The organism is Gordonia sp. NPDC003424, from assembly GCF_053588655.1.
In genome coordinates this window covers 1-57,671 of the sequence record NZ_JBSFQJ010000002.1, presented here as the reverse complement: position 1 = coordinate 57,671, position 57,671 = coordinate 1, and the positions used below count along the sequence as shown (strand labels likewise).

Annotated in this window: 38 protein-coding genes and 7 pseudogenes (1 of these 45 running past the window's edge); 30 read left to right on the top strand and 15 right to left on the bottom strand. The window is 62.5% G+C overall.

The annotated features are described in order from the left end of the window. Positions 1 to 94, top strand: the 3' portion of a protein-coding gene (locus tag ACWDTI_RS02920; RefSeq protein WP_449736544.1) for a DNA polymerase domain-containing protein. The gene continues 974 nt to the left of window position 1, outside the view; the window shows 94 of its 1,068 coding nt (coding positions 975-1,068); its start codon lies beyond the left edge, outside the window; the stop codon is at positions 92 to 94. 61 nt (positions 95 to 155) lie between these two features. On the opposite strand, the gene ACWDTI_RS02915 is transcribed toward ACWDTI_RS02920, so the two are convergent. From ACWDTI_RS02915 to ACWDTI_RS02905, 3 genes are all read right to left on the bottom strand, one after another. After that, the gene (locus ACWDTI_RS02915) at positions 156 to 1,109 is read right to left on the bottom strand and encodes a calcium/sodium antiporter (RefSeq protein ID WP_449736543.1); all 954 of its coding nucleotides are present in this window, start codon (positions 1,107 to 1,109) and stop codon (positions 156 to 158) included. Between the two features lie 10 nt (positions 1,110 to 1,119). Beyond that, positions 1,120 to 1,557, bottom strand: coding sequence for a hypothetical protein (locus ACWDTI_RS02910; protein WP_449736542.1), 438 nt, complete (start codon positions 1,555 to 1,557; stop codon positions 1,120 to 1,122). Positions 1,558 to 1,622: 65 nt separating this feature from the next. After that, positions 1,623 to 2,558 carry an NADP-dependent oxidoreductase gene (locus ACWDTI_RS02905; protein WP_449736541.1) on the bottom strand — a complete coding sequence of 312 codons (936 nt, stop codon included), beginning with the start codon at positions 2,556 to 2,558 and terminating at the stop codon, positions 1,623 to 1,625. A gap of 319 nt (positions 2,559 to 2,877) precedes the next feature. On the opposite strand from ACWDTI_RS02905, the gene ACWDTI_RS02900 reads away from it, so the two are divergent. Next, entirely contained in the window at positions 2,878 to 4,686 is a 1,809-nt protein-coding gene (locus ACWDTI_RS02900) for a plasmid pRiA4b ORF-3 family protein (protein ID WP_449736540.1), read from the top strand. Between the two features lie 53 nt (positions 4,687 to 4,739). Here ACWDTI_RS02900 and ACWDTI_RS02895 read toward each other — a convergent pair whose 3' ends face one another. The 3 genes from ACWDTI_RS02895 to ACWDTI_RS02885 all read right to left on the bottom strand — a co-directional run bounded on the left by ACWDTI_RS02895 (position 4,740) and on the right by ACWDTI_RS02885 (position 7,393). Continuing rightward, entirely contained in the window at positions 4,740 to 5,378 is a 639-nt protein-coding gene (locus ACWDTI_RS02895; RefSeq protein ID WP_449736539.1) for an SRPBCC family protein, read from the bottom strand. Positions 5,379 to 5,595: 217 nt separating this feature from the next. Next, the gene (locus ACWDTI_RS02890) at positions 5,596 to 6,687 is read right to left on the bottom strand and encodes an inositol-3-phosphate synthase (RefSeq protein WP_449736538.1); all 1,092 of its coding nucleotides are present in this window, start codon (positions 6,685 to 6,687) and stop codon (positions 5,596 to 5,598) included. Then, a complete protein-coding gene (locus ACWDTI_RS02885; RefSeq protein WP_449736537.1) occupies positions 6,680 to 7,393 on the bottom strand; it encodes a PadR family transcriptional regulator in 714 nt (237 codons plus the stop codon). The genes ACWDTI_RS02890 and ACWDTI_RS02885 overlap by 8 nt, the downstream gene beginning before the upstream one ends. 194 nt (positions 7,394 to 7,587) lie before the next feature. Here ACWDTI_RS02885 and ACWDTI_RS02880 point away from each other — a divergent pair, with 194 nt between their 5' ends. From ACWDTI_RS02880 to ACWDTI_RS02860, 5 genes and pseudogenes are all read left to right on the top strand, one after another. Continuing rightward, positions 7,588 to 7,977 carry a DUF5318 family protein gene (locus ACWDTI_RS02880; RefSeq protein ID WP_449736536.1) on the top strand — a complete coding sequence of 130 codons (390 nt, stop codon included), beginning with the start codon at positions 7,588 to 7,590 and terminating at the stop codon, positions 7,975 to 7,977. Between the two features lie 117 nt (positions 7,978 to 8,094). Then, the gene (locus ACWDTI_RS02875) at positions 8,095 to 10,350 is read left to right on the top strand and encodes a transglycosylase domain-containing protein (protein WP_449736535.1); all 2,256 of its coding nucleotides are present in this window, start codon (positions 8,095 to 8,097) and stop codon (positions 10,348 to 10,350) included. 7 nt (positions 10,351 to 10,357) lie between these two features. Beyond that, positions 10,358 to 12,082, top strand: coding sequence for a glycosyltransferase 87 family protein (locus ACWDTI_RS02870; protein WP_449736534.1), 1,725 nt, complete (start codon positions 10,358 to 10,360; stop codon positions 12,080 to 12,082). Between the two features lie 60 nt (positions 12,083 to 12,142). Beyond that, positions 12,143 to 12,516, top strand: a pseudogene (locus ACWDTI_RS02865) (HNH endonuclease). Between the two features lie 10 nt (positions 12,517 to 12,526). Then, complete coding sequence (locus tag ACWDTI_RS02860) at positions 12,527 to 13,525, top strand: MDR family oxidoreductase (protein ID WP_449736533.1); 999 nt, start codon at positions 12,527 to 12,529, stop codon at positions 13,523 to 13,525. A 14-nt stretch (positions 13,526 to 13,539) separates the two neighbouring features. Here the strand turns inward: ACWDTI_RS02860 and ACWDTI_RS02855 are convergent, their stop codons facing one another. Beyond that, positions 13,540 to 14,124, bottom strand: coding sequence for a GNAT family N-acetyltransferase (locus ACWDTI_RS02855; protein ID WP_449736532.1), 585 nt, complete (start codon positions 14,122 to 14,124; stop codon positions 13,540 to 13,542). Beyond that, the gene (locus ACWDTI_RS02850) at positions 14,121 to 15,551 is read right to left on the bottom strand and encodes a hypothetical protein (protein ID WP_449736531.1); all 1,431 of its coding nucleotides are present in this window, start codon (positions 15,549 to 15,551) and stop codon (positions 14,121 to 14,123) included. The genes ACWDTI_RS02855 and ACWDTI_RS02850 overlap by 4 nt, the downstream gene beginning before the upstream one ends. A 76-nt stretch (positions 15,552 to 15,627) precedes the next feature. Between ACWDTI_RS02850 and ACWDTI_RS02845 the strand changes: the two genes are divergently transcribed. The 7 genes from ACWDTI_RS02845 to ACWDTI_RS02815 all read left to right on the top strand — a co-directional run bounded on the left by ACWDTI_RS02845 (position 15,628) and on the right by ACWDTI_RS02815 (position 19,563). Beyond that, positions 15,628 to 16,104, top strand: a complete 477-nt coding sequence (locus tag ACWDTI_RS02845; RefSeq protein WP_449736939.1) for an SRPBCC family protein — start codon at positions 15,628 to 15,630, stop codon at positions 16,102 to 16,104. 520 nt (positions 16,105 to 16,624) lie between these two features. Beyond that, positions 16,625 to 16,906 (top strand): 30S ribosomal protein S6, encoded by a 282-nt coding sequence (gene rpsF, locus ACWDTI_RS02840; protein ID WP_449736530.1) that lies wholly within the window; start codon positions 16,625 to 16,627, stop codon positions 16,904 to 16,906. A 125-nt stretch (positions 16,907 to 17,031) separates the two neighbouring features. Further along, positions 17,032 to 17,550: a single-stranded DNA-binding protein gene (locus ACWDTI_RS02835; RefSeq protein WP_449736529.1), complete on the top strand. Its 519-nt coding sequence runs from the start codon at positions 17,032 to 17,034 to the stop codon at positions 17,548 to 17,550. 73 nt (positions 17,551 to 17,623) lie between these two features. Next, positions 17,624 to 17,881: a 30S ribosomal protein S18 gene (gene rpsR, locus ACWDTI_RS02830; protein ID WP_449736528.1), complete on the top strand. Its 258-nt coding sequence runs from the start codon at positions 17,624 to 17,626 to the stop codon at positions 17,879 to 17,881. Positions 17,882 to 17,896: 15 nt separating this feature from the next. Further along, complete coding sequence (gene rplI, locus ACWDTI_RS02825; protein WP_449736527.1) at positions 17,897 to 18,349, top strand: 50S ribosomal protein L9; 453 nt, start codon at positions 17,897 to 17,899, stop codon at positions 18,347 to 18,349. 292 nt (positions 18,350 to 18,641) lie between these two features. After that, positions 18,642 to 18,893 carry a hypothetical protein gene (locus ACWDTI_RS02820; protein WP_449736526.1) on the top strand — a complete coding sequence of 84 codons (252 nt, stop codon included), beginning with the start codon at positions 18,642 to 18,644 and terminating at the stop codon, positions 18,891 to 18,893. 112 nt (positions 18,894 to 19,005) lie between these two features. Continuing rightward, on the top strand, positions 19,006 to 19,563 hold the full coding sequence (locus ACWDTI_RS02815) for a universal stress protein (RefSeq protein WP_449736525.1): 558 nt from the start codon (positions 19,006 to 19,008) through the stop codon (positions 19,561 to 19,563). A 48-nt stretch (positions 19,564 to 19,611) separates the two neighbouring features. On the opposite strand, the gene ACWDTI_RS02810 is transcribed toward ACWDTI_RS02815, so the two are convergent. Beyond that, positions 19,612 to 20,199 carry a hypothetical protein gene (locus ACWDTI_RS02810; RefSeq protein WP_449736524.1) on the bottom strand — a complete coding sequence of 196 codons (588 nt, stop codon included), beginning with the start codon at positions 20,197 to 20,199 and terminating at the stop codon, positions 19,612 to 19,614. Positions 20,200 to 20,827: 628 nt separating this feature from the next. Between ACWDTI_RS02810 and dnaB the strand changes: the two genes are divergently transcribed. The 4 genes and pseudogenes from dnaB to ACWDTI_RS02790 all read left to right on the top strand — a co-directional run bounded on the left by dnaB (position 20,828) and on the right by ACWDTI_RS02790 (position 25,423). After that, positions 20,828 to 23,074 (top strand): replicative DNA helicase, encoded by a 2,247-nt coding sequence (gene dnaB / locus ACWDTI_RS02805; RefSeq protein ID WP_449736523.1) that lies wholly within the window; start codon positions 20,828 to 20,830, stop codon positions 23,072 to 23,074. 367 nt (positions 23,075 to 23,441) lie between these two features. Further along, a pseudogene (locus tag ACWDTI_RS02800) lies at positions 23,442 to 23,723 on the top strand (ATP-binding protein); the annotation flags it as partial. 160 nt (positions 23,724 to 23,883) lie between these two features. Next, positions 23,884 to 25,088, top strand: a pseudogene (locus tag ACWDTI_RS02795) (site-specific integrase). Further along, positions 25,085 to 25,423 carry a hypothetical protein gene (locus tag ACWDTI_RS02790; RefSeq protein WP_449736522.1) on the top strand — a complete coding sequence of 113 codons (339 nt, stop codon included), beginning with the start codon at positions 25,085 to 25,087 and terminating at the stop codon, positions 25,421 to 25,423. The pseudogene ACWDTI_RS02795 and the gene ACWDTI_RS02790 overlap by 4 nt, the downstream one beginning before the upstream one ends. Positions 25,424 to 25,470: 47 nt before the next feature. Here ACWDTI_RS02790 and ACWDTI_RS02785 read toward each other — a convergent pair. Beyond that, positions 25,471 to 25,722: pseudogene (locus tag ACWDTI_RS02785) on the bottom strand (ATP-binding protein); the annotation flags it as partial. A 20-nt stretch (positions 25,723 to 25,742) separates the two neighbouring features. Here ACWDTI_RS02785 and ACWDTI_RS02780 point away from each other — a divergent pair. The 4 genes and pseudogenes from ACWDTI_RS02780 to ACWDTI_RS02765 all read left to right on the top strand — a co-directional run. Further along, positions 25,743 to 26,033, top strand: a pseudogene (locus ACWDTI_RS02780) (ATP-binding protein); the annotation flags it as partial. 207 nt (positions 26,034 to 26,240) lie between these two features. Beyond that, complete coding sequence (locus ACWDTI_RS02775; RefSeq protein WP_449736521.1) at positions 26,241 to 31,550, top strand: sacsin N-terminal ATP-binding-like domain-containing protein; 5,310 nt, start codon at positions 26,241 to 26,243, stop codon at positions 31,548 to 31,550. Between the two features lie 602 nt (positions 31,551 to 32,152). Next, positions 32,153 to 37,510, top strand: coding sequence for a hypothetical protein (locus ACWDTI_RS02770; protein ID WP_449736520.1), 5,358 nt, complete (start codon positions 32,153 to 32,155; stop codon positions 37,508 to 37,510). Further along, a complete protein-coding gene (locus ACWDTI_RS02765) occupies positions 37,507 to 38,658 on the top strand; it encodes a hypothetical protein (RefSeq protein ID WP_449736519.1) in 1,152 nt (383 codons plus the stop codon). The genes ACWDTI_RS02770 and ACWDTI_RS02765 overlap by 4 nt, the downstream gene beginning before the upstream one ends. Positions 38,659 to 38,744: 86 nt before the next feature. On the opposite strand, the gene ACWDTI_RS02760 is transcribed toward ACWDTI_RS02765, so the two are convergent. The 3 genes and pseudogenes from ACWDTI_RS02760 to ACWDTI_RS02750 form a co-directional block, all read right to left on the bottom strand. Continuing rightward, positions 38,745 to 41,882 (bottom strand): type I restriction endonuclease subunit R, encoded by a 3,138-nt coding sequence (locus tag ACWDTI_RS02760; RefSeq protein ID WP_449736938.1) that lies wholly within the window; start codon positions 41,880 to 41,882, stop codon positions 38,745 to 38,747. Next, entirely contained in the window at positions 41,882 to 43,129 is a 1,248-nt protein-coding gene (locus ACWDTI_RS02755; RefSeq protein ID WP_449736518.1) for a restriction endonuclease subunit S, read from the bottom strand. The genes ACWDTI_RS02760 and ACWDTI_RS02755 overlap by 1 nt, the downstream gene beginning before the upstream one ends. Beyond that, positions 43,126 to 44,256 (bottom strand): annotated as a pseudogene (locus ACWDTI_RS02750) (HsdM family class I SAM-dependent methyltransferase); the annotation flags it as partial. The gene ACWDTI_RS02755 and the pseudogene ACWDTI_RS02750, both read right to left, overlap by 4 nt. Positions 44,257 to 44,357: 101 nt before the next feature. Between ACWDTI_RS02750 and ACWDTI_RS02745 the strand changes: the two are divergent. The 8 genes from ACWDTI_RS02745 to ACWDTI_RS02710 all read left to right on the top strand — a co-directional run bounded on the left by ACWDTI_RS02745 (position 44,358) and on the right by ACWDTI_RS02710 (position 55,519). Further along, a complete protein-coding gene (locus ACWDTI_RS02745; RefSeq protein WP_449736517.1) occupies positions 44,358 to 45,758 on the top strand; it encodes a tyrosine-type recombinase/integrase in 1,401 nt (466 codons plus the stop codon). Further along, positions 45,755 to 47,575, top strand: a complete 1,821-nt coding sequence (locus ACWDTI_RS02740; protein ID WP_449736516.1) for a hypothetical protein — start codon at positions 45,755 to 45,757, stop codon at positions 47,573 to 47,575. Before ACWDTI_RS02745 ends, ACWDTI_RS02740 begins: the two co-directional genes overlap by 4 nt. After that, positions 47,568 to 49,634, top strand: coding sequence for a hypothetical protein (locus ACWDTI_RS02735; protein WP_449736515.1), 2,067 nt, complete (start codon positions 47,568 to 47,570; stop codon positions 49,632 to 49,634). The genes ACWDTI_RS02740 and ACWDTI_RS02735 overlap by 8 nt, the downstream gene beginning before the upstream one ends. Beyond that, positions 49,631 to 50,053: a hypothetical protein gene (locus ACWDTI_RS02730; protein ID WP_449736514.1), complete on the top strand. Its 423-nt coding sequence runs from the start codon at positions 49,631 to 49,633 to the stop codon at positions 50,051 to 50,053. Before ACWDTI_RS02735 ends, ACWDTI_RS02730 begins: the two co-directional genes overlap by 4 nt. A 118-nt stretch (positions 50,054 to 50,171) precedes the next feature. Continuing rightward, complete coding sequence (locus ACWDTI_RS02725) at positions 50,172 to 50,636, top strand: hypothetical protein (protein WP_449736513.1); 465 nt, start codon at positions 50,172 to 50,174, stop codon at positions 50,634 to 50,636. A gap of 9 nt (positions 50,637 to 50,645) precedes the next feature. Continuing rightward, positions 50,646 to 51,311 (top strand): DNA methyltransferase, encoded by a 666-nt coding sequence (locus ACWDTI_RS02720; protein ID WP_449736512.1) that lies wholly within the window; start codon positions 50,646 to 50,648, stop codon positions 51,309 to 51,311. After that, positions 51,304 to 52,977, top strand: coding sequence for an Eco57I restriction-modification methylase domain-containing protein (locus ACWDTI_RS02715; RefSeq protein ID WP_449736511.1), 1,674 nt, complete (start codon positions 51,304 to 51,306; stop codon positions 52,975 to 52,977). The genes ACWDTI_RS02720 and ACWDTI_RS02715 overlap by 8 nt, the downstream gene beginning before the upstream one ends. Beyond that, the gene (locus tag ACWDTI_RS02710) at positions 52,970 to 55,519 is read left to right on the top strand and encodes a GIY-YIG nuclease family protein (protein ID WP_449736510.1); all 2,550 of its coding nucleotides are present in this window, start codon (positions 52,970 to 52,972) and stop codon (positions 55,517 to 55,519) included. The genes ACWDTI_RS02715 and ACWDTI_RS02710 overlap by 8 nt, the downstream gene beginning before the upstream one ends. A gap of 97 nt (positions 55,520 to 55,616) precedes the next feature. On the opposite strand, the pseudogene ACWDTI_RS02705 reads toward ACWDTI_RS02710, so the two are convergent. Continuing rightward, a pseudogene (locus ACWDTI_RS02705) lies at positions 55,617 to 56,231 on the bottom strand (type I restriction-modification system subunit M N-terminal domain-containing protein); the annotation flags it as partial. 209 nt (positions 56,232 to 56,440) lie between these two features. Then, positions 56,441 to 57,671: hypothetical protein (locus ACWDTI_RS02700; RefSeq protein WP_449736509.1), on the bottom strand; the 1,231-nt coding region annotated here is incomplete at its 5' end.

Genomic DNA, 57,671 nt, shown 5'->3' with positions numbered 1-57,671 from the left:
CCCCAAGATGCCCGGCGAACCTCCTCGCGTACAGCCGAGCAAGAAGGTCGCCGAGCATTGGGACGAGAAGGGAAACCGCATCCCCGACGCGTGATCCACGCAGGGTAGGCGCCCGTCTCGGGCGGTCCGCTCCCGCGGAACATGATGGTGCCGAGCTACGTCCGCGTCACGACAGTCACCGCCAGATACGCCACATACGCGAGAACGAACGCGATGCCCTCGACCCGCGAGATACGTCGGCCCGTCACGAATATCGGCACGCAGACCAGCGCCACGGCGACCATCACCGGCAGGTCGATCCGAATGAGTTCGGATGTCACGTCCAGCGGCCGCACCAGCGACGTCGCCCCGAGGATGAAGGTGATGTTGTAGGTGCTCGATCCGATGAGGTTGCCGATCGCTAGGTCCCGCTCTCCGCGGATCGTCGAGACGATCGTCGTCACGAGTTCCGGCGCCGACGTGCCGATGGCCACCACCGTCAACCCGATGACGGCTTCGCTGACACCGAGATCGCCGGCCACGGTTACCGCACCATCGACCAACCATTCGGCACCGACGATGATGACGGCGAGCCCGGCCACCAGCTGCAGCACCCGCATCCCCGTCGATCCGGCCGGCGGAAGCTCCTCGACCGCTTCGGAAGCCAGGACCGGATCGGCCGACCCGGCCACCTCCAGCCGAATGACGGTGATGGTGTAACCGATCGCCACCAGCAACAGGACCATCCCGTCGATACGCGACAACACCCCGTTCGCGGCGAGCGCCCACAACAGCAGTGCGCTGCCCACCATCACCGGAAGGTCGATCCGAATCATCTGCGGTCGCAGGGCAAGCGGCGCGATCGCCGCGGACAGCCCAAGCACCAGAAGGATATTCACGATGTTCGTGCCGGCCACGTTGCCGACCGCCAGGGGGCCGGCGTCGTTCAGCGCGGAATCAATGCCTATCGCCAGCTCGGGAAGGCTGGTGCCCAGCGAGACCACGGTCAAGCCCACCAACAGCGGTGACACACCGAGCCGTGTGGCGATCGACGACCCACCCCGAACGACCCAGTCCGCGCCCACGATCAGAGCGGCCAGGCCGACAACGACCAGGAGATACTCTGTCATTCACCGATTATCACGGGTCGGTCGGCGCAATGCGCCGTCGCCACCACAACGCCAGACCGATCTCGAGCACCCCGATCACCGCGATCACCGGCTGCAGGAAGAAGAACACCTGCAGCAGCACGATCTGCGCCGCGATCCAGATCAGCAGCGAAGCGCCCGCGAGCACCCCGGCCAGAATGCCCAGTCGGGGTGATCGCGGTTCGACGACGATGGCCACAGCGGACAGCAGGTGCGGGATCGCAACCAGCACGATGAGCATCCAGCCGGGCCCGACCCAGGTGTCGAAGGGCGTCCGGGTGAGCCAGTCGCGAGGCAGCGTCCACTGGTCGCTGATCAGCGCGATCCCGCCCCAGGTCGCCTGCACGACGATGAACAGTTCGACGGCCGCCAGCGTCCACGCCTGCCAGGGTCGCCGAGTCGTCCGAACGGGTGTCACCACCTCGGCCATGGTTCCAGTGTGCGCGGGGGGATCGCACGATGTCGTGAGCCGAAGGTCACGACCGGGCCGCGGCGTCACGGCACCAGAGCCACTTTGCCGCCCGGGTGACCGCTCGCGACGAGCGTCAGCGCCTCCCGCGCGTCGCGCAATGGATAACTCCCGGCCATCGGCACGATCAACTCTCCGTCGCCGGCGACCCGGATGATCGACCGTCGCACGGCATCACGAAACTCCAAGCTCTCCGGTTGGGCCCCGCCGAGCGCGACGAATCCGTCCTCGGCGGCACGAATCGGTGCGGCGACCGTGATGATCCGCGACCGGTCGGCCACCAGGGCAAGCGATGTGTCGACGGCTTCGCCGGTCCCGGCCGCGTCCAGCGCAGCCGTCACGTCCCCGGGTGTGATCGCCCGGACACGATCCAGCAGACCCGGACCGTACTCAACCGGGATCCCGCCGAACTCACGGACCCGGTCCAGATGTGCAGCGGATGCCGTACCGATCGCGATGATGCCCCACAACCGGCAGAGTTGAAGAACCGCAACGCCGACCGATCCGGATGCCGCATGCAACAGAATGGTCTCGTCGCGTTCCACCTCGGCCACCCGCAACATGTCGGCCGCCGTGCATCCGGCCAACAGCAGATTCGCAGCCTGGTCGAACGGCAGGCTCTCCGGCTTGGCGAACACCTTCTCCGCCGGGACCATCAGAGCTGTCGAGTATCCGCCGCGCACCCGGAAGGCCAGCACCTCGTCGCCGACCTGCCCACCGCCGGAAGCGATCTCGGTGTCGGGGCCGATCGCCGCTATCCGACCGGACACCTCGTAGCCGATCGGCAGCGGGAAGTCCTCGGGCGCCGCCCGTCGCGGGTGTTTGAGGTCGGCCGGATTCACGCCTGCCGCAACCACGTCGATGATCACCTGGCCGGCGGACGGAGGCACGAGCATGTCGTCGACAAACTCGAAGTCGTCGAGTCCGTTCGGCCCGGTGGCCACCCATCGTTGGACTCGCATGTGCCCCAGGCTACGCCGCGCCGACGCGAGTCAGCTGGTCCTCGACACAGAAGGTGCTGAGCAGCAACGGTCCGCCGGGAAAGCCAAGTGTGACAGGTGGATCGGTGAGCGGAATGTGGACCGGCCGCGCCCGCATCGGGGCGTGGTGGGTCCAGGTTGGGCAGATACTCGACCGCCCAACGGTATCCGGCGCCACCATCGTGCCTGTGCAGATCGGACTCCCTGCGCACCGATCACTCCCGGGTCGTCGCCGCATAAGCGCGCACTACCGACAGGCGGGGGGTGTGTCGAGCGTCGCGTGGTCCTACACTCGCCTGCGATGAGCAAATCCTCTGACAAACGCGCCCGACGAGCGAAACGAGCCGAGAAGTCACGACAACGTCGGGCAGACAAGGCAAGTGGCGTCGCATCCTTCCTGCATGCGGCGTCGGACATCGATCGACTCGTCGACGAGTTCGGGCCATGGCTGGCCACCGCCGAACTCGCCGCGGACATCGGCGAGTTCGACGGGGCCTCCGATCTGGTGCGCATCGCGATCGAGGGAGTCTCCGCGGTCCGTCACGATTTCACTCCGACGGCCTGGTCGGCCACCGACATCGAGACGGTGATCCAGTTTGCCGAGTACCTGGAGGAAGCCGAGCCGGATGATCCCGTCCCGGCCGTGGTGATGGTCTTCGTCCTGCGGATGTTTCTCGATTATCTCCATCAAACCGAGCAGTGGACCGCGACCGAAGCCGAATGGACGACCGCAACGGCGATCCTCTCGGCCCAGATCATGGAGAGCGTGGCGGAGGAGCTTCCGGAGATCGAGGACATCGATCCCGCGCGCGAGGCCGAGGCGCTGTCTCAGCTCGGCATCATTCGTCGACTCGACTCCTTGCTGAAGTGGATCGGCCGCGACAAGCCGGTCACCCCGGCTCATTGGCTCAAGCCCGCCCTGATCGGGGATCTTGCCGACACCCTGGGCATCGAGCTCGGTCCAGAGGTCAAGAAGATGGGCGACGACGACAAGCTCGCCCACGTCTGGGTGCTTGCGCAAGAAATCGAGCTGATCACGGTGTTCACGACCAAGGCATGCCCGGGCCCCGCGTCGTACGACTGGCGCAGCGGAGACCGCTTGCCGGTCATGCGCACCGCCGCGACGCTCGAGCTCGAAGCCCTCCTGTCAGGCGAGATCGGGATGGTTCCCTCGGTCGTTTCCGGACTGGTCGGCAGCGTGCTCTACCAGGGCATGACCGCCTCGCCGTTCGACCGACACACGCTCACCGACGACGACACCGACAGCCGACTGGACCGCGCCATGAACAACTTGGCCCGCCGGTTGTTGGACGATCTGGTCGCCGACGGCTGGCTCTTGCTCACCGACGAGGGCGAGTACGTCGTGCCGATGGAACTGCGGCCCGTGGTGGATGCCGTGGTGTCCGACATGGATGATCCGGTCCACCCGTTCGGCGATCCCGTCGACGACGATCCGTTCGGGGTTCGCCACTCCGGCATCAACTCCGCCGCCGAATCGTTCGAGGCTGAACCTGCGCCACCGGCGCTGCTCACCCTCCGGCTGGAGATGCCGTCCTACATCGAGCCCGCGGTCTGGCGCCGGGTCGCGGTGGCCAACACCCTGACTCTCGGCGACCTGCACGTGCTGATCCAACTGCTCATGTCGTGGAACGACAGTCACCTGCACCAATTCACCCGGCGGGAAGGCAGTCGCACCACGACATTCACGTCGACGACCGACGTCATGCACTCGGGGTTCGCTAGCGAGCGGGAGGCCGAGGAAGAACACGAGGTGCTCATCGGGGAGGTGCTCGGAGTGCCAGGCGACGTACTCGACTACGACTACGACTTCGGGGACAGCTGGGAGGTGCGGATCGTGCTCGAGTCCGTTGGCCCGATGGACGGGACCGTCGCCCGGGTGATCGACGGTTCCGGGCGAGCACCCCTCGACGACGTCGGCGGACCGCCCGGTTGGGCCGAGTTCATCGACGCGGTCACCGACCCGACGCACGAGCGGCACGACGAACTTCGCGACTGGGCCGGACTCAAACCCGGCGCCGCATTCGATCCCGCAGCCTTCGACGCCGACAAGGCCGACACGATCCTGCAGCGGATGGTCGTCAAACCCTGATCAGCGCATTAACCCCGTCAACTGGAGTCACGCATCCCGCGTCGGCGAGCGACTCACCCGGTGACCGGGCCGACCCGCTCCCGCGCCAGCTTCTCCGCCCGCTCCTTGATCCCGTGCAACATCTTGCGCTCCATGACCAGCGAGCCCGGTTCCATCGGCAGCATGCCGATCCTGTCCTTGAGCGTCGGGAGGCGGAACCGATTGCGGCTGATCAGCCGGGTGGTGCCGTCGCCGCGTTCGACGAGGGTGAATGCCCACACCCAGTTGCCGTCGCTCGACCGTGTCGCGAACGCATGGTGCGGCTCGGCGACCTGCACGATCATCCGGTTGGGTCCGAGCCCGATCACGTCGCCGAGTTTGGGGTGCTGGAACTCGTCGAGCACCTGGTCGGTGCTGTGCATGTGCAGGCCGAACAGGTTCTCGATCCAGTCGTAGGTGTAGGCGCCACCGCGTGGGGCCGGCCCCATCTGGGCGAGCCACGGATAGATGTGTTCGGGTCGGGCCTCGACGGTGATCGCGCGGGTCGAAACCCCGTCCGGCTCGGGGAGCAGGTCGTCGCCGGGGAGCACCGCCGCGACCTCGTCGGGCGTGGCACCCCAGTTCAGGATCGGCTGCCTGGCAAAGCGTTGATAGGCGACTGCTGCGGCGCCGGCAGCCAGTACGCCGGCGGCGAGGACCTGTGTGGTGCTCATACCTCTCAGGATGCGCCGACGACCTGCGCTTGTCGTGGGTCTTTGGCCGCCAAGACGCGAAATAGCAGCCATCCCCGGTGCGGGGATGACTGCTATTTCGATCGACTTCGGTGTCGGCTACGCAAGTGACACCGATAGCGGCAGCGGAGTGCACCGGTACAGGTCGACACCGCCATAGGTGTCATCCTTGTACGGCTTCACCGCCACAAGGGTGTGTTCAGCCCTCGATGATGAACGCCTCGAGCTGCTGGCGCGCGACGTCGTCGGCCATCTGCTCCGGCGGGCTCTTCATCAGGTAGGCCGAGGCCGGCAGGATCGGGCCACCGAGGCCACGGTCCTTGGCGATCTTGGCGGCACGCACGGCGTCGATGATGATGCCGGCCGAGTTGGGGGAGTCCCACACCTCGAGCTTGTACTCCAGGTTCAGCGGCACGTCGCCGAAGGCACGGCCTTCGAGGCGGACGTAGGCCCACTTGCGGTCGTCGAGCCACGCGACGTGGTCCGACGGCCCGATGTGGACGTTCTTGTCCTCGACCTTGCCGGCCAGCGAACCGGTCAGGTTCGAGGTGACGGCCTGGGTCTTGGAGACCTTCTTCGACTCCAGACGCTCACGCTCGAGCATGTTCTTGAAGTCCATGTTGCCGCCGACGTTGAGCTGGTAGGTGCGGTCGAGAGTGACGCCGCGATCCTCGAACAGCTTGGCCATCACGCGGTGGGTGATGGTCGCGCCGACCTGGCTCTTGATGTCGTCGCCGACGATCGGGACGCCGGCGTCGACGAACTTCTGCGCCCACTCCGGGTCGGAGGCGATGAACACCGGCAGCGCGTTGACGAACGCGACCTTGGCGTCGATCGCGCACTGCGCGTAGAACTTGTCGGCCTGGTCCGAGCCCACCGGGAGGTAGGAGACCAGCACGTCGACCCTGGCGTCCTTGAGTGCCTGGACGATGTCGACGCCGGTGCCGTCGGCCTCGGTGATGGTCTCGCGGTAGTACTTGCCGAGACCGTCGAGGGTGTGGCCGCGCTGCACGGTCACGCCGGTCGGCGGGACGTCGGAGATCTTGATGGTGTTGTTCTCGCTGGCGAAGATCGCGTCGGACAGGTCGAAGCCGACCTTCTTGGCGTCGACGTCGAACGCCGCGACGAACTCCACGTCACGGACGTGGTACGGGCCGAACTTCACGTGCATGAGGCCGGGCACCGCCGAGGTCTCGTCGGCATCCTTGTAGTACTGCACGCCCTGGACCAAGGATGAAGCGCAGTTACCTACGCCCACAATGGCCACGCGCACCTTATTGTGCTCACCCATGGTCGGGTTCTCCTTCTACTCGGGGCGCCGCGGTCCGCTGCGCCACCGGTGTTTTCACTTCGGTTTCTTCGTGTTCCCCGTCACGGGTCTTCGCTGAGCCCGTAACACGGAAGTCTGTGTCGGCGGTATCGGTCATCCGATTCCGCGCCTTGTCTCGGTCGGTGACGGCGTCGTCGTCTTCGCCCGATGCCTCGGCCGCGATCAGCTCGTTGAGCCAGCGCACCTCGCGCTCGCTCGATTCGAGGCTGAGTTCGTGCAGCTGACGGGTGTAGCGGTCGACGGCGCGGTTTGAGCGTCCGAGCAGCTCACGCAGACCTTCGCGCCGCTCCTCGACCTGACGTCGGCGACCCTCGAGGATGCGCATCCGTGCCACCGCCGGAGTCCGGCTGAAGAACGCCAGATGCACACCGAACCCGTCGTCGGTGTAGTTCTGCGGTCCGGTGTCGGCGACGAGTTCGCTGAACCGGTCCCGGCCCTTGTCGGTGAGCTGATAGACGCGGCGCGCACGACGCACCTTCACCCCGGAGGCGGCCGGCGCGGTCGCCTCGTCGATGAGGCCGTCGGTCTGCATACGCCGCAGCGTCGGGTACAGCGAGCCGTACGAGAACGCACGGAACGCACCGAGCAGACCGGTGAGCCGTTTGCGCAGTTCATAACCGTGCATCGGCGACTCGAGGAGCAATCCGAGAACCGCGAGCTCCAACACGCTGAGCTCACCTCCTCCTCGGATCACACTTTGACCTGACGCATCAACACCTCGTGCTGATGCAATTCCCAATGTATCGCACCGATATAACTTCGTCCACGTAGGGGGTCGACGCCCATGGTGAACCCGACACGACGTGATCTTGCTAACCGTCACACCGACAGGCGCGCACCCGACCACGTACGCTGAGACACGTGCAACGCCAGATCGTCGACTACGCCCTGCAGCGGCGGTCGCGGCTGTCCGAAGTCCATTCCGGACGGACCGCCGTGGCCGATGTCTGCGACGCGAGTCCGTATCTGCTGCGTGCCGCCAAGTTCCATGGGCGTCAGTCCGCCACGGTCTGCCCGATATGCCGAAAAGAGCAGGTCACCCTGGTGTCCTGGGTGTTCGGGGACAAGCTCGGACAGGTGTCGGGATCGGCTCGCACCAACGACGAGATCGCCCGCCTGGCCGCCACTGCCGAAGAGTTCTCGGTCCACGTTGTCGAGGTGTGCCGCACCTGCAGCTGGAACCATCTCGTGCAGTCGTACGTTGCCGGGTTGCCGCCACGTTCCTCGCGCTCGCGACGGGTGGCCAAATAGCGTTCCGTGACCCCGTGATATACCCGCGCGTTTTGCCTGCCCGGGTGCACGTGGGTCACAGTGGTGTGCACTGAGATGACGGAGATGGACTGTGACGAGACTTGAGAAGGAGGGGCGATGAGCAACACACGTGGCACGTCGCCCACCCCGGGCGGACGTCGAACCGCCCCGACGCCAACCGACAAGGCACGCACCCGGCAGAAGCGAGTGGCCTGGGGCCTCGGCATCGTCGGCGCCATCATCCCGGTGGTCGCGCTGATCGGGATCATCGCCTTCATGCTCACCTACGTCGGCGCGTCGGTGCCGGCACCCGGTGACATCAAGCAGAACCAGGTCGCGACGATCCTCAACGCCAACGGCAAGGTCATCGCCAAGGTCGTGCCGCCGGAAGGCAACCGCACCGACGTCAAGATCTCCGACATCCCGAAGACGATGCAGGACGCGGTGATCGCCGCCGAGGACCGCGAGTTCCGCAGCAACTCCGGCTTCTCCATCCGCGGTCTCTCACGCGCGGCCATCGGCCAGGTCACCGGCAACGGCGGCGAGGCCGGCGGTGGCTCGACCATCACCCAGCAGTACGTCAAGAACGCCCTCGTCGGTGACGAGCACAGCTACGAGCGCAAGTTCAAGGAACTGGCGATCGCCACCAAGATGTCGAACGAGTGGTCCAAGGACGACATCATGGCGGCCTATCTCAACACCATCTACTTCGGTCGCGGTGCCTACGGTGTGGCGGCCGCAGCGCAGGCCTACTTCCACAAGGACATCCGCAAGATCAACACCGCCGAGGCGGCGGTGCTCGCGTCCGCGATCCGGTCGCCGTCGTACTACGACCCGGAGGTCAACCTCGAAGCCGCCCAGGCACGCTGGAACTACGTGCTCGACGGCATGGTGACGACCGGCGCACTCACCCCCACCGAGCGCGCCTCGATGAAGTACCCGAACGTGCCCGCCTACAAGCCGACCTCCACCGACACCCCGGGCCCGAACGGCCTGATCAAGCGGCAGGTGCTCGCCGAACTGGGCAAGCTGAACATCTCCGAACAGCAGGTGCAGACCGAGGGTCTCAAGATCACCACGACGATCGACCCGCAGACGCAGAAGGCGGTCGTCGACGCGGCGCGCAACAAGCTCGACGGCGAACCCGACGAGATCCGCACCGGCATCGTCTCGATCGATCCGCGTACGGGTGGTGTCAAGGGCTACTACGGCGGCAACGACGCCAACGGCTGGGACTACGCGCAGGCCGGTCTCCAGACCGGGTCGTCGTTCAAGGTGTTCGCGCTGCTCGCCGCGCTCGAGCAGAACATCCCGCTGTCCAAGACCTACAGCTCGGCGCCCTATGACGCGCCCGGCGGCATCACCATCGAGAACTCCGACGGCGAGAGCTGCGGCACGTGCAACCTGGCGACCGCGATGAAGATGTCACTCAACACCGTCTACTACCGATTGATGATGGACCTCGACGGGCAGGCCAAGGCTGTCGCCGACGCCGCCCATCGCGCCGGCGTCGCGCAGAGCTTCGGCGACACCACCAACACCCTGCAGAACAAGAACGGCACCATCGACGGCGGTGTGGTGCTCGGGCAGTATCCGTCGCGGGTCATCGACATGGCGTCGGCCTACGCGACGATCGCCGCGTCGGGGATCTATCGCGAGCCGTACATGATCGAGAAGGTCGAGACCGCCGACGGCCAGGTCCTCTACCAGCACGAGGCCAACAGCGGCACGCGTGTGTTCGAGGCGAAGGTCGCCGACAACGCGACCGCGGCGCTCGAACCGATCGCCGCCTACTCCAACGGCAACTCGCTGTACGACTCGTCGCTCGGCGCCCGCCCGTCGGCCGCGAAGACCGGTACCGCGCAGCTGGGCAAGACCGGTCAGAACAAGGATGCGTGGATGGTCGGCTTCACGCCGCAGCTCTCGACCGCTGTGTGGGTCGGCACCGACAGCGGTACCGCGCTGACCAACTACGCCGGGTCGATGGTCTACGGCAGCGGTCTGCCCGCCCAGATCTGGAAGAGCGCGATGGACGATGCCCTCGACGGGCAGCCCATCAAGGACTTCCCGGAGCCCGAAGCCGTCGGCGGACAGGCAGGTGTGCCCTACGAGCCGCCGCCCGTCAGCTACGACAACTCGCCGGGTACCCGCGCCAACGGCAACGGTCAGAACCGTCGCAACCAGGGCAACGGGGGCGGTCCGCAGACCGGCACCGGCACCGGCACCGGCACCGAGAACGGCGGTGACACCGGGGGCTGGGGCGGAGGCACCGGCGACAACGGCTGGAACGGCGACAATGGCGGCGGAGGGGGCACCGGCGGCGGTGGCATCACCATCGCACCCGGAGTGACGATCCCGGTTCCCGCGGGCTGACCCGCCGTTGTCCGACGCACCGGCAGAGGTCACCCCGGCCGCTGATACGGATTGGGAATCGGCGGGCCCACTCGCCGACGACCGGCGGATCGCGACCGAACGGGTTCTGCCGAGCCGCAGCGACGACGTGGTTCGATCGGCGTCGTCGATCGTCGGCGGCCCGGTCGGCCGGCATGCGGCGATCGGTCGCAGCCGCTCGTGGACCCCAATCCGGGTGTTGTTCGCCCTCGCGTTGTGCGTCGCGGCCCTCGGCTGGTTCGGCAAGGCTGGGTGTCTCCAGCAATCCCCGGTCGGCGGCAACTCGTCGTCGGGCTCCTCGCTGCGGCTCAACTGGGACGATCAGCGTCAGTTCACCAACCTCTGCTACTCCGATGTCATCGGACTGTATTCGGCGGAGAAGCTCGACGTCGGCTCGTTCCCTTATCGGACCTTCTGGTACGAGGAGGGCCCCGACGGACAGCAGGTGAAGCGCTACATGGAGTACCCGGTGATCACCGGGCTCTACATGTACGGCGTCGCCTGGCTTGCGCACCAATGGGATTCGGCCCACGAGAAGTGGGGTGTCCCGGGCGCGCTGGATGTGGTGCTCTTCTTCGACCTCGTCGCGCTCGGTCTCACACTGTTCTGGCTCGTGACCATCTGGGCCACCGCACTCACCGCCCGAAACCGCATCTGGTTGCCATGGGTGGCAGCGCTTTCCCCGCTCGTGGTGGTGCACATCTTCACCAACTTCGACGCCATCGCCATGGCCATGGTGGCGTTGGCCTTCCTGTTCTGGTCGCGTCGGAACCCGTGGCTTGCCGGTGTTTTCATCGGATTGGGGACCGCGGCGAAACTCTATCCGGTCCTGCTCCTGGCGGTGCTGCTGATCCTGTGCCTACGCGCCGGCCGGGCCCGCGAGTTCGTCCAGGCGGCGGCGTGCGCGGTCGGCGTATGGGTGCTGGTGAACCTCCCGATCTATCTGCTGTATCCGGCCGGGTGGTGGGAGTTCTTCCGCTACAACAACAATCGGGTCGCCGAGCGTGACACCTTCTACCGGACCATCAGTGATGCGGCCGGCTTCGCGTGGAACACCGATCTCCTCAACGCGGTGTCGCTGGGGCTGCTGGTGCTCGTACTGCTCGGGGTCGGCTTCGTCGGTCTGGCCGCTCCCCAGCGACCGCGGTTGGCGCAGTTGGCTTTTCTGGTGGTCGCCGGGTTCCTGATCGTCAACAAGGTGTGGAGCCCGCAGTACTCGCTGTGGCTCGTGCCGCTGGCGGTGCTCGCCATCCCGCACACCCGCCTCCTGTTCGCGTGGATGACCATCGATGCGCTCGTGTGGATTCCACGGATGGGTCTCTACCTCGACGAGGACCGCCGGTGGCTGCCCGATCAATGGTTCACCGCAGCCATCGTGCTCCGCGGCTTCATGGTGCTTGCGCTCTGCGTCGTGGTGCTGTGGGAGATCTGGCATCCCGAGGACGACCTCATCCGCCGCGTGCCCGGCTCCGCGCGCGACGACCTGCTCGACGACCCCGCCGGGGGTGTCCTCGACGGTGCTCCCGACCAGTTCACTCTGCATGGGCGAGGCCGCACCGTCGGCTCACCCGCAACCGCCGGCCCTCCGACGGCACCCGCGATCTCGCCGACAGCAACCGAAACGTCGTCGACAGCATCCCAAGCGTCGACAGCAACCGAAACGCCGTCGACACCACCCCAAGCGTCGACAGCAACCGAGCCATCACCGGAATGACCGCACCGCCCGACGCTGCGCCTCACTGATCGTCGGCCCTCCCGCGTCTACGATCCCCGCATGACACGTGGTGGCTCCAGAAGGGCGAGAGCGGGCGACGCCGGCAGAGGCGAATGCACCTCGCCGCCAACGACTTGAGTCCCGCGCAGTGGACGGACATCAAGGCCGCGTGGGGTGGCTGCGCGTACTGCGGACGAACGGACACCCCTCTTCAGCGCGACTGCATCCAGCCGCTGTCCGTGGGCGGTCGCTACACCGAACTCAACATCGTGCCGGCCTGCCGGTCGTGCAACGCCAGCAAGTGCAACACCGAGGTGACCTCGTGGATGCGCCGCAAGGGACTCGGCGAGGAGATGTTCCTCCGTCGCCTCATCGCCATCCATGAGGCGACGCCCATCGCGGGAGTCGGTCCGGGCGACGATGCACTTCAGTAGGGTGCGATACATGACCGAACTGCAGGCGCTGGTGGCGCATCAGGACGACGAGGGCAACATCGATCTGGTCCACGAGATGGTGGACGACACCTTCCTGCCCGACGGCGAGGTGGAGATCGCGGTCGAGTACTCGGCCTTGAACTTCAAGGATGCGCTGGTCGTGACACCCAAGGGTGGAGTGGCTCGGTCGTATCCGCTGATTCCCGGCATCGACCTCTCGGGCACAGTCCGCTCGAGCACTTCCCCCGACTTCGCGCCCGGTGACACGGTGGTCGCGCACGGCTACGACATCGGCACCGCCCGCCACGGTGGCTACGCGGAGATCGCCCGGCTGCCGGCCGACATGGTGGTCAAGCTCGACGCCATGTCCGCTGCGGACGCCGCCGCCATCGGCACCGCCGGATTCACCGCCGCGATGAGCGTCGAGGCGCTCACGAAACACGGCATCACCCCCGCCGACGGTCCGGTGCTGGTGACGGGTGCGACCGGCGGCGTGGGCAGCGTCAGCGTGGACCTGCTGGCCGCGGCCGGGTTCGAGGTGGTCGCCTCCACCGGTAAGGCGGACGCCGCCGACCTGCTGCACACCCTCGGGGCCGCCACGATCATCGGCCGAGTTCCGGAGGAGGGCGAAAAGGTCCGCGCGCTCGGTAAGACACGATGGACGGCCGCTGTCGACTGCGTCGGCGGCACCACCCTCGCCTACACGCTGAGCACCCTGAAATACGGTGGCGTCGTAGCCGCCTCGGGTCTGGCCGGCAGCGCGGACCTGCCGACCACCGTGCACCCCTTCATCCTGCGCGGCGTCACGCTCGCCGGAATCGACTCGGTGATGCTGCCCATCGAGAAGCGTCGAGCACTGTGGGCGCGCCTCGAATCCGATCTGCGGCCACCGCATCTCGCGGACCTCACCTCCGACGTCGCGGTTTCCGAACTGCCCAAGGACATGAAGAAGATCCTCGGCGGCGCGGTCACCGGGCGGACACGCGTGCGGGTCGCGGGCGGATTCTGACCGAACCGGGCTGCCTACCCCGACGAAATACGTTCCAGCAAAACCGCTTTCGCGGCAGGCCAGTCGTCGTCGGTCATCGAATACTGTGCGGTGGTACGCCAGCCGTCGCCGAACCGGCGGTGCTTGCGCAGCAAGCCTTCGAACGTCGCGCCCAGTTTGGCGATCGCCGCCCGTGACTGTGTGTTGTTCTCGTGCGTGTGCCACACCACGCGCACCGCACCGCAGTTCTCAAAGGCGTGCTGCAACAACAGGAATTTCGCCGTCGGATTGACCGCGGTGCCCTGCACACCCTCGGTGTAGAACGTGTAGCCGATGGCGACGCCGAGATTGGTGTGGTCGATATCGTAGAAGCTCGTCGACCCGACGACGCTGCCATCCGTGTTGTCGACGACGGCGAACGCCACGCGCCGTTCGACGTCGTCGAGCGCCGCCGTGATGTAGGCCCGGGCGGACGCGTCGTCGACGGGAATCCCCGGCGACCATCGGAACCGGTGCGGATCGCCGACGACCCGCGACAACGGCTCGACATCGTCGAACGTCAAGGGCCGCAGGGTGACCCGATCGCCGACGAGCGGACCGGTGCCGAGCCAGGAACTCATGATCGGGACAGCGCGAGGCCGGGCTCTTCCGAGCGCGGTCGACGACCGAAGGACGCCAACGGTTCTCGCAACGGTGTCCGGACGAACCCGAGGATGCCGTAGAACAGCAGCAGCGCGTGCACCCACACGCCGATGTTGACGCCGGTGATCACCCACCACTGCATGGGCGAGTGCGTCGTCAGGATGCCGAAGAGCCGGAAGATGGTGAGATCCAACGCGAGATCGGCAGCCAAGTACCCCACGATCACCGGCCACGGCACGGCCAGCAGCACGAAGAACGGCAGAATCCACAAGGTGTACTGCGGCGAGTGCACCTTGTGAAACACCATGAACCCGGCCAGCATCGACCCCGACACGGCGATCCACGGGAAGGTGCCCGAGCGCTGATAGGCGCGCCACCCGAGATAGATCGAGATCGCGAACGCGCACAGGATCAGCGCCGGCGAGAGCACCCCGACGAGCGAGTTGTAGGTGTCGTTCTGACCGCCGGTCAGATGTCGCAGCCCCCAGTACCAGATGGAGTTGGTGTCGACGTCGGACTTGCGTTTGCCCTGAAACGACAGCGCCGCCTTCCAGCCGTCGAACCCGAGCACCATGAACGGCAACTGGATCGCGATCACGGTGAGCGCCGCCGCGGCCGCCACCCAGATCGCGCTCACCCAGTCGAGGGTTCGGCGCCGCGCATCGGTGTTGTGGGTCAGCACGTACACGGCCAGCGGCAGCACGAAGAACCCCGGGTAGAGCTTCAGGCAGAACCCGATGCCCAGCAGGATCGCGGCGAGGATCGCGGCGGTGCGCACCGACAGCCGACGGTCGCCCGTGCGGGGACTGATCGTGGAGCCCCAGGCCATCACCGCCACGGCACCCACCGCCGTCGCCACCACCGGCAGTTCCCAGTTGTGGAAGGCGTAGAGCACCAGGGGTGGGGTGGCCGCCCACCACAGCACGTGCCAGCGCGTCATCAGGGCGAGCATCACCGTGATCGCCAGCCCGAACGGGGCGAGCAGCACCACCGAGTGCTGGAAGAACTCGGTGTCGGTGTGGGCGCCGATCGCGCCGAGCCACATGAACATGCCCGAGAGCACCGGGTACTCGACGACGCCGCCGAACAGTTTGCCGTCCGGGGTGATCCCGCCGTTGATGTAGGGGAAGACGTGGTTGTTGATGTCGCGGCCGAGCCACAGGTACATCAGGTCCGAGTAGCAGGGGATCACCGCGTTCGGGTCGCCGACCGGCCAGTGGGAGCTGCGGCCCTCGGCGAGGAACGGCGGGCCGCCGCACGCGATCTTCACGCTGTAGCTCCACACCATCGCGATCGACGTGGTGAGCAGAGAGACCAGCAGGATCAGGGCTGTGCTGCCGCGCCCGGACAACGTGCTGCGGACGCGAGATGCCGCGGTCGGGCGTGCGGCGGGGGCGTCGGACATGGCCTACAGGGTAGGGGTTCGGCGGCTGCTCACCGAACCGCGACCGCTCACGACGGTGATCCGTAACATCGGGCGCATGCCGAATCCGCGCACCATGAGCTGCTCACGTGCCATCCCGGTGTCCGTCGACGACGCCTTCGCCACGACGCTCCCGGTGCCGCTGCCGGACATCTTCCGCCGCTGGTACGGCCCCATCGGGCCGGTCCGTTCCGCCACAGCCGACGACGGAGCGTCGTGGGGTCGGGTGGGTCAGACGCGGACGGTGGTGCAGGTCGGCGGCAGCAGCATGCGCGAAACCCTGACCACGATCGACCCGCCGCACCGGTTCGCCTACACGCTGAACGACATCACCGGCCCCCTCGCACCGCTGATCGACCACGTCGACGGCGAGTGGCTGTTCACGCCCGCCGGCACCGGCACCGACGTCACCTGGACCTGGCACGTCACCCCGACGCAGGTCGGTGCGGTCACCCTCCCGGTCTTCGAACGGCTGTGGTCCGGCTATGCGCGGCAGGCGCTCGAGGTGCTGTCGGATCTGATGCTGGGCCGCTGAATCGCGATCTGAGGCACGGACGCAGTTCCCGCTGATCGAGTAAGCCCCGTGCGAGCGCTGCTCGTCGATAATCACCGAGCGGGTCCATTTACCGCTGATCGAGTAAGCCCCGTGCGAGCGCAGCGAGCCCGGGGCGCATCGAGATCTCCGAGCGGGCCCCCATTTCCCGCTGATTGAGTAAGCCGCGCGCGAGCGCAGCGAGATCGAGCCCGGGGCGCATCGACATCACCGAGCGGCTCCCCGTTCTCCGCTGATCGAGTAAGCCCCGCGCGAGCGTAGCGAGCCCGGGGCGCATCGACATCACCGAGCGGCTCCCCGTTCTCCGCTGATCGAGTAAGCCCCGTGCGAGCGTAGCGAGCCCGGGGCGCATCGAGATCATTCCCGCCCGACCGACCACCCCGGCACACGATTTCGCAGGTCAGGGGTCACGCGTGTATGGTGGAGCGGTTGCCGACGCAGGCGACCCTCCTGCCACGGACAGTCCGTGGCCGACCTAGCCCATAGGAGGTGATGTGGTCTTATGCGTCACTACGAATTGATGGTCATTCTCGATCCGAATCTGGACGAGCGCACCGTCGCCCCCTCACTGGATACCTTCCTCAACGTTGTTCGCAGCGAAGGCGGAAAGGTGGACAACGTCGACATCTGGGGCAAGCGCCGTCTCGCTTACGAGATTGCCAAGCACAGCGAGGGCATCTACGCGGTCATCGATATCGATGCCGAGCCCAAGACGGTCAGCGAGCTCGATCGTCAGCTGAAGCTGAACGAGTCGGTGCTGCGCACCAAGGTCCTGCGGAAGTAATTCATCCACAGGGTTCCTTGATCGTCGCAAGAAACGTCGGTGCCGGGCTCTAGGGTTGACCCCAACATCCCGGTACACGTCGACTCGGCGAGTGCCCAACCACGACACGACCCAAGGGGAGACTTATGGCAGGCGACACGGTCATCACCGTCATCGGCAATCTGACCGCGGACCCGGAACTCCGGTTCACGCCGTCGGGAGCCGCGGTGGCCAGCTTCACAGTGGCCTCGACGCCGCGCACGTTCGATCGTCAGAGCAATGAGTGGAAGGACGGCGAAGCGCTGTTCCTCCGCTGCAGCATCTGGCGGGAGGCGGCGGAGAACGTGACCGAAAGCCTGACCAAGGGAACCCGGGTCATCGTGTCCGGTCGCCTCAAGCAGCGGTCCTATGAGACCAAAGAGGGCGAACGACGCACCGTGGTGGAACTCGACGTCGACGAGGTCGGCCCCTCCCTGCGATTCGCCACCGCCAAGGTCAACCGGGCCTCGCGCGGCGGCGGTGGCGGTGGTGGCTTCTCCGGCGGTGGCGGCAGCAGCAACAGCAGCCGCGGCGGCGGAAACCAGCAGGCCAACGACGATCCCTGGGGCAGCGCGCCTGCCAGCAGTGGATCGTTCGGCGGCGGGGACGACGAACCACCTTTCTAGACAGAGATTTGCGAGGCATCGCACGCTCCGCGTGAGCGTCGTCCGTGCCCGCGTGTGAACAACTGGAGTACCAATGGCAAAAGCTAAGAGCACCCGGAAGGTGCGCGTCGAGAAGGTCACCAAGACCAAGGCGTGCTCCTTCTGCAAGGACAAGAAGAGCGTCATCGACTACAAGGACACCGCGCTGCTGCGTCGTTTCCTGTCCGACCGCGGCAAGATCCGTTCGCGTCGGGTCACCGGTAACTGTGTGCAGCACCAGCGTGACGTGGCCGTGGCCGTGAAGAACTCGCGTGAGGTGGCCCTGCTGCCCTTCACCTCGACCGGACGCTGAGCGGGAGGAGCTGACATGAAACTCATCCTCACCGCCGCCGTGGAGAACCTCGGCGAAGCCGGCGACACCGTCGAGGTCAAGGACGGTTACGGCCGCAACTACCTGCTGCCCCGCGGACTGGCCATCAAGGCCACCCGTGGTGCCGAGAAGCAGGTCGAGGACATCCGTCGCGTGCAGGCCGCGCGCGAGGTCCGCAACGTCGAGCACGCCAACGAGCTCAAGCAGGCCCTCGAGGGTCTCGCCGGTGTCTCGCTGGGCGTCAAGACCCACGACTCGGGCAAGCTGTTCGGCTCGGTGACCGCCGGCGATGTTGCCGGCGCCATCAAGTCGGCCGGCGGACCCGCCGTCGACAAGCGCAACGTGGAGATGCCGAAGGGCCACATCAAGGCCACCGGCACCTACCCGATCGTGGTCAATCTGCACCCCGAGGTGCGGGCCACCGTCGAACTGGCCGTCGTCGCCAACTGACGCCGAGCGCACCAACCTGGTCACCGAGGGCCGGGCGGACACTGTCCGCCCGGCCCTCGGTTCTTTTGCGTTGCTGAGTATGTGCGTACCGTCGCGCTGCCGGTGTGCGGGACCGTCGGACGAACTGGAGTAGTCCACTACGCGTTCGGTACAACCCGGCCGCTCGTAGTTTCGGTGCTACGAGTTCACCTCACATCGCTGTGACGCCGACAGACTTCACAGCGGGGGTGCAGATGTCGGAGCGGACTCGTGAACAAACCCATCATCTTGTTCACGCCAGGAGACGCCCGCCATGCTCACCACCTTCATCCTCACCGCCAGTGCCATCGCGCTGATCATCGGGCTGTTCGGTCAGCCCTCTCTCGACTACCGCGACAGGGAGTTCCGCAGCTCATTGCGCGCGAGAGACGGCTCTCGCCGCAGAGACCGTGGCGCACGTTCGCCTCAGCCCCCCGCCGCGCAGGCACCGGGCGATCAACCGCACGCCACGATGCATGACCCGTGGATCGTCGACTTCGCCCAGCACATGAAGTCCACTCTCTGACATCTCTGCCACGATCTGGAGAACACTCATGTATCTCGGACAGCAGTTTCACCGCACCCCGTTTCCGACGATCCCGATGCCTCCGGCAATTCCAACACCGAACGGCGGTCCGGTGTACGACACACCGCAGCGCTCGGCGCGGCCCGCCATCGTGGTCGGTGTCAGCGGCAGCGAATCGTCGCAGCGCGCCGTCGAGTATGCAGCCCGATCGGCACGGCACGTCGCCTCGTTGCTGCTGGTCAGCGCGGTCGGCCGGGCGTCGTCGCGGCGCCCGCACCGGACGCACGCCGAACTGACGCTGCGGGATGCGCTTCGCGACGACGCCTACCTCCTCGATGAACAGTCCCTGATCGACGAGGCGCAGCGTCGGGCACGGGAGATCGCGCACGAGGCCGGCGCCGTCCACGTGCTCAGCATGGTGCGCGGTGGCCATCCACATTCGGCGCTCCTCGGCGCGGCGCGTCAGATGGATGCCCAAGCCATCGTGCTCGGCGGCCGCACGGGCCGCAGCCGACTGATCCGAAGTATCGGTGCGACAGGGGGTTTCACCGTCGTGGTGGTCGAACCCGGTGCCGAGGCGGCGTTTTCGCTGACGCCGGCATCGCGATTCCCGGTCCATGTGTGGCCGCGCCGACAGCAGAATGCGCCATCTGCTGTCCCCGCCGGATAGTTCCGACGATGCCGGGCTCCCAGAACCCGGTGATATCAACAGGTTTCGCTACTTGGGTGGAGCCGGCTGGGCCGGTAGCTGGCTCCACTGACGCAGCGCCGGTGGCAGGTACTGCGGCGCGGGATTCGCGCTGTGGGCAGTGTCGCCGGCCGGGTAGTAGAACTTGTGCCACCCCGGCTGCAGGATGAAGGCGCGGCCGCCGGTCCGGCAGGCGATGGTGTCGGGGCGCGGCGCGAGGCACGTGGTGCCGTAGATCGTCACCCCACTGCCCACCGGCAGGGGCGGCGGCCGGAATCCGGACGGCGCCACGAACCGATAGTTGGACCAGTCGGGCACCCACCAGGGACCCTGTTGATCGCCCGAGATCGCGACGCCGCGCGCGTCGGGCGGGGCGGTCGCCGGGTGTCCCGCGCACCCGACGTAACGGTAGGTGGGGCCGATCGCGCACAGCCACGGGCCGGCACGCAGGAACGCGCGCCCGTTGTCGGCGTAGGCGAGCGGGCGGAACTGATTCGCGTCCACCCGCGTGTAGTGCGACAGAGTGAACTCGGCCGGCAGCGGCGGACTCGCCGGCGCGGCGGCGGCCTCCGGCACCATCACCGCCGACGGCGCTACGCACGCCACCACTGCCGCCATCGCGACACCCCACCGACGAATCCGGCGCGCCACTCTCGCCGACAACCCCATTGGCCTCCCCATGCCGACCATTGCACCACAGGGGTGCGACGCCGGCCCCGGATCGGACACATTCCTGGCACGTCCGAGCCATATCCACAAGTGGTCAAGTCTGTGACCGGCTGTTACCGAATCCTTCTCCAAGGTTTACCTACTCGTTGGTTTGTCGTGGGGCGCCGATCACCCGCAACACGCCGAACCGGCCGTCAAGCGTGACACGCCGAGGCAATATTCTTGGTGTTCTGTGGACAACCGAAAACTCGCTGACCTGGGAAGACATAGAATCTCACAGAACAATTCCCCACTTTGTGCACAGGCCCTGCACAACGCTCCCAACGGCGTCCACAGTCGGTCCACAGTTTGCTGACAGCGTTGTCCACATCTTGGTTTGAGCCACCCTCCGGAGCGATCTAGTGTGCTCCGACAGCGCCTCTGAGACGCTCACGGCCCACATTGTCGGACCCGCTGAGTATCACGGAAGGCACGACCGACGTCGGTGGCGCAGTGATGACGACAATGCTGCCGGCGCCACCGAGTCGGACCCACTCGAGGTGTGAGTGGAGCAATTACTGCGAGAGGTTTGACACACGTGGCAGTTGTCGATGACCGCGGGCATGACCCGGCTGCAGAGCCGTCGTCTCGTGGATCACGGAACGGGCGGGGCGACGACATTCCCAACGAGGAGTTCGGGCGTCAACCGCCGCAAGATCTCGTTGCCGAGCAGTCGGTGCTGGGTGGCATGTTGCTGTCGAAGGACGCGATCGCCGACGTCGTCGACAAGCTCCGGTCGTCGGACTTCTACCGCCCGGCACACCAGGCCGTGTACGAGGCCGTGCTGGAGCTCTACGGCAAGGGTGAGCCGGCCGACGCGGTGACCGTCTCGGCGGAACTCGAGCGGGCCGGAGAGCTGCGCCGGGTGGGCGGGGCACCGTATCTGCACACCCTGATCTCCACAGTGCCGACCGCAGCGAACGCGGGCTACTACGCGGAGATCGTCGCGGAGAAAGCGATCCTGCGGCGACTCGTGGAGGCCGGCACCCGCATCGTGCAGTTCGGTTACGCCGGCGCCGACGGGCAGGACGTCGCCGAGGTCGTGGACCGGGCGCAGGCCGAGGTGTACGAGGTCACCGAACGACGCACCGCCGAAGACTATGTCCCGCTGGAGGAGTTGCTCCAGCCGACGATGGACGAGATCGACTCCATCGCCTCGCGTGGTGGTCTGTCGCTGGGCGTGCCGACCGGATTCGTGGATCTGGACAAGATCACCAACGGCCTGCATCCGGGGCAGATGATCATCGTCGCCGCCCGTCCCGGTGTCGGCAAGGCGCTCGCCCTCGACACGCCGCTGCCCACGCCGGCCGGCTGGACCACGATGGGCAAGGTGGCCGTCGGCGATCTGCTCCTCGACGCGCAGGGCCAGCCCACCCGGGTGGTCGCGGCCACCGACGTGATGACCGAACGTCCCTGCTACGAAGTCGAATTCAACGACGGCACGGTGTTGGTCGCCGACGAACAACACCAGTGGGTCGCCGATATCGACGGCAAGCCCCACACCGTCACCACCGAGGTGCTGCGCACCCACGTGGGCTGTGCGGTGGTACGCAACACGCGGCCACTTGATCTGCCGCGCAAGCCTTTTGCGTACGGGCCGTACACCGTCGCGGCGCTGGCCGGGATGGCCTTCGATGACCCGGAAATCGCCATGCGCATCGACGCCGAGGGGCCGGTCGATGTGATGACCCTGATGGCGGACCTGGGCGGGCGGATACCGTTCGAATATCTTCGGGGGTCGATCGCGCAGCGTCGGGCATTGCTTGCGGGGTTGCTCGACGCGCGCGCCACCGTCGACGACGACGGCTGGATCACCGTGCCCGCGGCAACGCGGCACATGACCGCCGTCGTCGCCGACCTGGTCGCCGGGCTCGGCTACAACTACAAGCGCTCGGCCACCGGCTGGCTGCGCGTCGATGCCGACGACGACGTGTTCACCGTCCACCACAAAGCAGTGCGGCACAAGGAACTTCGCCGCCGCGCCGGCGTGCGCCGGGTGGTCGACATCCGGCCCGTGGACAGTGTGCCGGTGCGGTGCGTGCAGGTCGACAACGACGACCAGATGTACCTCGCCGGCGAAGCCATGGTGCCCACCCACAATTCGACGCTGGCCATGGACTTCCTGCGCTCGTGCTCGATCGCCAACGGGCTCACCTCGGCCATGTTCTCGCTCGAGATGAGCAAGACCGAGATCGTCATGCGTCTGCTGTCGGCGGAGGCGAAGGTCAAGCTCGGCGACATGCGCGGCGGCACCATGACCGACGACGACTGGACCCGGCTGGCCCGCCGAATGGGCGAGATCTCCGAGGCCCCACTGTTCGTCGATGACTCGCCCAACCTGACCATGATGGAGATCCGCGCCAAAGCGCGCCGACTCAAACAGCGCAACGACCTGAAACTCGTTGTGGTGGACTACATGCAGCTCATGACCTCGGGCAAGAAGGTCGAATCCCGTCAGCAGGAGGTCTCCGAGTTCTCCCGCCAATTGAAGCTGCTCGCAAAGGAACTCGAGGTTCCCGTGGTCGCGATCAGTCAGCTGAACCGTGGTCCGGAGCAGCGGACCGACAAGAAACCGCAGGTGTCGGATCTTCGCGAAAGTGGCAGCCTCGAACAAGATGCGGATATGGTCATACTATTGCACCGACCCGATGCATTCGAACGAGATGATCCCCGCGCAGGTGAGGCGGACATCATCCTGGGCAAGCACCGAAATGGTCCAACGGCGACGATAACCGTTGCGCACCAGCTGCATTTGAGTCGGTTCGTCGATATGGCGCGAGGGTAGGCGGCGGCGACGAGCCCTGTGTAGGTTCCAGGAAAAGTTGTCATATTCCAATGGTGGTGTCAGTGGATTTGTCAGCAAATCCCGACATTCCGGTCTGAGTGTCAGTGATCGAAGTCACCCCCGTTAGGTCACGTGACGAATTGTTAGCGGCTGGATTGGGCAGTTTTTGTTGGCGGAGGCATCAGTCGGTCGTTCGCGCCCAACTTGGTTGCTCGCTTGCGCCTGCTTGGTCTTCACGCGGGTCGACACTGAGTGATTGGCGAATCCGTGCAGCGGCGAAATCTGAGGTCTGGACATTGTGGTTGTCAGTGTGGCCGACGACCGCCGAGTGCTAAGTACGGCTATCTGCCACGGATCACCCGCGGCGTTCGGCTATGACGTCGCTCCCGGAGTGGATCGGGCGTTGATCCGCGAGCTGGGCACCTGCGCCTACCTCGAGTCCGCGACGAACGTGCTGCTCATCGGCCCACCCGGCACAGGTAAAACACATCTGGCGGTCGGGTTGGCCCACGCCGCTGTGCACGCCGGGTACCGCACCTACGTGACCACCGCCGCTGATCTGGCCGCACGCTGCCACAAAGCCGCCATCGAAGGCCGCTGGGCCACCTGCATGCGGTTCTTCGCCGGACCCACCCTGCTCGTCATCGATTTATGCCGACCCCGGAACTATGCCGACTCGGTGGTAGGCGGGGGTTCACTGGGGGCGGTTGGGCTTTGGAAGTGTGGTGGTTGACGTGGTCGACATAATTCCGCGGTCTGGTCAACGTTGATCTCGACGGAGCACGGTGCTCCGAGATGGAGATCTCGTCATGGCTGGTACACGCAGGAAGGTCGGGCCGCTCACCCCGTTCATCGACGGGTATCGGGCAAAGCTTCGCGGGTTGGGTTATCGCGGCGAGACGATCCGGGGCATGGTGAAGGTTCTTGGTCAACTCGATCGGTGGATGATCATTGAGGATCTGGTGGCTTCGGATCTCGATGCAGCACAGGTGGAAAGCTTCCTCGACTACCGGCACCACGATGCGTTTCGGCAGGCGCCGACACGGCCCAGCGTGCTTCTGCTGTTGGACTTGTTGATCGAGCGTGAGGTGATCGAACCACCACCACAGGCTCCGCTGTCAGAGGTGGATTCCTTCATTGGGGCGTACCGGATCTGGCTGATTGATGAGCGTGGCCTCGCGCGGGCGACCGTGCTGCGATACGTGAATACCGCGCGCCGATTCCTGAGCATCACGTGTGTTAATTCCGTTGGTGAACTACAGGTTAGCGCTATCACCGGGATCGCGGTGAGTTCGTTCATGCTGGCCGAAACTCGGCACTACAGTGTGGGTGCGGCGAAGGGCCGTGTCGCGGAGATGCGGGCACTGCTGCGCTATCTTCACGTGCACGGCATGACCACGGCCTCACTCAACGGTGCGGTCCCTCCGGTGGCCGGGTGGACGCACACTTCGATACCTCGCTCCTTCTCAGCTGGCGAGATCACCGCGTTGCTGGACTCGTGCGACCGTCACGCCGGTGTCGGCGTGCGAGACTTTGCCATCTTGATGTTGTTGTGCCGGCTGGGGCTGCGTTGTATCGAGATCACGCGGATCGAGCTCGAGGATATCGATTGGCGCAGTGGGCAGATCGTGATCCATGGGAAGGGCCGCCGCGTCGATACGCTGCCGTTGGCCCACGACGTTGGAGACGCGGTGGCCCACTATCTCCGTGAGGGTCGACCCATCACCGATGACCGTCACCTCTTCCACACCTATCGAGCGCCGATCCGACCGATCCCACCGGACTTGATCAGCGACGTCGTCCGTCGGGCCTGCAGGCGGGCCGAGTACCTCCGGCCGGCGCGCACCGGATCCGGCACTCGGTGGCCACGACGCTGCTCTCCGAAGGTGTGGCCTTGGCCAATATCAGTCAGGTGTTGCGTCATCAGGATCTGGCAACGACCGCCATCTACGCCAAAGTGGACTTCGTCTCGCTGCGGATGGTCACCCAACCCTGGCCAGGAACGCTGCCATGAGCACACCCACCGGCGAGAAGAGTTTGACCGACCACTTGGCGGACTACCTGCTGCTGCGCAACGGGTTAGGGCACGAGCTCGCCGAGGCTCACCGCCTGTTGCCACGGTTTGTGGCCTACCTCGACGAATCCGGGCACACGACGGTGACCCTCGCAGACGCGGTGCACTGGTGCCAGCTGCCGGCGGTTGAACCGGGAAGCTCGGTGCGGTCTCGGCGCATGACCGCGGTGCGTGGGTTCTCCCGATATCTCAGCGGTATCGACCCGCCCACCGAAGTACCCCCGCTGGGCGTGTTGCCCAGCCGCCGACGGTGGCGCTGTCAATGGCCAGTTTGATGTCCCCGCTGGTGGCCAGGTAATAGTCCCCGCCCTGTGCGGTTGGTTTAGTGGTGGGGCGCCTCCGTTCGGTGGGTCATCCGGTAGGAATCGCCGTCGGTGATGACGGTGGTCGCGTGGTGCAGCAACCGGTCGAGGATGCTGGCGGCGGTGGTGTGTTCGGGCAAGAACCGGCCCCACTGCTCGAACGGCCAGTGGCTAGCGATGGCCAGGGAGCGGCGTTCGTAGGCGCCGGCGACGAGCCGGAACAGCAGCTGGGTGCCGGTGTCGTCGAGCGGCGCGAACCCCATCTCGTCGATCTATGCCGAATTCCGCATAGGTGGACGAACTCGGGTATCTCCCGTTGCGCGCCGAAGCCGCGTCAGCATTGTTTCAAGTTGTGGCAGAACGCTATCTGAAAACATCGATCGTGATCACCACCAACCGGTCCGTCGGTGAATGGGGCGCAATCCTCGGCGACACCACCGTCGCCGCGGCCATGCTCGACCGACTGCTGCACCGCTCGGTCGTGCTCAACCTTGACGGCGATTCCTACCGGCTCCGCGAACACCACGCCCGCAGCCAAAACCAGCGCGCTGCTACCGCCCCAACCCGAAGATCGCTACAGTAGGAGCCGCCCACAGGTGGGGAATTTCAGTGAGCACACCTGGGGAATTTTCTTGAGCCCAGTCACTATGGGCCTCCGGCCCGCGATTGAAGTCATTCCACCTCACGTCGAAAGGTATCGCCGCCATACTGTCGTCGCCGCACCCGGATCAAACTCGCTACCACGCATGAGTTTACTTCCACCCGTTGTCCCTAGATGTAAGTATGAATCATGGTCAGCCCAGCGGACATCATTCGGAAGCGCTCCAATGACATCGTTGCAGCCGTCGAGCATGACGAGCAGCTAGGTTCGTGGCGCTGGATCAGCACCATCATCGAGACAACGATCAAGGAGTACCGCGGGCGGTTTCTGCAGGAGCTAATTCAGAACGGTTACGATGCACACCCGGCTGGATTGACTAATGGCCAACTTGCGGTCCATTTTCATGAGGATGAAGACGAACATGGCGTTCTATACGTAGCAAACGGGGGCAATCCCCTCAGCGAAAGTAACTTTTCGCGGATGGCTGCGATTGCCGACAGTGACAAAAAGCCCGGCGCGGGAATTGGAAACAAAGGGATAGGATTCAAGAGCGTCTTTCAGATCTGTGAGTGCCCTGAGATCTACAGCTGCACCGATACGGATGACCAAGGCTACTCGGGATTCACCTTTAGATTTGGAAAATCAAGCGATCTGAGCACCTTTCCGTTCAGTAGCGAAGAAGCTTCTTCGCGCGTGCGAGAGTCTCTGCCCTTAAGCTTGCTAACCATCCCCCTTGAAACCATCCCAAGCAGTGTCCTCCAATTCAGGGCCGACGGATATGTCACCGTATTGCGGCTTCCTGCTAGAAGTCGGAGATCCAAAGAAGAAATTCGGGAACGGATTGATCGGCTCCTTGCAAGCAAATCTCCAATCATGCTTTTTCTTGACCGAATAGGTAGATTATCGGTATGCGCAAGCAGCAGTGGGGAGACTGTGCTCACTAGGGAAGCTACCAACGATGGTGGTTGCGAACTAGTCGTTCTTAATAACGACGAGCGTTACAGGATCTTCAGCAAAACTATTCCCCAAGAAACACTGCACACCGCTATAGACGAGTCTATCGACGAGAGTTCTCTCGACGCTCGTTGGCGTGACTGGGAATCAGAAGCAGTTGTCAGCGTAGCGGTGGGTGATGGGTGGATGGTCGAGGACCCGGCCGTCTTCACCTTCTTGCCCATGAGCGAGACGGCCAGATCGCCGCTCGCAGGCCACATGAATGCGCCGTTCGCTACCGATTTTGCGCGATTGAGCCTCGACACAACACATCCACTCAATCGGCTAATGCTTGAGCAGGTCGCTCAGCTATGCATCTCGTCTGCAAACACGTTGATCGAGGCCGAAGGCGACCCCAACATGGTCATCGACCTTCTGTCGTGGCACAACGTACTTCAAGCACCTTCTCTCGCTGACAGTTCGACATCTGCCGATGAGCGACTGCTTACAGCGATAAAGCTCCCCGACCGAACGCGTACAGCTTGGTACGAACTGGACGAGATCTGGCTGTGGCCAGAGGGGAATCGGGCGGTCCTAACAGCCGAACGGGCGGTGTCCGCGGGTGGAGCCGTGCTCGTGCACACCGAAGTCGATGCTAGACGACTATCTCGGCTCAATGAACTCACTGCCGCCCTGAAGCCAGACGACGCAGTTCTCGTAAATGTGGTCGTAGCGATCGCCAGAGAACTCGCCTCTAAACAGGCGGCGATATCGGTGTGGAACGACTTCTATGGCGAGTTGCCAACTCTTATCCAGAATGGGCGCACACTCGCTGGCAAGGCAATCATATTGACGCGGGATTTGTCCCTTGCCCTTGCGGATCACCAAACTGTCGCTTCGCCCGATGGGCGTGCACCGCGCACCAGGTCAAAGCAACGGGCAGTGTTCTTTTCGCCGCGCAATGCTGGCGCCGATGACAGCGGCGTCGATGACGACGACGCCGATGCGGCGGGCGATCTCGAACCGCCTCGATCCCTCGCCAGGCACATTGCGTTCCTCCATCCCGAGCTCTCATGGCACAACCGCGGCCAGCGCACACCCGGGCGGAACTACCTCGAGCACCATGGATTAGCAAGACCGTTTCGCACGAACACTCTGCTTGCACATCTTGGTCGCGTTCTGTCTGACCGACCAACTAAGACGGTTCGACGCGACAGTCTGCGGTTCGCGTACAGCCTTTTCGCCGCTGATCCGAGAAAGCACTCAAAGGAGTTGGCTAGGGTCGGCTTGTACGTTCCAACCGAGGCTGGTGAGTGGCTACCGGCACAAAGCGTGCACTTCACAGCCAAATGGAAGGTTGAAGGTGGCCGAGAACTCAGCAGCCTAGTATCTGGCGCCGTCGCAAACGACCCAAATTCCGAGCTAGCGGCCCTACAGACCACACTAATCGCAGATCCAGCCACTCTCGGAGCCAGCGGTTCTGATGTCTCTCGATGGACTGAGTTTCTAACGGTCCTCGGGGTGACTGCAACCTTACCAATTGAGGAGGCTGCAGATGGCCGCCGCATATACGGCAGATCGCTGGTGTCAAGTCGTATCGCACGAGGAAGTGACATCGCGTCCCTTCCAGAGGGTGTCGCACTGCAATGGCGGAACGGAATCAGTTGCGAAGGAAATTACGATCACCCCGAAACTGAGTTCTCCACCAGGGATTCGATCTACTGGTTCTGTGGGCAGCATGAGATCGGCGGATTGTCGATAAGGCACCGTCGCGAGTATGCATGGCTTGTACTGCTGACGCTTCCATCCCTGCGTGCGCAGCATCAAAGATCGACCTGGAAGCGAGACCGTTCAGGAGGAGTCCAGACTCTGGTGGAAACCCCCCTGCGCGCGTTTCTGACGCATGCTGAGTGGGTTCCGGTAATGGGACCGGGGGATTCAACGCCACGTTTCGTCAGACCGAGAGACAGCTGGTTCATCGGCCCCGAGGATCACATGGCGACCAGTTACTCTGAGCTTGTCGTTTCAGAAGTCCGGCGGCTCATGGAACAGCAGCGAACAATGTCGCCTGCAAGCTACCCATGGCAGCAATTGGGGTTCAAAGTGTGGGCTGGTGACCACGATGCGCCTTACTTGATCGATCACCTGAGCAAGGTATTCCTGGGTGATGGGATTCCAGAGGTGTCTGCAGACCACTTCCGGTCTAGTCTTGCGGCAGCTTGGGCCGCCGTGGGTAATCCCTCAGTCGAGCGCCGACCGAATTTGGACGATGGTCTCATCATTGACCGCGGCGGCCGGCTGAATTCGCTGACCCGGGAGGAGAGTGTCGGCGGCCCGATCTATGTCGCAAGCAAAAGCGACCAGTCCGCCACGACGCGCCTGGTGCGCGAGCTAGGTTGGGCAACAGTCATTGTCGACACTTCAGACTCTGAGCGACTCCATAAGGTGGCGGATACGTGCATCGGGGATTGGTGGCCTGGTGGAGCGATCGTGACCACCGATTGGGACGTGGCTGTTCGCGTGGACGGTGCCGAATGGGAGCCAACGGATCAAGCACCGCTGCTAACCGAAACAATCCCGTGGCTCCCAGTCCTGCTTGCGAGCATAGTGCGGTTTCCACGGGGCTCTGGAATGGGCATCGGTCGACACATGACAAGGATTCTCGATCGACTGTCGGCGATCAGGCTCATCTCCGCCCAGTCGATAAGCATCGTCCACGATGGTACTGACCAGCAGCTTCCCGAGCGACTCCACGGCGTCCTACCTATGCCGGGAGACATACCAACGGTCCTTGTCCAAGGCCAACATGAACCTCCAACTTGGAAACAACTCGAGTATCTTCAGCAAGGTGTACTTGAGTTGCTTAAGTTGGAACGGTTCACTGCTGAAATTAGACTGACAGTTCGCGACCTGGCGACCGATCCCGATCTGCCCGCCGAGCGGCCGACTGATGCCGAGATCGCAGATACCTTGGGCGTCGCGGAAAGCCAGATCGCTGAGATTGATTCAGCCATATTCGGCGCACTATCCGGGGTGATATCTCGAATCCGGTTCGTCGCCGCATGCGTCTTTGGTGAAGAGAGGGCGACCGCGCTCGATGACCTTCTGTCCGCAGTCACGACGCGCGATGAATTGGTGGAAGCACTCCATGGAGTATCGCCGAACACGGCCGAGGCTGGTTCGGTCTTGAAGATCGCTTCCTCAACCGCGACTGCCGACCAGACAAGACGCATGCTGGGTGTACCGCTCGCCGCCTACAACTCGAACTTGACACGGAGGTTTCCCGAACAACCACTCGTAACCAACAAACTGGCGCAGGTTGACGAGTTTCGTCTTCGCGTCCAGACGCGCAGAAGTGAACTGCGAGAACGTGTTCGCCGCTCGCGTTACCCACAGTTCGCGAGCGGAATCGCACAGGACGATTGGCGGAGCATCCGTAACCTGGAATTCCTGAACTGCGACCCAGCGTGGGCAACGTCGCTCGATGAGCTTGGCGACAATCTCATCGACCGTCGTATCGACTATCAAATCGAGCGGGTAGCCGGAAAGGAAGCAATTGACGCCGTCCTACCTTCATGGGAAGAGGTACAGGAAGCGAACGGAAAGCCTCTGCGGCAGAGACTCATCGAGTTTCGGAACACTGTTCAAGCATGGTGTCAACGCGAGAAGCGAGCTGCCCCGACTGAATGGGTGACGGCCGGATTCGATGAGTCCCTCCGTGACCAACTCGATAGAGTTGGCGCACTTGACTTCACGCTACTCGATGATGAACAGCTCGTCCTGTGGCTCGTGCGCGTGCACGCCTGGCCGGGCGGGATGGAGCAGTCCTCAGATCCCGCGCACCATGGTCTCACGTCTGATGAGATCAATGCGCAGCAGTCAACGCAGGCACGCGAACGCGCAGAACGGCTACGGGCATCAAAGCAAGTCACGTACCAGGATCAGGTCTTCGACGTGGACACAAACATGTCCGGACTCGCTGAGACCGTCAAGTCATTTCTCCAGCGTTCACCGGAAATCGTTTCAGGATCAAACTCTTTCAGCTCGCTCAAGTCTGTCCCGCAACCACAACAAAGGCGCGACGGACGTAGTGGGCGTGGTGCTAGCGCTTTCCAAGCGAGTCGCCGGCCATCCAGCGACCAAAGTGCCGCAATCGGACTGGTGGGCGAGATGTTGGCCTTTGAATGGTTGCGAAAGCACCACCGCAACAGTCGAGTCGACGAGACCTGCTGGCGTTCCAAGAATGTTGCACAAGTGTATGAGGGGGTCGTCGGTGACGACGGCCTCGGCTATGACTTCGAGATCCTTCAGAAGCGGGGATCGTTGCTGTACGAGGTGAAAGCGACGTCTTCAGACGCCGGAATGATTGAACTCGGAGAGACTGAAGTTCATTGCGCACAGGAACACTCGGGTGGCGACCGGTGGCGCCTGTTGATTGTCGAGCACGTTCTCTCTGCCGAGCCGCGAATACATCTGCTACCGAATCCATTTGGCCGCAAGAGTCGAGGAAAGTTTCGCTTCGTCGGTAACAGCGTCCGCCTCAATTTCACGTTGCAAGATCGCTAGGTCAGGCAGAAAGCCGACCGGCAGTTCTGATAAGCCGTGTTGGCGTGCAGGTCTGAGCCAAGTCGGGTCCGAAGTCATGAGTGTCTTTCAGAGGACCTCGGCAAGGCAGTGCTAGTTGCCTGTCCCGAGAGAATCTGTTTCGAGCATGTTCAACATCGGCTAACACGAGACCTAAGAATCTCGCGCGTCCAGCAGAACAGGAGGTCATTATTGGCTCTTGGGTTCGTAAGCTCGCGTCGTTTGCCGGTGTGAGGCCGATCTGGGAGGCTGTCAGGTGGCCCGGCAGCACCCTGGCTATCTCGTCTGGAGGCGGGCGTGGTCGGTGGAGGTCAGCTGCCCGCTTGGCGCCGCCATCAACGATCCGCCCGGATTGTCAGTACGGTATGGCATATTGATGCGACGTGAAACCCTCTCTTGTGCGTCGGTGTTTGGATCTACTCAGCGATGACGAGCTCGCGCAGTTGCTCGCCTCGAGCGAACGCCTGCAAGAGGGGTTGCGGATCGCGGCGAGTCGACCGAAAGGGGAGTCGCAGACCCCGGAATTGGTGCGGCGATTCCTGCGGACTAGTTCTGGACCGAATGCCGACGCTTTCCTGTCATCGATGCCGGGTACCTACGCCGACGAGATGAGTACACGCCGCGAGTCCGGCGACGACGTGCCCGCAACCGTTGGTGTGCGCGCATTGCTGGCGTTGGAGAGTGCCGAGACCGAGGACGTGGTGACGTTCACGCAGCTTCTTGAGGATCTGCGTTCTCATCCAGTGACCGATGACGGACGCCTTTCACCCGCGTTCGTCTGGAACGGCGAATACAGTGCCGCTGACGTTGATGCGCACATCAGCGAGCTGCGTGATGCCAGCTCACCCTTGGTAGAGATGCTGACTATCGCGGCCGCGGACGTGGCGGCCGGTCGGGCCGCGACGTTGCCGGATGCCGCTGTGTCCGAATGGAATACGCACCGCACAAATGTCTGGACCTCGCTTGGGTTCGATAGCGGCCGCTCGTCCGGGTCCTTCCAGGAGTTGGAGGCAGTGCGCGAGTTCGTGGTCGAAGAGGAGGCTCGCCTCGCTGAAGAGGCACGGCTGGTGGAGGAGGCTCGTCTTGCCGCGCAGGCTGTGGCGGAACGCGAGCAGAACCGCAGGCAGATCCTCACCGAACTTGACCAACATCGTCAGGCGATGTTGGCGCTAAGGAGTCTGGCTGACTCCGCTGACTCGTATCGAGCCGCCTACGACGACGCTGCGCGGCAGGTCGCTGCTCTTGAAGCTCAACTCGAGGCACTTGCGGGCAGTGGTGATGGGGTCCGCACTAATGACTCCGACGCAGCTGATAACCGATCATCGGGTGGCGGCAGCAGCGAAGACAGCGTCCAGCCCTGTGACATACCGGAAGTCCCGCCCGCTGATATACCGGAAACAGTCGATGCCGACGCTTCCGCGGTGGCCGGAGTTGATCAACCCGCCGGCACTGGACCGACCGATGATGCAGTTGAGGTTGGCTCGCTGGAGACTGACGGCGATACCGCCGCCGTTGCCGTAGACGACTCCACTACCCACCCCGATGGCGACCGGTCCGAACCCGCGGCGGCTGCCGACGTGCCCGACGAAACTGCCCCAGCCGACACCGAAGCCGCCGACTTCACTGCGCAATCTTCATCGGCTGCGACCGAACAGCGGGAACCGGACGTCGAACCAGAACCAGCTGTCGAGTCGGACACCTCCGCCGTTGCTTGCGTCGACCCGGCGATTTTGGACGAAGAATTGGCATTCCACATTACCAACGGCAGGTTTGGTGCTGCCTGGCTGGTCGCGTGGGCCGCTGCGCTGCCGCAAGCCGACCAAACCGCCTACCGGTTGGCTGCTGCGGCCTTTCATAGCGCCCCGGGTGCCGTCGACCCTGCCGAACCGCTCATCGCAGTCACCGCACTGCCCGACGATCCGTTCATCGGTCAGCAGTCGGCGCGGGTGGCATTGGCAGCGACCCTCCGCGCTGGCCTGACGGCAGGTTGGTTGCCGCGCTCGGAAGTCGACTCCATCACCAGACACGCTTCACTCGACGACGCGTGGCGAGAACTGGTCGCCGCCGCGCTCCTCGCTAGCACGCGCAACTATCAGCACCTCCAGGATTTTGGTGGGACGTTTGGCACGGACCCGAACGAGGTGCGCGCCAACGCGAGAACCCTTCGCCACCAGATGACTCAATCGCGCATCAAGTTCACTCGCGCCGACATGGTTCGCAGGCATCTTCTCCGGGACAACGAACCACTAGGGGCGGCATTGTGCGCGGTCGAAGCCGATACCGACGGCGACGAACGACGAGAGGCCCTCACCTCCGCGTTGACAGCGCTCGCCAACCCCGATTCGCTCATCGACGGCGCAGATCATGCGGTGAGCTCATCGCAGCAGCTTCGCGCCGAGATAGTCGCACACGCACGCACCACCCTTCGCAAGTCGATCGAGTCGGTGTCAGAGTGCGTCACCGAAGCACTGTCGGCGGCCACGATCGTCGCCGACGACAGCCGCGCCGCACTCACCCAGGAAGCGCGCCATCAACTTGCTGCCGCCGCCCACGCCGTGGCCGAGCGCCCTCTCGGTGACGGTCCCGGCGACCAGGCGCTGGTGCAACTCGTCGAATGGCTGCTACATCCCACGCCGCCGACGCGATGGCCCGGCGGAGAGCGGCAGGTGTTGGTCACCGCGTCGCTGCCAGTGACCTCACTGGCCCGTGACGATCAAGGGCTACCTGTCTACGTTGACGGTTGCCACGTTGATGTCCTCGCCGATCTTCGCGATCCGAAACCTGTCGATGAACTGTTTCGCACCTACGTTGATCGAGGAGACCTCGATGAAGCTGCAATGACCGCAGTGAACTCTCCGCTTCTCGACCGAATTCCCGAACAGCGCGCCCGCTGGACCCGCAGGTTGACTGCTGAAGTGGGGGCAGTACGCGCCGAGATCGGCCGAACGTTCGCCGATGACTTCACCACGGGTGACCGAGTATCCGCCGACGCCGACTTGGTCGGCCCGGAAACTTTCACGGGCAACCGATTCGATCTGCAGATGATCCATCTCGAACAGATGCGTACTCGCCTGAAGGCACATAGGGCGGCTACCGCGGAGCGGCTGCGCGGGCAGGTGCTGTCCGAGATCGACAACGTAGCCGACCGCGACACCGTGCTGTCGGTCATCGACGCCGAAGACTTTGCCGCAGCCAACGAGATGCTGTCGCTGGCCAAAACCGGTCCGCTACCCAACGACCGGAGTATCGACACTAACGTCGGCGCCCAAGTCTTCGAAAGCTTCATGGCGGCGTTGGGATATTTGGACACCTCCACGATCAAGTCGATACGCGACGTAGTCGCCCAGTTCGCCGAGCACGGTTCCGGAGAGATCGGCCACGGCGACCTAGGACGGCTCAACAACTGGGACAATTTGTCCGCTCGACGTGGGCAAGGCCGACAAGGTAGGCAGGCGACGATGGCGTCTGTACTGCGCGCAATCGGTTTGGAGATGCGGGGAGAAGTATCCAAGCAGCCGGTGTCAGGTAGACACTTCGATCTGTACCGAGTGACAGCTACTCCCGTCGATGGGTCGTTGGTACCCGGACTGGGTTCACTGACCAGCCACTACATGATTGCTGTTACCTCTGAGTCGCAGCTGATTCGGCAAACCTTGTCGTCGGCGTTCCCCGCCAAACACGGGCCCAACATTCTGCTGTTCGACGGTGTGCTGACTGCAGAGCAGCGCCGGATGTGTTTGACTGCCTGCCGATCCGAGAAGATCACCGCGATCGTCATTGACCACGCAGTCGCCGCCTATGTCGCCACACACCACCCGCGGTCGTTCCGCGCCGTCCAGCAAATCACGTTGCCGTGGACCTGTTTCACCCACTACACGGTGGTGGCCGGTCATGTGCCAGATGAGGTGTTCGTGGGCCGCGCTCAGGAGGAAGCGCATCTGACTGCCCGTGACGGCAGCCTGTTTGTTTATGGCGGCCGCCAACTCGGTAAGAGTGCCTTGTTGCGTCACGCCGCACGCGATTTCGGATCCGTCGATGACCAGCACGCCATCTATATCGACTTGAACGCTCATGGCATCGGCGGTTGGGAAGAAACCCAGCAACTGTGGCAGGTGCTGTACAACGAGCTCGTCAAGATCGGCAGCATGGGGATCAAACCGAACCCGAACGTCCGATCTTCGGAGCCGGTGGTTCGTACGATCCGAAACTGGCTGGACGGTAAGGAATCTCGCCGACTGCTGCTGCTGCTCGACGAGGCAGATGCGTTCCTCGAAAGTGAATCGGTGTCCGGAACGGCCGGGTTCCGTCACATCGGTCCCCTCAAGGGATTGTTCGACAGCAGTGCAGGACGTTTCAAACCGGTGTTCGCTGGCCTTCACAAAGTCCAACGCCTCCAAAATGTGGCCAACACACCCCTCGCTCACGGCGGCGACGACATTCTGATCGGACCGTTGGCGGCTCAGCCGGCTCACGACCTAGTCATCAAACCTATGGAGGCGCTTGGCTACCGGTTTGCCAACCCCGACGCTGTATGGCGGCTCCTGGCGTTCACCAACCTGCAGCCTGGGCTCATTCAGATGGTCTGTAACGATCTCATCACCCATCTGCAGGGCAGGCCATTGCACAAGGGTGAACCGTTGATCACCGTCAGCGACGACGACGTGAACGCGGTCACTCAGAATCCGGTGACCCGCGACAAGATCGCCGAGAAACTGCGCCTGACCATCCAACTCGAGGACCGGTACAGGGTGATCGCGCTCGCCGTCGCCATCATGTGCATGGACGACGCATTCCAAGAGCGCTACAGCGCCGACGATATCCGTTGGCGGTGCGAATACTATTGGGAAGACGGCTTTTCCGACCTCAACAGCACCGAGTTCGGGCTGTACCTCGACGAGTTGTGCGGTCTGGGGGTGCTCATCAAGGATCATGGCAGGTTTTCGGTACGGTCCCCGAACATCGTCACAATGCTCGGCAATCGCGACCAACTCGAAACTGTCCTCGATGAAGCCGAATTCGAACTCGGACACGAGTACAGCCCCAAGTCCACCAGGCGGCAGGTCCAGCTCGACGGCGCCCTTGTGCGTTCTCCGTTGAGCGAAGACGACCTCAGCACACTGCTGCCAATGCATAACCGCCACGACGCCCGCACTTTCGTCGTGGTCGGTGGAACAGCGCTAGGCATTGACAAGGTCACCGCGATCCTCGAATACGTTGGCGCCGACCGCCGCATCGACGTCTCCGTCGTGGATGGCCGCAAAGGATCTGTCGCCGACGAAATCAACGCGGTCACCTTCGCTGGTGGCGGCAACCGCAAAGCCACCCTCCTCATCGTTGATGCAAGCGCAACAACGTCAGATCAGGCGCAGGCAGTGGCCGAAGCAGTCACGTCCATGCCGTCCCGTGCACGGGGGCATGTGATCGTCGTGTACGGGCCCGACGGTGTCGACGCGATCAAGAAACATGCCGGCGACGATTCGACGACAGTAATCCGCCTTCGCAAATGGTCTGGTGATGGGATCCGATCCTGGCATGACATGCCGTTCATCGACCCGGCGGACCGCCGCGAACTACTCAGCACGACCGGTGGATGGCCTGCCCTCGTCGAGCAGGCGGTTGCTGCCGTTACCAACGGTGGAGTGAGCCACGACGAGGAGTTCAAGAACCTTGCCGAGTTCCCCGCGACCCACGAGGCCGCTGTCCAGTTCCTGAACAGTGTTGGTGTCGGCGACCACGCTCGCGATCTGCTCGCACAATGGGCCGATTTCGGGTCCACCGATTTTGAACCGCTCATCGATATCGCCGACGTCCTCGAACGCGATGTCGATGACATGCGAACCATCCTGACTGACATGGAACAGCTAGGTGTCGTTGACGAACATCACGACTCCTACCTTCTGGACCCCGTTGTTGGCAGGGCAGTACGCGTCCTCGCCTCATGACCGCACAGATGACGGCCACCGACTACCCGAGGTTGCCGGGGCCGTCTCGGCTCGTCGCTAATGTCGTCGCAGACATCAAGGTCGGCAAGACGGTGGTCATCGTGTTCCCGGAGGCTGCAGTCGACGCTGGTATCGCCGACGCGATCCTCGACGACATCAGCAATCGGCATGGTCGCGCGGAGTTTTGCGTGACCTCCGATGAACCGTTCCCGAATAGGGTTCTCGACACGTTCGGCGCCGATCCGGTTGGTGCTCGAGATTTTGACGATTGGGAGTCGATAATCCGCTGGGAACCATGGCATCAGTCGTGGCTTGTCTTGCCCGGCTGGGAGAATCCCGACGTGGCCGAAGTCGTCGCTCGCTGGCCAGCTCAACTACACGCCAGCGGACTTTCTGCTGACGACCGTCCGAAACTGATTATCGGAGTGCGGTTGAGCGACATGGAGCGCGCAGCCCTCACCCGGCTTGGCGGTGATATCGGCGTGCATTGGTGGTGGGGTGCGCTGACCCGACTTGACACCGAAACTCGGCTTGCCGCAGTGGCCGACCGCTCACTCAACACGCTGGATGCCGCAGTCATCACCGAACTTGCCGGTTGGGACCTGCGGGCCGTCGATCATCTTGCCGAACGGTGGGATCGCACCACAGTCGGCCTACCGGCCGCTGTCGCTGAGTATCAACGCCAGCACTTGATGGCGCCGGTCCCGCCGCCGCCCCGCACTGCACGGGCGACCATTCCACCTCCCGAACTGGAACGGGACTGGCGTGACGGCTTCGTCGATCGCTGGTCCCACAGCATCCGCCGCACCCCTGCGGGTCTCGATGACAAAGGGATCACACAGCTCCTGTGGTTCGCGCACAACCGGGTTCTGATGCCGCACATCGATGAGGAACGCGACCACTTCGAGCGGCTCATCCTGGCGAAGACTTCAGCCCAGCAACTCGCCGATCTGCGCCGCCGCGACGACGATCTCATCGAGATCGGTTCGCTTGCATGGCTTGCTGATTCCGGCCGCGTGAGTCTAGACCGTGATGACCGCGACCGGTTGCGCACGTTCCGCAACTTGCGTAACGACCTTGCTCACCGCATCCCGATCAACGACGACCTCCGGGTACGGGTCGTACGGTACCTCGACCTCGACGCCTGAGCTTTTCCAGCCTCTAAGTAACTCCGCTACTAGGCGACCTGCTGGACTCGCCGAAAGGCGAACTCTGGCAAACTGATCGGGTGGTCCTACACTTCCGCCCGCTGATCGATCGCGGCCTCGTAGAACGCATCCGCGAGTGCAGTGATGACGCCACTGATGCCGGGGCCGTCGCTGAAGAAGTAGTCGGCCATGGAGTTGTGGGCGTCCTGGTTGTCGACGACCGCCTCGGTGACAGCGGCTTGGAAGTCCTGTGATTCCATGAACTGCTTCTTCGAGTTCACCGTGGTCTGCTGGATCAGGTCAGGGTAAGCGAGTAGCCGCTGCACCAAGCCCTGTACGAACTCTCGGACTTGTGACTCGGTGAAGGCTTCGGCTCCGAAGAGATCGTTCATCTTGTCAATGACAACTTGCAGTGCAACGTATTTCGGCTCTTTTCGGGTACCGGTACCCGCAGCGCTGATGCCTTTCAGTTCGCCCTCGCCTGTTAGGGACATGACGATGTCGGTCCTTTTGGTGTGCTTGACCCCGACCAAGACCACGTCGGAGAGGTCGACCTCTGCCGCCCACGATGAGTCTGCGATGACCTTCTCCAGCAGCCGCAGGAAGATCGAGAGCATCTCCATGTACGGGTCGCCGTAGTCGACGATCTGGCTCATAAAGTCGTAGAGCCGGACGTAGGTGGCGATGTCTTTGCGGAACAGGTCGAGGGTGTTGAGTGTGACCGTGTCGTCAGCCTCAATCGCTGCTGCGTAGCGGCGTGCGAAGTCGTTCTTGGCCGGGGTGATCGCAGCCGAGAGTGCGTTGTTGCCCTTCCGCGTCACCCACAGTTCGGCGACCTCTCGTACCTGCTCGGGCGTGTAGATCCCGGTCTGGGCGAGCTTAGTTGCGAGGTGAACGACGACGTAAGGATCAGTTTCGGACTCGAGGGTGGCGTTGGTGAAGTACGGCTCGAACGCGTCTCGTATGTCCTCGGGCTTGTTCACGAAGTCGATGACGAACGTCTTACGTTTCCGCTCGCCGCCTGCGGTGCGGTGGGTCCGGTTGAGTCGAGAGAGCGTCTGTACGGCGGTGACTCCGGAGAGCTTTTTGTCGACATACATTGCGGACAGTAGCGGCTGGTCGAACCCTGTCTGAAACTTGTTGGCGACCAACATGATTTTGTACGTCGTACCCTTGAAGGCCGCCGCCAGATCAGAACCAGCCCCGGGGTTGAGATTGGCTTCGGTGAACTCGTCGTCCTTGCTCGGCTGTGGCCCCCACTCCGAAGCCCACTGCTCGTCGTCGTCCATCGTCAGCGAGCCGGAGAAGGCGACCAAGGTGCGGTAGTTGTACGAGGCATCCTCCGCGGCCCGTTTGGCGATGTAAGCGTCGATCGCCTTCTTGTACTTCACCGCAGCCTTGCGTGAGTCCGTGACGACCATAGCCTTAGCTTTGCCCTCCAGCAGGTGAGCCACGTTGGTATGGAAGTGTTCGACGACGATCTGTACCTTCTGGCTGATGTTGGTGGGGTGCAGCTTCACCCACCGCATCAGACCTTTGCGCGCCGCCGCCTCCTCTACCTCACCACCTCCGTCGCCGCTCTCGGCCTTGCCCGCGATCTTGAGCGCAGTCTCGTAGGTCTGGTAGCCCTTGAGCACGTCGAGGATGTAGCCCTCCTCGATCGCCTGCCGCATCGAATAGAGATGAAACTCAACGGGTTTCCCGCCAGGCCCTTTACGGCCAAACAGTTCCAGAGTCTTGTTCTTAGGGGTCGCGGTAAACGCAAAGTAGGAGATGTTGCGCGACTCTGCCCGCTCGGTCATTTCCGAGGCCAGAATCGACTCGACGTCAACTTCACCGCCTTCCTCGATTTCCTTGACCTCCTCCGCTGTCAGCACGGCCTTGAGTTTGGAAGAGATCTGCCCGGACTGCGAGGAATGCGCCTCATCGGCGATCACCGCAAACCGCCGCCCTTTCAACGATGAGTCCTTCCGGATCTCGTTAAGGGCGTGCGGGAAGGTCTGCACCGTCACCGCGATGATCAGCTCTCCGTTCTTCAATGCGGTCGCCAGCAGACCTGATTTCGACTTCGCGCCCGCTTTGCGCACGTCCTCAGGGCTGATCGTGGCGACGATCTTCCCCGACCCGTCGATCTGCCGGATCGCGTCCTGGAGCTGTCCGTCAAGCACGGTGCGGTCCACGACCACAATCACCGAGTCGAAGACCTTCTCGTCGTTCACGTGTAGCCGCGCCAGTCGATGCGCGGTCCAAGCGATGGTGTTCGTCTTCCCCGATCCCGCTGAGTGCTCGATCAGGTAGCGCTGTCCCACGCCTTCCTCGCGAACTGCGGCCACGATGTTTGTCACGGCCTCCCACTGGTGGAACCGCGGGAAGAGCATGCTGGTGCGCTGCACGGACGTGCCGGTCGTGACGTCCCACTCCTGCTTGGTCTCCACCATCATCAGGCGGCCAATGATGCTCAACCAGGAGTCTTTGTCCCACACACGTTCCCACAGATATGCAGTGGCCGACCGTCCGGGGCCGGCAGGCGGATTCCCCGCGCGGCCATCGTGCCCAGTGTTGAACGGTAGGAAGTGGGTCTTTTCCCCCTCAAGGCGTGTGGTCATCGCGGCCAGGTCGTTGGAAACAGCGAAATGGACCAGCGCCCGGTGGCCAAACGACAGCAAGGGTTCCAGGCGGCCATTGGTCAGCGGCCGCCGGTCCTTGCGGTACTGGTTGATCGCCTCATCGAGGGACTGAGTGAACTCAGTCTTCAACTCGACGGTGGCGACTGGGAGTCCGTTGACGAAGAAGACAAGGTCGATGCTGCGTCGGTCAGCGGTGGAGAAGTGCACCTGCCGGATTACCCGCACCCGCATCGCCGTGTACTGCGCGGTGGTGGTTGCATTCAGGCTGGTCTCGGGGCGAAACTGCGCCATCTTCAACCGGCCACCGCCGATGTACTGCACACCGTTCCGGAGGATGTTCAGTGTTCCGCCGCCGTGTTCGAGAGGCTTATCGAGTGCGGAGGTCAGCACGTCGAGGAACTTCGCTTGCGACCCAGCGGCTTTCAACGCCTTCTGGTACGCCACTTGCTGGGTTTGCTCAAGCCACGCGACCAGGTCCTCCGGGAAGAGTGCCCGCTCCCGGTCGTAGTCGGTGTCGTTCGCCGAATGAAGCCACCCATGGGCCTCCAGGTACGCACAGATCTCGGACTCGAAGACGACCTCGTTGTGATCGGCCATCATGTCTTCCGAACGTCGATCTGGCCGGTCACAGCCGCCGTGATCAATGCTGAACGGCGTTCGCGGGAGAGCTCGATAAACCGCTCCGTCTCTGCAATGAGCGTGTCAATCTTCGTGGTCTGGTCATCGAGGTACTTCGCCGCACGCCTTTGTTCATCCAGCGGAGGCAGTGTGACCCGAAACTGCTTCAGCGCTTCGCATGTGAGGCCGCCCTTCGTGCTTCCGTTTTCGTCGCTGAGGCGACGAAGCTCGTCATAGGCCGCCGTGATGGACCACAACAGGTAGTCTGCCAACCACCGACTCCGGTCGGGGGTTACATACGCGACATGCTGGTTCACCGTTGCCTCGATATCGAGAATCGTTGCCATACCACGTGTTTTCCCCTGACCAGTTAGTCCGACCAGAATCGAACCGGGAGCAACGACTGGCAGGTGACATTCGCGTAGCGCCACATGAGTCACGAACTGCTCGGCGCGCGTGACGCGAGAGCGGTTGACCACGGAGCTGTTCAACCACGGGATGTCCCCACCGTCCCAATACGTTGTGTTATCCCGCCTCGGAGTCGAGCCATTGCCAATGTGCGCCGTACGTCCGAGCTTGTCATGGGCCGAACCTGTGAGGGCGGGTTCGAGAATGACGTGGAGAACCACGGCCCGACGCCTCTCGCGAAGCATCTCGATCAGGTATTTCTGCTCCTCGATGAGCGTGTCAATGCGGGTAGTCTCGTGATCGAGGTAGTCAGCGATGGCGAATTGCTCGACCGGACGCGCGTACGGGATACGAAGTGCCCTGAGCTTCTCGGCCGTAAGGTGCGGAATCGTCGATCCGTTGCAAACCAAGCCGATGATGCCAGCATCACGGTATGCGCGAAGCACGTAACCGAGATACCGCGTGGACCAGTCGCCAATTGGCCGCACTCGGTTTACCGTCTTCTGAAACGACCATCCCCGCATATCTCGGTCGAGAACCGCATTTGTCCCAACGGCACCTCCTTCGACGACCAGCAAGTCGCCACGACGTAGGTCAAGACGGGATGCTTCGCTCTCGGAAAAGGGCATCTCATTGATGTCTGTCAGTCGTAAACCATCGTCATGAATGTTCGCGGCCCGGATATATGGGAGAGTCGCGCACGAGTCATCGGCGGTCTTGCCGCCGTCGAGCATCTTGCCCAGCGTGACGGTATAGGCGCTGCCGACAGGTACAAGATCGGTCTGACTAGATTCAAACGGGTTCAGTGTGATCGTCACTTCTCGACCTCGCGTAGAAGATCGAGGATCTTGGCGACTTGCTTCTCTAGATCTGCGTCGATCTCGGTCAGAGGGCGCGGCGGAATGTACTTGTAGAAGTGGCGGGTGAAGGGGATCTCGTAACCGGTTCTGACCTTGGCCCAGTCGATCCAAGCGCCGGGGACATGGGTCTCCACCTCGATGTCGAAGTACGCCTGAACGACTTCGGTCTTGCCCGCAGCGCCGGCGGTCGAGCCGCCATAAGTGAAGGGCACGTTCTCGGTGTCCCGCTTCTTGGCGTCCGGCTTGGGCTTGCCCTTGCGGTCGACGATCGGGTTGTCGTGCTCGTCGAGCAGTGGACGCTCGACGGTGATGGTCCAGTAGCCGAACTCGTCGTTGCGTAGCACCTTGGAATAATCCGGGTCGGCGGCGGTGAAGTCGTCGTACAACTTCACGACCTCGGCGCGGTCGGCGTCGCTGATCTCACGGTTCTTGGCGCCGAGATTCTTGCGCATCTTGGTCCAGAACGAGCTGCCGTCGATCAGTTGGACAACGCCCTTGCGGCCGGGGTGCTTGGTGTTGTCGAGGATCCAGATGTAGGTGGCGATGCCGGTGTTGAAGAACATGTTAGTCGGCAGCGCGACGATCGCGTCGACTAGGTCGTTCTCTAGCAGCCACTTTCGGATACTGGAGGGACCGGATTCGGCGGCGCCGTTAAACAGCGGGGAGCCGTTCATAACGATGCCGACGCGACCGCCGCCGTCCTCGGGGGCGCGCATCTTGTGTGCCAGGTGTAGCAGAAACAACATCTGCCCGTCCGAGGTCGCGGGGAGACCAGGGGCAAATCTGCCGTGGGGGCCCGCTTCGCCGCGCTCTTTCGTGACCGCCTTGGCGTACTGCTTCCAGTCGACGCCGTACGGCGGATTAGACATGCAGAAGTCGAACTGTCGGCCTTTGAATGCATCGTCGGTGAGTGTGTTACCGAACGCGATGCTGGTGGCGTCGTGGCCCTTGGCAAGCAGGTCGGACTTGCAGATCGCGTACGACTGCGGGTTGTACTCCTGGCCGTACAGACTCAGCTTGGCGTCGGGATTCTGCGCGAGGAGATGTTCCTCGGCGAGGGCAAGCATGCCACCGGTGCCCGCGGTGGTTATTTGCTCTCTCTGGGCGTGTCTCACTCGCCGGGCTCGTTCTATCAGTTACGTTGTGCCCAGCGCACCAACCAACAGGCTGCGGCGAGGAGGTGCTGATGGACCTCTATTTCGCCAACTGGTGGCTGGTGTCGCCGTCAGATGCAACGCAACTTGATGACCTCTGTAGCTCGACCCGACTGGTTTCGCCGGGAACGCCAATCTTTGTTGACGATGCAATGCGGCCGCTGGAGCCTTGGTGTACATTTCTTCGTCTTTACTCAGAGAACCTGCGGCGTAATTCAGTCCTTGCCTATGCGCGCGACACTCTCGAATTCGGCCGATTCCTCGAGGATCGCAAAGTATCGGTGCTTGACGTCTGCGAATCGGACCTAAAGGCATATCGAAAATCTCGACTGGGTGCCGGCGTCTCGCAGAGATCATGGGCACGACAGCTAGTCGTTATTCGCGCGCTATTCAAGTATCTGTTCGAAACCAAGCAGCGAGATAGTCTGCCGTGGATTCAGATCGGCAGTCGATCGGTAGTGTCCCCCCGCATTCCTCATACTGATCTGGATGTTCGAGCGCTTTCCTATGAGCAGTGGGTCACGTTGCGTGACATAGGGTTAGGGGGAATGTCCCCTGGTGGAGTCATGGATAGCTCCTACCGGGGACGATCTACTGTTCGAAATGTCTGCGCGGCCGAGCTGGCATTGACCACCGGGATGAGGCTCACGGAGTGGAGCACGCTGCTGGACGTGGAGGTCCAGTCGGATGGCGCTGGTGCTTCGTTTTACCTTGAGGAGTGCGCCAAGAACGGCCGACGCCGCAGTATCTGCGTCCCGGCATCGACGATGCGAGAGATCGAGACCTACCGCAGTACGGAACGAAAGTCGTTGGTGCGTCGAGCGCAACCGAATCTGAAGCGCAAGCTGTCAACGTTGGCGATTGTCGACGAGGTGGACGTGTCAGCAGGGAAACTGATCTACACAGTGGGCGGTGAGAGGTCACGCACCGAGTTCTGCAAGATCCCGCCCGAGACTCGACGTATCCTGGTAAAAGTACTGTCTGACAACTGGATCGAACCCCTTTCACTATTTGTGGGTCGCAATGGATTCCCACCCTCTCAACGAAGGTGGCACCAGTACTTTGAGCACGCGAACGACCGCCTGGCAGCCCTTGAGGGACTGATTCCGGTTATGCCTGCGGCCGTGACGCCACACGACCTGCGCCACACATTCGCCGTGGTGATGCTTCGGGAACTCCAGGCGCGCGCCGCCAAACGTGAGCAGTCACGACCCGAGTATGGCTTCGGCACCATCAGCGAGCATATAAGTCACAACCCCCTCCTGACCCTGCAACGACTACTCGGGCACGCTAGCCCTGCCACGACGATGGTCTACTTGCGCTACGTCGATGAGTCCGATGAGCTTATCCAGCGCGCCTTCGAGTCATGGAGTGACAGCGAAAGAGATTACGCCAGTTACGTTCTCGAGTACCTAGATAGGAAGCCCGAATGAACGAAATCCGTATCGGCCCTCGTTCGGTAGTGTTCCCGGCTGGCGGCAAACTGAAACAGTGCACTATCGACCCAGGCCAATACGTCGCATCGCGCCTCGTATCTGAACTCGCAGACGCATGGCGAGAGTGCGCAGAGTTGGTTGATCTGACGCCAGGAACGATATCTCGGCAGGCCAGCGTTGTTCGTAGCGTCGGGAAGTACCTGACTGCAGAAACAGACAGGTTCCTGACGCTATCGGGTGATGGCGCGGAAGTGGTACGGCGGCTCCATGATTGGGAGTCCGCCATGGTTGCCAAGTTTCCTCCTCCGAGCGTGCGCGCAAAGGACCTCGGCATGGAACTGCGCAACCAGGTCGCCCGCCACCTGCAGTCCAATGGTGTAGCCGGAGGCGCCCTGACAGATTGGGCGAACAGCCTGGTCCTCGATGGACGACCCTCCCAGGAAGTTCCGCTAGACGAGTTCAACAATCACGAGCGTCTGCAACTCGAACAGACCTGTCGGCAAGTCGTGCGCGACACTGAATCCCGGCTAGCACGAGGCGAGGATCTGCTTCGCGCGGGCCGCGACCCTCGACGTGATGGATGGGATCGCATCGAGAATGTGCTGTGGGCGCTGCGCTATCTTCCGTACGACGATGCCTTTCACGTACACCTGGTCGGCAGACGGCGCCTGATTGACCCCCGCGACGTAGATCGCCTGGCGGGCGTGCGACGGGCGGACAAACGAATCAAGGCCCCACCAATACTTTCCGCTGTTGGCGCGTTTCTCATCCCGGAACCCGAGTACCTTTTGGCAATACGGGTGCTACTCCATCTACAGACTGGTTGGTCACCAGAGGAAAGCGGACGACTCCAACGTGCAGATATCGAGTACGGTGCGGAGTCGGTCAGGGTGCGCGCAACCAAGCTACGCGCACAACGTGTCCGATGGCACACACTGCCTTCTTCCGCAGATCAGTCGTGGGGTTGGAAAGCCGGAGACCTATTGCGGCGAGCCACCTTCGCCATGCGGCACGCCCATGATCTGACGCCGAAGGCGACGCTGTTTTGGACGACCGCGGTCCACAGCGCACGTGACCGCGAAGAGCACGAATACCCACACTATCTGGTCCGAGAGCATCACTTTGGCCGTGATAACTCGCTTCGCAAACTCGTTGAGCGTCACGAACTCTCAATCAGCGAGCCTCACGATATGCGTCGCCTGCGGAAGACAGTGAAGAGCGCCCGAGCTGCCGTGTTGGGTACTCTCGCGGGCGCGGCGGGTGACGACCAAACCACCGAGGTGTTCCGCGAGCACTATGCCCAAACCACGACTGTTCATACGTTGGCCGCTCAAACGATCTTGCGGGCTCAGCGGAAAGTTCTCAACAACGTTGCGGTCGGTCCAACACTGGTTGTCTCGTCGGCGGCTGAGGCTGCCAGGTCAGCGATCGACTCCGAACTTGCGGAGGTAGCCGGAACGGTCGCCGCTGAGACATCTACTGAGCAAGAACTGACGATCGCTGCTTGCCGCGATCCCCACGACGCACCATTCCTGGAGACGGGCATCCTCTGTCATGCTTCACCATCGATGTGCTTGCAGTGCCGCAACGCGATCATCTTCCGCGATCATCTCCCTCGTCTGATCGCCTACCGAGAAGCATTAGATTCTATCGAGAAGAACACTCCGCCAGCGGTATTCAGTGAGCTTTATGGGCAGCAGCGAGTCAATATCGATAACGTTGTCGCCGAGTTCACGACCGAGGAGGTTGAGGCTGCACGGCAGCTGGACGTGCGCGTGCACCGGCCACTAGGACAAAGGACCGAACATGAGTAGTCAGCCCGAGCCACAGGCATGGTCGGCATGGGCACCTTTCGACGTCGACGAACCTGTCTTACCTGATGAACTCAGAGTCAATGATGGTCCCAGTCCTGTCTTCGGGGACCTTCCGCTGTGGGATCTCACAGCCATGGGTTTGGCACCGAACCTCAATGCGGCACAGGCTCATTTGCGGTTTGATGTGTACCCCAGTCAGTGGGTAGCCGTTGCAAAGACGCTGGCTATGGCGATGCTCCAACCCGTACATGTGGTCGTTCGGGATGCCGGTGTGTACCGGTCCAATCGGCCGTACAAATTGAAGTCCATCCGACACACCCTCACGGAGTTGCGGTACCTCGCGGACTGGGCAGCCACCGTTGAACTCGGTGCCGACTTGTCGAATTGGACTCCGGCCGACTGCGACGCCTACCTCAATGCCCGAAAAGCTCGTTCGCACTCCGCCGGACGAAATGCCAATGATCTCCTCCGACATCTCAACGGCTTTGGAGGCCTCCTACCCAACGGTGGGCTGAGTGTGCGCGTTGCTCCATGGGTCACCGAGGCCGGCGGGCAGGTGAAGACTCCAGCGATTCCGCCCAGCACCTTCTGGCCGCTCGTTCGTGCGTGCTGGAGCTACATCGACATCTTTGCGCCGGACATCATCGCCGCCCGAGATGAGTTCGTGGGTCTTGATGCTCGTGCACCAAAGGACAGGGCGGTCGGCAGTTCACCCACGGATGTCGATGCCGCCCTAGACAACTGGCTATCGTCCGCGAACGCGTTTGTGCCCCTTCACACCTACACCCTGGGACGCGCCCGAAAAGGTGAAATCAACTGGGACGGCCTAGCACTCTGCACCACACCACATTTGAGCAGCACCAACTTCTATAACAAGCGAGGCCGCGAACGCCAAAGTCGTGTCCACCAGGCTATCCGGGATGGGGTACCGACCCGCTTCGGATACAGTTCCATCGAACCCGCGATCGTTGACCGGCCCGACGGAACACGGGGCTCCTGGACAATCGGCTTCGATCGCACCACCGCCCGAGCAGAGGTCACCCAACTACGCAACGCCGCATACATTTTTGTTGCAATCATGACCATGATGCGCGACAGCGAGGTTCAAAGCCTCGGCCATGGAGCAACATGCACATACTACGGCGCACCCGCAGTCACCAGCACCCTGCACAAGATGCAAACCCACGGAGGCACACCACGACGATGGTGGGTCAGTGAACCCGTCATAAGAGCACTCCAAATAGCCGAACAGATCGCGCAAGACGACGACCGACTCTTCGGGACCGTCCGCAAGGGTCAGAATCGTGACCTGGTGGGCTTCGACCAATACGAACAGATCCGGTCGTTCGTCGCCTGGGTCAACGACCATTCACCCCGGAACGGCCTCAACCGCATACCTACGACGAACCTCGCACCCCACATGTTCCGCAGGACAATGGCCGTAATCACCGCCAACGAGCCAGACGGCGAGATCGCGCTCGGAATCACTCTGAAGCACAACGCTATCCGTGCCCTAGCAAATGCCACAACGTCAGGATACGGATTGCCGACTCCCGACTGGTCCAAGGAATTCGAAACTCACAAGAAGGACGCGGCCGCCGCTGAACTGGTCGCAGACTGGGCGCGACACGCGCAAGGCAAACGGTTTGCACGCGGCCCTGGAGCGGCGACGTTCATTGACAATCTCGACGAGGTCACGGACCGAGCCAGTACCCCCGCGGCCAAGGGCGACGAAAGAATGCTGCGAAACCTGCTCCGCGACGAGTTCGCCACCATCCGCCTCGGCACCCTCAACCACTGTCTCGGAGACCCCACGAAAGCACGCTGCCTGGAGGGGATGTCGGCTGCAGCGAGGGAGTCCGGGCCCATTCCCAGCATGTGTAGTCCAGCAACCTGTCGAAACTCCGTCATCACCGACTCGCACGTACCCATCTGGCAGCAGGAAGAGGCCGACCTCGTCACCAAACTCAAAGACAGACGCATGGCGACTATTCATCGCGAACGCCTCGAAGCGCAACTGGCCGATGTTCGCAGAATCACACAACAGGAACCCAAATGAGCACAGTCAGCCCGGCAACAGAGAAAAAGCTCCGCGACGCCATGCAGCGACTACTCGCCGGCCAGTCGAAGATGACAGACGGCCGCCTGATCAAATCAAACCTACATGCCGAAGCTGGCGTCAGCCGTGCCACCATGAACCGCGCCACCGCAGTGATCGCGGAGTGGGATGCAGCTACTGAATCACAAACTGCCCCCAGAGATTCCAAACTTGTTGGACTGGAGGATACGGTCTCCGAACTTCGGCAGACGATCGCGAAACTGCGTGACCGCAACGCCGATCTCGAACGACGGAACAACGCTGCCGCGACTGTCATCGCGGAACTACACGCCCAGCTCCAAGCTACTCACAACCAGTCGCCAACCGGGACCGTTGCACCCTTAGCAGGCCGCCAGAGCCGAAGAACTCGGTGGCAGTAAACCACGTCGGCAGTTGTGAGTTGTGCGACCAAGATCGCTTTTCGCCGCCCGAGCCGGAGCCTCGCAGACGCGGCAAGCTGGGGTGATACGCTGCGTATCACCCTGCGAAAGAGTACCCGTGACCAGCACCGTTGAGGAGATTGCCCAGAAGGCGATTGTCCGCCGGGCTCAGCAACGCCTGCTTGCAATTGCTGAGGTGCGAGACGCGCACCGACTCGAGCAATCAGAAAAGAGCCAACGCGAGATCGCCGTAATTCTTCAGACCACCCAGCCAAGGGTGGGCCGATTGCTCCGTGAGGCCCGCGAACTCGGCGAGACCACGACACCTGAGGAGATCATCCTGCGCGCTACCGTAGAGGGCACATGCCGCAGCCTTCTCGTCGAGCGTCTGTGCGCACTCGACTACAGCTTCACCGAGTCGACGATGCAGCACCACGGGAGTCCGAAGCAGGGACCGTGGGCCCAGGTGGTCGCAGCTCACAGGCTTGGGCTACTAGGCGACGCAGAATACGAAGTTGTGAGGTCAGCGGTCAGACCACCCGCGGCAACAGTTTCCAGCCGCCAACGATCCATTGAGCAATAGGAGATGCGAGTGGCGAACACCGGTCCAATGGAATACGTGAAGTCCAAGGCACGTGTTGCCGACCACGGTGAGGTATTCACGCCTTCATGGTTGGTCGAAGCGATGCTCGATCTGGTGAAGAGCGAATCGGAGCGTATCGACTCCCGATTCCTAGAGCCCGCCTGCGGCTCTGGCAACTTCCTGGTTCCTGTGCTCAAACGTAAGCTCAGGACGGTCCATGCGCGTTACGGCAAGAGCGACTTTGAAAAGCGGCACCAGGCACTCCTCGCGCTCATGTCGATCTATGGCATCGAGTTCCTGGACGACAATGTCGCCGAGTGCCGCGAGAACCTCGTCGCGGTGATCGCAGAATACCTTGCGGCGGCACCAGACGATAACTGGCACAGAGCCGCAACAGCCGTCGTGAAAGCCAACATCGTTCACGGTGATGCATTGACGTTGACTACACGAGAGACAGAGCCACGACCGATCGCGTTTCCAGAATGGGCATACGTCGGCAAGGGCGTCTACCGCCGCCGCGACTTCCGCTACGACACGCTGGTGAAGATGTCGTCATTCGCGGCGGAGGACACACTCTTCGCTGATCTCGGTCAGCACGAAATCTTCATACCTGTAAAGGATCACGGCCGTCTATCTGTGCAAGACATTGCGGCGGAAGGAGATCTAGATGACTGAACAGGTCGCCTTCACCCTAGGCAACCGGAATCCCGACGTTCTCACTTGCATCGCCAACCTGTCGAACGACGAGGTGTTCACTCCACCGGAGATAGCCAACGAAATGCTCGACCTGATCGCAGCAGCGTGGGCCGAGGACAACGGCGGCGAAGACATCTGGGCCAACGAGTCGCTGACGTTCCTTGACCCGTTCACCAAGTCAGGGGTATTCCTACGGGAAATCACCAAACGACTGATCGATGGCCTCGAGGACGTGATTCCCGACCGAACTGAACGAGTCGATCACATCCTCACCAGGCAAGTCTTCGGTATCGCCATCACCGACCTCACCAGCTTGCTAGCACGCCGAAGCGTGTACTGCTCCAAGTCGGCGGACGGGAAGCACTCCGTAGCGAAGTCGTTCACCAGCAGCGACGGCAACATCTGGTTTGAGCGTCAAGAACACACGTGGACCGGTGCAACTGAATTCGTGGACACGGCAGATGAAAACGGCGAGCCGGTCCGCAAGGGTGTCAACGGAAAGTGCAAGTACTGTGGCGCGACCCAAAAGGCGCTAGACCGGGGTGAAGACCTCGAAACCCATGCCTACACCTTCATTCATACCGACAACATTAGGGCTCGGATGGCCGAGCTGTTTGGGGACAAGATGCAGTTCGACGTGATCGTAGGGAACCCGCCCTATCAGCTCGATGACGGCGGTTTCGGCACTAGCGCAGCGCCCATATACAACAAATTCGTTGAACAGGCCAAGACACTCAACCCACGGTTGCTGACGATGGTCATACCCAGCCGGTGGTTCGCTGGCGGCAAAGGTCTCGATGAATTTCGCGAGTCCATGCTGAGCGACGAACACGTGCGCTCGATCGACGACTACCTCAACGCATCAGATGTGTTCCCTGGAGTTGGACTCAAAGGCGGCGTCTGCTACTTCCTATGGAACAGGGACACTCCGGGACCCTGCCGCGTCACCACACACTTCAAGGACGAAGCCCCGACAACAGCTACGCGTGCGTTACTCGAGCCCGGGTCGGATGTGTTCATTCGCTTTAACGAAGGGCTGTCCATTCTCAGGAAGGTCGTTGCGGTAGAGACGGGACAGTCAACTAGTCTGTCTCTGCCCGAGGAGAAGCGCTTCGAACGACTTGTCAGCTCCCGCAAGCCTTTCGCTCTGGAGACCACTTTCAAGGGTAAGACACAACAGGCGGACGGAGATCTTCTCGTCTATCAGAACGGCGGCACCGGATATACTCCGCGGAGTTCAATAGCAGCCAACGTCGGCCTGATCGACAAGTGGAAGATCTATACGGGCCGCGCGGCACCTGGAACCGGCAACAGGGACACTTACCCCCACCGGATAATCAGCACCCCCTTCGTTGGCGAGCCAGGCAGCATCTCGTCGGAGACGTACCTGTGCATTGGTCCGTTCGATACAGAGGACGCAGCTGAAAGCGCCCTGTCCTACCTGTCGTGCCGACTGACCCGACTGCTGATTCTTCTGCACAAGCCTTCGCAAGACACCACACGCAAGGTCTACACCTTCGTGCCGACCCAGGACTGGAGTAATCCGTGGACGGACGAGACCCTCTACGCGAAGTATGGCATCACTGAAGATGAGATTGCCTTCATCGAAAAGCTAGTCCGACCAATGGATCTCGGCAATGAGTAAGCCCGCGGAAGTGCTCTTTCCTGAGAAGCCACAGGCACGGCTCCGGATCTATGCCTACTCGATTCACGACCCAGATCACGCAGGCCTCCTCAAGGTCGGCCAGACGACACTGGATGTCAAAGTACGCGTTGCACAGCAGGTCCAGACCGCGATGATCAAGAACTACACCATCGAGCTCGACGAGTCTGCAGAGCGCGACGACGGCTCGTTCTTCAGTGACCACCAGGTGCGGGAAAGACTCAAAGCAAAGGGCCTGGCCAATCCCGGTTTAGAGTGGATGGAGTGCACCGTTGCGGACGTTAAGACCGCGATTACTGAACTCCGCACTGGCCAGAAGCTAACCGCCACACATCATCAGACATTCGAGATGCGTCCGGAACAGCGAACAGCCGTGACCCGAACGCACGCATACTTCCTCTCGATCTGGAAGGAGGACATGCATGCGGTTCCGCGGTACTTGTGGAACGCCAAGATGCGATTTGGGAAGACTTTTGCCACCTACCAGCTGGCCAAGAAGATGGGCGCCACAAGGATTTTGGTGGCCACCTTCAAACCGGCAGTCGAAGATGCCTGGCGAGACGACCTTGAATCCCACGCCGATTTCGATGGATGGCAGTACCTCTCGAAGGCCGCTGGTGGCGACCCTACGACGGCTAACAAGAAGAAGCCACTTGTCTACTTCGGCTCGTTCCAAGATCTGTTGGGCAAGGATAAGTCTGGAAACATCAAGCCCAAGAACACGTGGGTGCACACCACGCGTTGGGATCTCGTCGTCTTTGACGAGTACCACTTCGGAGCGTGGCGCGAGAAGGCTCAGGAGCTCTTCGAGGGCGAGGACGAGTCGGAAGCCAAAAAGGAGGCCGCCGAAGAGTTCAATCCAGGCCTAGTGGGGTTCAACGAGGAATTCGACGAGCTCGGCGAGAACGAGATCGAGTTCTTGCCTATCACGACCAGGGCGTATTTGTACCTCTCCGGAACACCGTTCAAGGCTTTGGCAAGCGGCGAGTTCATCGAAGAGCAGATCTTCAACTGGACCTACACAGACGAGCAGAGAGCGAAACAGAGGTGGACGCAAGACCGCCCCGGTGAGCCGAATCCCTACCGCGCCTTGCCTGAAATGCGTCTCCTCACATACAAAATGCCCGACGAGCTGCTGGCCATTGCAAGCCAGGGTGAATTCGATGAGTTCGACCTGGGAGAGTTCTTCGCGGCGGGTGGGATCGGTGCGGGAGCGGAATTCAAACACAAAGAAGAAGTCCAAAAGTGGCTCGACATCATCCGTGGCGCGGGCTCGGCCACGCAGGTCGACAACCTAAAGCTCGGAGCAAGGAAACCGGCCGTGCCGTACGCCGACGTCCGGCTACTGCCATATCTGAATCACTCATTGTGGTTCTTACCAACAGTGGCCTCGTGCCATGCGATGGCAAACCTGCTCGGGGAGAAGCAGAATGTGTTCTACCACGACTACAAGGTGCTCACGGTTGCAGGGACCGGGGCGGGCGTGGGACTGGCCGCATTGCCGCCGGTGCGTGACGCGATCGGCAATGGTTTCGATTCAAAGACCATCACTCTGTCCTGTGGCAAGTTGACGACCGGGGTGACGGTGCCCCAGTGGTCGGCAATGCTGATGCTGCGGAACCTGAACTCGCCGGAAACCTACTTCCAAGCGGCATTTCGAGTCCAGTCACCATGGTCGATCAGGAACCCCAACGGCGACAATCCTAACGAAGAAGAAGTGCTCAAGCCGGCGTGCTTCGTGTTCGACTTCGCACCCACGCGCGCACTTCGCCAGATTGCCGAGTACGGGATCGGACTTGCTCCCGAGGAACCCAATCCAGAAGATGCTGTCAAAGAGCTGGTTGGGTTCCTCCCAGTGCTGGCCTACGACGGATCCCATATGGCGCAGATCGATGCGGGTGAGATCCTCGATTGGGCGATGGCTGGCACGTCTGCCACATTGCTTGCGCGCAAATGGGAATCCGCTCTGCTGGTCAACGTTGATAACGAGACGTTGCGCAAGATCATCGCGAACGATCAAGCGCTAGAAGCGATCATGAAGATCGAGGGTTTCCGGGCGCTTGGAAGCGACGTCTTCGAGACAGTCATCAACAAGAGCGAGCAGGTGAAGGAGACCAAGAAAGAGAAGGGGGAAGGCATCACCCCGAAAGAGAAGAAGGAACTGTCCGCGGAGGAAAAGGAGTATAAATCAAAAAGGAAGCTGATTCAGGAGAAACTGATCAAGTTCGCGACTCGTATCCCAGCCTTCATGTATCTGACGGACTTTCGCGAGAACACGCTCAAAGACGTAATTACCAAGCTTGAACCAGAACTTTTCAAGGCGGTCACAGGCCTAACGGTGGATGACTTCAATCTACTGGTCTCCCTCAACGTCTTCAATAGCACTCACATGAATCAGGCCGTATTCGCATTCCGACGCTATGAGGATTCCTCGTTGTCGTATACCGGAATTGAGAGTCACGAAGGCCTGCGCCACTTCGGCCTATACGACACAGTGGTCGCTCGCGAGGAGCTAGCGCAGTGACAGTGTTTCCAACATTGACTAGCGCATCCGTCAGGTGGAACTGGGCCGATCGCGCGATGCCAGTGTCTCGTGAGACATCGAAATTTCGCATAAAGGCTGGGTCGTAAAGGGTGCGGACTATGCCAGCCTCGGTCAAGTCGACGTCGTTTTCGGCGAAGAGCAGGTCGACCAGCAGTCGGATCGCGTCCCGGGGCGTGTAGTGGTCACCGGAGGTCTCGTTCGCGGCCTCGTTGAACTTGCGGATGATGTACTCGAACGCATCGCCCATGTCGGCGTTGGAGACGACATCCGGATGTAGGTCGACGGCCTTGAAGGACGTGATGACTTCGCGCAGGAGTTCCGCCTTCTCCAGCGCGAGGATCTCCTTCTTGAAATCGAAATACTCGAACACATCGACATCGGGGGAGAACCGGTCGATGTAGTCGGCCAAGTTGTCGGCCAGCCCATCGGCGTCCTTGAGGAGGTTGTCGAAGGAGTAGTTGGAGGTGTTATAGAACGGCCGCCCGGTGGCCTTTTTGACCTCAATCTTGAGCCGGTTGGGGTTGTCATATCTCGCGGCAAGCTCGCGCACCGTTTGCCGGTCGGGTTCGAGGATGCAGTCCAGGCGACGCAGGATCGTGAGCGGAAGGATCACATTGCCGTACTGGTTGGGGCGGTAGGGACCTCGAAGTTGATCGGCTATCGACCAGATGAAGTTTCCGAGGTTACTCACGTGGCTCCTCACAGCTCTCACTCGCGACTACGGTTGACGGCCGTTGTGTACCGCCACGTGTATCCAATCAGGAGCTGGGTACGTCGGCACCCCCTTGGTGCGAGTCGAAGGCGCTCGAAACGTGCCTCGTGACGAGCGATCGCGACAAAGGATCGTCAGTGACGTGGTTCTACCCGTGCGTGAGTGACCAGTGCAACGCACGCATGGATTCAGGTGGGCGAAGCGATATCCCACCAGCAGGACCGTCGCCACTCGTCACCTTCGACTTCCACTAGGTAGGTCACGCCAATCTCTTCGAGCCAGTTCAGTACTCGCTCGGTCATCTCGTACACGGCGCTGCCGAGAACTGTGGCGTCGATGGGCTCGCCGGCGGCTGGGATTGCATCGAACATTTCAAGCAGATCCGGCCAGAGTTGAAGCATGTAGCGGTCCCATTGCTCGGGTAGCGGATTCGGCACCGACCGGTCGTCTCGGCCGTCGTGCAACCGGTACGCCGCTGCGTAGGCGACCCCTTTCACCAGTTCTTTCGCCGCCGTCAGCACAGTCACACAAGCTGCGTAGCGGTCCGAATCCGCCAGTTCGACCGATGTTGCGAGCGACTCCCTGAACGTCGCGAGGTCGTCGGCGGTGGACGCCGCGTCGTGCGGAAAGGCCGAGACAACGATTCGATTGGCCGCTAGTTCACACTGATACTCATTCACCGCCTCCGCGATCCCTGGCACGAGATCGTTCGCGGTAGCGGACGCACCGCGCGCTGCGTCGGTGACTTGTCCGACATCCAATCCGGCGATCGCGAGAACGATGTGCTGTGGTTCGTGCGCGGCGAGATGCGCGAGAATCCGCGACTTCTCGGTGATGTCTTCCTCTGAGTCGTCGCGGCCGTTGAAGAACCAGTTGCCGTCGACGACGATGTCGAAGGCCCCATCGTCGCGGCATAGCGTCTTCGCGCTGGCAATGTTCGCGCCGCGTTCCAGCGTGTAGTTCATTCCAGAATCGGGACCGAACCGCTCAGGGGCGACGTAAGCGAGCGTCGTTGCCATGTCGATCGCTGGCCAGATCGAGACAGTCGTGCCGGTGGGAACGATGGCGTTCACCGTCTGCTTGAACGTTTCGACACGCTTCGCGACCAGGCCCTGCGTCGGATGCATCACAGGACTCTTCGGCAGTCCCCGTGTGCGTTTGAACTCCTGGACAACTTGGGATGAGACGTCGGGCCCAAACTTCACGCGGACTAGTGACTTGGTGCGATCGCGTGCCATGCGATCAGTGTGCATCGGAGGTCCGACAAATCTGCGCACTGCCAGGGGGGCAATACCGAAGGCGTTGCGGAACTTGTCAAGGGGTTTGCGCCCCGCCAACGAAGCTCCCGCGCCGGCCCCGGGCCGACCCTCCCGATCCGACGCATCGCGCGGCTCGCCGTCGGTCTTCCCGTTCGGCAAG

Bases quoted from the DNA above. Each gene is read 5' to 3' on its own strand.
- ACWDTI_RS02860 (WP_449736533.1), top strand. From the start codon at position 12,527: ATGACCGAACTGCAGGCGCTGGTGGCGCATCAGGACGACGAGGGCAAC.
- ACWDTI_RS02900 (WP_449736540.1), top strand. From the start codon at position 2,878: ATGAGCAAATCCTCTGACAAACGCGCCCGACGAGCGAAACGAGCCGAG.
- ACWDTI_RS02890 (WP_449736538.1), bottom strand. From the start codon at position 6,687: ATGGGTGAGCACAATAAGGTGCGCGTGGCCATTGTGGGCGTAGGTAAC.
- ACWDTI_RS02835 (WP_449736529.1), top strand. From the start codon at position 17,032: ATGGCAGGCGACACGGTCATCACCGTCATCGGCAATCTGACCGCGGAC.
- rpsR (WP_449736528.1), top strand. From the start codon at position 17,624: ATGGCAAAAGCTAAGAGCACCCGGAAGGTGCGCGTCGAGAAGGTCACC.
- ACWDTI_RS02765 (WP_449736519.1), top strand. From the start codon at position 37,507: ATGACCGCACAGATGACGGCCACCGACTACCCGAGGTTGCCGGGGCCG.
- ACWDTI_RS02910 (WP_449736542.1), bottom strand. From the start codon at position 1,557: ATGGCCGAGGTGGTGACACCCGTTCGGACGACTCGGCGACCCTGGCAG.
- ACWDTI_RS02745 (WP_449736517.1), top strand. From the start codon at position 44,358: ATGGACCTCTATTTCGCCAACTGGTGGCTGGTGTCGCCGTCAGATGCA.
- ACWDTI_RS02715 (WP_449736511.1), top strand. From the start codon at position 51,304: ATGACTGAACAGGTCGCCTTCACCCTAGGCAACCGGAATCCCGACGTT.
- ACWDTI_RS02820 (WP_449736526.1), top strand. From the start codon at position 18,642: ATGCTCACCACCTTCATCCTCACCGCCAGTGCCATCGCGCTGATCATC.
- ACWDTI_RS02855 (WP_449736532.1), bottom strand. From the start codon at position 14,124: ATGAGTTCCTGGCTCGGCACCGGTCCGCTCGTCGGCGATCGGGTCACC.
- ACWDTI_RS02895 (WP_449736539.1), bottom strand. From the start codon at position 5,378: ATGAGCACCACACAGGTCCTCGCCGCCGGCGTACTGGCTGCCGGCGCC.
- ACWDTI_RS02735 (WP_449736515.1), top strand. From the start codon at position 47,568: ATGAGTAGTCAGCCCGAGCCACAGGCATGGTCGGCATGGGCACCTTTC.
- ACWDTI_RS02770 (WP_449736520.1), top strand. From the start codon at position 32,153: ATGCCGGGTACCTACGCCGACGAGATGAGTACACGCCGCGAGTCCGGC.
- ACWDTI_RS02875 (WP_449736535.1), top strand. From the start codon at position 8,095: ATGAGCAACACACGTGGCACGTCGCCCACCCCGGGCGGACGTCGAACC.
- ACWDTI_RS02905 (WP_449736541.1), bottom strand. From the start codon at position 2,558: ATGCGAGTCCAACGATGGGTGGCCACCGGGCCGAACGGACTCGACGAC.
- ACWDTI_RS02760 (WP_449736938.1), bottom strand. From the start codon at position 41,882: ATGGCCGATCACAACGAGGTCGTCTTCGAGTCCGAGATCTGTGCGTAC.
- rplI (WP_449736527.1), top strand. From the start codon at position 17,897: ATGAAACTCATCCTCACCGCCGCCGTGGAGAACCTCGGCGAAGCCGGC.
- ACWDTI_RS02845 (WP_449736939.1), top strand. From the start codon at position 15,628: ATGCCGAATCCGCGCACCATGAGCTGCTCACGTGCCATCCCGGTGTCC.
- ACWDTI_RS02775 (WP_449736521.1), top strand. From the start codon at position 26,241: ATGGTCAGCCCAGCGGACATCATTCGGAAGCGCTCCAATGACATCGTT.
- ACWDTI_RS02790 (WP_449736522.1), top strand. From the start codon at position 25,085: ATGAGCACACCCACCGGCGAGAAGAGTTTGACCGACCACTTGGCGGAC.
- ACWDTI_RS02740 (WP_449736516.1), top strand. From the start codon at position 45,755: ATGAACGAAATCCGTATCGGCCCTCGTTCGGTAGTGTTCCCGGCTGGC.
- ACWDTI_RS02810 (WP_449736524.1), bottom strand. From the start codon at position 20,199: ATGGCGGCAGTGGTGGCGTGCGTAGCGCCGTCGGCGGTGATGGTGCCG.
- ACWDTI_RS02730 (WP_449736514.1), top strand. From the start codon at position 49,631: ATGAGCACAGTCAGCCCGGCAACAGAGAAAAAGCTCCGCGACGCCATG.
- rpsF (WP_449736530.1), top strand. From the start codon at position 16,625: ATGCGTCACTACGAATTGATGGTCATTCTCGATCCGAATCTGGACGAG.
- ACWDTI_RS02850 (WP_449736531.1), bottom strand. From the start codon at position 15,551: ATGTCCGACGCCCCCGCCGCACGCCCGACCGCGGCATCTCGCGTCCGC.
- ACWDTI_RS02710 (WP_449736510.1), top strand. From the start codon at position 52,970: ATGAGTAAGCCCGCGGAAGTGCTCTTTCCTGAGAAGCCACAGGCACGG.
- ACWDTI_RS02915 (WP_449736543.1), bottom strand. From the start codon at position 1,109: ATGACAGAGTATCTCCTGGTCGTTGTCGGCCTGGCCGCTCTGATCGTG.